Source organism: Devosia sp. 1635 (assembly GCF_013185955.1).
In the GTDB taxonomy this organism is placed as follows: domain Bacteria; phylum Pseudomonadota; class Alphaproteobacteria; order Rhizobiales; family Devosiaceae; genus Devosia.
Map to the genome: position 1 here is coordinate 1,082,880 of NZ_JABAOM010000002.1, position 56,030 is coordinate 1,138,909.

56 protein-coding genes and 2 pseudogenes (2 of these 58 cut by a window edge) are annotated in these 56,030 nt (G+C 61.2%); 31 read left to right on the forward strand and 27 right to left on the reverse strand.

Translation table 11 applies throughout. The annotated features are described in order from the left end of the window. The 4 genes from ugpC to HRU92_RS12005 form a co-directional block, all read left to right on the forward strand. A protein-coding gene (gene ugpC, locus HRU92_RS11990) for a sn-glycerol-3-phosphate ABC transporter ATP-binding protein UgpC (RefSeq protein ID WP_172124607.1) crosses the window boundary here: on the forward strand, window positions 1–310 show its 3' portion. The gene continues 767 nt to the left of window position 1, outside the view; only the last 310 of its 1,077 coding nucleotides appear in the window; its start codon lies off the left edge, out of view; its stop codon occupies window positions 308–310. A gap of 25 nt (window positions 311–335) precedes the next feature. Next, entirely contained in the window at window positions 336–1,202 is an 867-nt protein-coding gene (locus HRU92_RS11995; RefSeq protein WP_172124609.1) for a MurR/RpiR family transcriptional regulator, read from the forward strand. 124 nt (window positions 1,203–1,326) lie between these two features. Next, window positions 1,327–3,339: a beta-N-acetylhexosaminidase gene (locus HRU92_RS12000; protein ID WP_172124611.1), complete on the forward strand. Its 2,013-nt coding sequence runs from the start codon at window positions 1,327–1,329 to the stop codon at window positions 3,337–3,339. A gap of 132 nt (window positions 3,340–3,471) precedes the next feature. Next, on the forward strand, window positions 3,472–4,365 hold the full coding sequence (locus HRU92_RS12005; protein ID WP_173088199.1) for a LysR family transcriptional regulator: 894 nt from the start codon (window positions 3,472–3,474) through the stop codon (window positions 4,363–4,365). A 12-nt stretch (window positions 4,366–4,377) separates the two neighbouring features. On the opposite strand, the gene HRU92_RS12010 is transcribed toward HRU92_RS12005, so the two are convergent. Further along, entirely contained in the window at window positions 4,378–4,920 is a 543-nt protein-coding gene (locus HRU92_RS12010; RefSeq protein WP_210258570.1) for a cupin domain-containing protein, read from the reverse strand. 155 nt (window positions 4,921–5,075) lie between these two features. Then, window positions 5,076–5,365, reverse strand: a pseudogene (locus HRU92_RS20555) (3-carboxy-cis,cis-muconate cycloisomerase); the annotation flags it as partial. Window positions 5,366–5,379: 14 nt separating this feature from the next. On the opposite strand from HRU92_RS20555, the pseudogene HRU92_RS20560 reads away from it, so the two are divergent. After that, window positions 5,380–5,561, forward strand: a pseudogene (locus HRU92_RS20560) (hypothetical protein); the annotation flags it as partial. 165 nt (window positions 5,562–5,726) lie between these two features. Here the strand turns inward: HRU92_RS20560 and HRU92_RS12020 are convergent. From HRU92_RS12020 to HRU92_RS12050, 7 genes are all read right to left on the reverse strand, one after another. Continuing rightward, a complete protein-coding gene (locus HRU92_RS12020) occupies window positions 5,727–6,704 on the reverse strand; it encodes a tripartite tricarboxylate transporter substrate binding protein (RefSeq protein WP_173088201.1) in 978 nt (325 codons plus the stop codon). A 101-nt stretch (window positions 6,705–6,805) separates the two neighbouring features. After that, window positions 6,806–7,438, reverse strand: a complete 633-nt coding sequence (locus tag HRU92_RS12025; protein ID WP_172124617.1) for a nuclear transport factor 2 family protein — start codon at window positions 7,436–7,438, stop codon at window positions 6,806–6,808. A gap of 37 nt (window positions 7,439–7,475) precedes the next feature. Beyond that, complete coding sequence (locus tag HRU92_RS12030) at window positions 7,476–8,981, reverse strand: tripartite tricarboxylate transporter permease (RefSeq protein ID WP_172124619.1); 1,506 nt, start codon at window positions 8,979–8,981, stop codon at window positions 7,476–7,478. A gap of 9 nt (window positions 8,982–8,990) precedes the next feature. Further along, a complete protein-coding gene (locus HRU92_RS12035; RefSeq protein ID WP_172124621.1) occupies window positions 8,991–9,461 on the reverse strand; it encodes a tripartite tricarboxylate transporter TctB family protein in 471 nt (156 codons plus the stop codon). A gap of 36 nt (window positions 9,462–9,497) precedes the next feature. Then, a complete protein-coding gene (locus HRU92_RS12040) occupies window positions 9,498–10,922 on the reverse strand; it encodes an aldehyde dehydrogenase family protein (RefSeq protein WP_172124623.1) in 1,425 nt (474 codons plus the stop codon). Window positions 10,923–11,027: 105 nt separating this feature from the next. Next, window positions 11,028–11,789, reverse strand: a complete 762-nt coding sequence (locus tag HRU92_RS12045) for an SDR family oxidoreductase (RefSeq protein WP_172124625.1) — start codon at window positions 11,787–11,789, stop codon at window positions 11,028–11,030. Window positions 11,790–11,805: 16 nt separating this feature from the next. Then, window positions 11,806–12,579 (reverse strand): aldolase/citrate lyase family protein, encoded by a 774-nt coding sequence (locus tag HRU92_RS12050; protein WP_172124627.1) that lies wholly within the window; start codon window positions 12,577–12,579, stop codon window positions 11,806–11,808. 202 nt (window positions 12,580–12,781) lie between these two features. On the opposite strand from HRU92_RS12050, the gene HRU92_RS12055 reads away from it, so the two are divergent. Then, window positions 12,782–13,675, forward strand: a complete 894-nt coding sequence (locus HRU92_RS12055) for a 3-keto-5-aminohexanoate cleavage protein (protein WP_172124629.1) — start codon at window positions 12,782–12,784, stop codon at window positions 13,673–13,675. 29 nt (window positions 13,676–13,704) lie between these two features. Beyond that, window positions 13,705–14,619 (forward strand): hypothetical protein, encoded by a 915-nt coding sequence (locus HRU92_RS12060; protein WP_172124631.1) that lies wholly within the window; start codon window positions 13,705–13,707, stop codon window positions 14,617–14,619. A 75-nt stretch (window positions 14,620–14,694) separates the two neighbouring features. On the opposite strand, the gene HRU92_RS12065 is transcribed toward HRU92_RS12060, so the two are convergent. Beyond that, the gene (locus tag HRU92_RS12065) at window positions 14,695–15,591 is read right to left on the reverse strand and encodes a DUF6282 family protein (RefSeq protein WP_164854960.1); all 897 of its coding nucleotides are present in this window, start codon (window positions 15,589–15,591) and stop codon (window positions 14,695–14,697) included. Window positions 15,592–15,751: 160 nt separating this feature from the next. Between HRU92_RS12065 and HRU92_RS12070 the strand changes: the two genes are divergently transcribed. Then, complete coding sequence (locus tag HRU92_RS12070) at window positions 15,752–16,558, forward strand: helix-turn-helix domain-containing protein (RefSeq protein WP_127754275.1); 807 nt, start codon at window positions 15,752–15,754, stop codon at window positions 16,556–16,558. Between the two features lie 256 nt (window positions 16,559–16,814). Here the strand turns inward: HRU92_RS12070 and HRU92_RS12075 are convergent, their stop codons facing one another. Beyond that, window positions 16,815–17,624, reverse strand: a complete 810-nt coding sequence (locus tag HRU92_RS12075; protein WP_173088203.1) for an SDR family NAD(P)-dependent oxidoreductase — start codon at window positions 17,622–17,624, stop codon at window positions 16,815–16,817. 47 nt (window positions 17,625–17,671) lie between these two features. Between HRU92_RS12075 and HRU92_RS12080 the strand changes: the two genes are divergently transcribed. Both HRU92_RS12080 and HRU92_RS12090 read left to right on the forward strand, forming a co-directional pair. After that, window positions 17,672–18,049 (forward strand): helix-turn-helix domain-containing protein, encoded by a 378-nt coding sequence (locus HRU92_RS12080; protein ID WP_172124637.1) that lies wholly within the window; start codon window positions 17,672–17,674, stop codon window positions 18,047–18,049. A 558-nt stretch (window positions 18,050–18,607) separates the two neighbouring features. Continuing rightward, a complete protein-coding gene (locus tag HRU92_RS12090) occupies window positions 18,608–19,855 on the forward strand; it encodes an MFS transporter (protein WP_210259509.1) in 1,248 nt (415 codons plus the stop codon). Window positions 19,856–19,994: 139 nt separating this feature from the next. On the opposite strand, the gene HRU92_RS12095 is transcribed toward HRU92_RS12090, so the two are convergent. Continuing rightward, window positions 19,995–20,885 carry a LysR family transcriptional regulator gene (locus HRU92_RS12095; RefSeq protein WP_172124641.1) on the reverse strand — a complete coding sequence of 297 codons (891 nt, stop codon included), beginning with the start codon at window positions 20,883–20,885 and terminating at the stop codon, window positions 19,995–19,997. Window positions 20,886–20,983: 98 nt separating this feature from the next. On the opposite strand from HRU92_RS12095, the gene HRU92_RS12100 reads away from it, so the two are divergent. Next, the gene (locus HRU92_RS12100) at window positions 20,984–21,352 is read left to right on the forward strand and encodes a hypothetical protein (RefSeq protein WP_172124643.1); all 369 of its coding nucleotides are present in this window, start codon (window positions 20,984–20,986) and stop codon (window positions 21,350–21,352) included. Between the two features lie 90 nt (window positions 21,353–21,442). Here the strand turns inward: HRU92_RS12100 and HRU92_RS12105 are convergent, their stop codons facing one another. Next, window positions 21,443–22,033 (reverse strand): TetR/AcrR family transcriptional regulator, encoded by a 591-nt coding sequence (locus HRU92_RS12105; RefSeq protein WP_172124645.1) that lies wholly within the window; start codon window positions 22,031–22,033, stop codon window positions 21,443–21,445. Between the two features lie 156 nt (window positions 22,034–22,189). Here HRU92_RS12105 and HRU92_RS12110 point away from each other — a divergent pair, with 156 nt between their 5' ends. The 4 genes from HRU92_RS12110 to HRU92_RS12125 all read left to right on the forward strand — a co-directional run bounded on the left by HRU92_RS12110 (window position 22,190) and on the right by HRU92_RS12125 (window position 25,929). After that, window positions 22,190–22,951 (forward strand): SDR family oxidoreductase, encoded by a 762-nt coding sequence (locus tag HRU92_RS12110; RefSeq protein WP_172124647.1) that lies wholly within the window; start codon window positions 22,190–22,192, stop codon window positions 22,949–22,951. A 32-nt stretch (window positions 22,952–22,983) separates the two neighbouring features. After that, window positions 22,984–23,634, forward strand: a complete 651-nt coding sequence (locus HRU92_RS12115; RefSeq protein WP_173088205.1) for an NAD(P)-binding domain-containing protein — start codon at window positions 22,984–22,986, stop codon at window positions 23,632–23,634. 26 nt (window positions 23,635–23,660) lie between these two features. Then, window positions 23,661–24,833, forward strand: coding sequence for an MFS transporter (locus HRU92_RS12120; protein ID WP_172124651.1), 1,173 nt, complete (start codon window positions 23,661–23,663; stop codon window positions 24,831–24,833). Window positions 24,834–25,065: 232 nt separating this feature from the next. Beyond that, window positions 25,066–25,929, forward strand: a complete 864-nt coding sequence (locus HRU92_RS12125) for an SDR family NAD(P)-dependent oxidoreductase (RefSeq protein WP_349236872.1) — start codon at window positions 25,066–25,068, stop codon at window positions 25,927–25,929. A gap of 250 nt (window positions 25,930–26,179) precedes the next feature. On the opposite strand, the gene HRU92_RS12130 is transcribed toward HRU92_RS12125, so the two are convergent. From HRU92_RS12130 to HRU92_RS12140, 3 genes are all read right to left on the reverse strand, one after another. Beyond that, a complete protein-coding gene (locus HRU92_RS12130) occupies window positions 26,180–26,980 on the reverse strand; it encodes a class I SAM-dependent methyltransferase (protein WP_173088207.1) in 801 nt (266 codons plus the stop codon). A gap of 67 nt (window positions 26,981–27,047) precedes the next feature. Next, the gene (locus HRU92_RS12135; RefSeq protein ID WP_248307075.1) at window positions 27,048–27,353 is read right to left on the reverse strand and encodes a putative quinol monooxygenase; all 306 of its coding nucleotides are present in this window, start codon (window positions 27,351–27,353) and stop codon (window positions 27,048–27,050) included. 67 nt (window positions 27,354–27,420) lie between these two features. Further along, entirely contained in the window at window positions 27,421–28,434 is a 1,014-nt protein-coding gene (locus HRU92_RS12140; RefSeq protein ID WP_172124655.1) for an NADP-dependent oxidoreductase, read from the reverse strand. An 89-nt stretch (window positions 28,435–28,523) separates the two neighbouring features. Between HRU92_RS12140 and HRU92_RS12145 the strand changes: the two genes are divergently transcribed. Then, window positions 28,524–29,456: a LysR family transcriptional regulator gene (locus HRU92_RS12145; protein WP_127755317.1), complete on the forward strand. Its 933-nt coding sequence runs from the start codon at window positions 28,524–28,526 to the stop codon at window positions 29,454–29,456. 136 nt (window positions 29,457–29,592) lie between these two features. Here HRU92_RS12145 and HRU92_RS12150 read toward each other — a convergent pair whose 3' ends face one another. The 4 genes from HRU92_RS12150 to HRU92_RS12165 all read right to left on the reverse strand — a co-directional run bounded on the left by HRU92_RS12150 (window position 29,593) and on the right by HRU92_RS12165 (window position 31,919). Next, window positions 29,593–29,952, reverse strand: a complete 360-nt coding sequence (locus tag HRU92_RS12150) for an ester cyclase (protein WP_172125152.1) — start codon at window positions 29,950–29,952, stop codon at window positions 29,593–29,595. A gap of 104 nt (window positions 29,953–30,056) precedes the next feature. Then, window positions 30,057–30,803 carry an alpha/beta hydrolase gene (locus HRU92_RS12155; protein WP_349236744.1) on the reverse strand — a complete coding sequence of 249 codons (747 nt, stop codon included), beginning with the start codon at window positions 30,801–30,803 and terminating at the stop codon, window positions 30,057–30,059. 15 nt (window positions 30,804–30,818) lie between these two features. Beyond that, window positions 30,819–31,103 (reverse strand): hypothetical protein, encoded by a 285-nt coding sequence (locus tag HRU92_RS12160; RefSeq protein ID WP_172124659.1) that lies wholly within the window; start codon window positions 31,101–31,103, stop codon window positions 30,819–30,821. 75 nt (window positions 31,104–31,178) lie between these two features. Then, window positions 31,179–31,919 (reverse strand): SDR family oxidoreductase, encoded by a 741-nt coding sequence (locus HRU92_RS12165; RefSeq protein ID WP_173088209.1) that lies wholly within the window; start codon window positions 31,917–31,919, stop codon window positions 31,179–31,181. A 221-nt stretch (window positions 31,920–32,140) separates the two neighbouring features. Between HRU92_RS12165 and HRU92_RS12170 the strand changes: the two genes are divergently transcribed. The 9 genes from HRU92_RS12170 to HRU92_RS12210 all read left to right on the forward strand — a co-directional run bounded on the left by HRU92_RS12170 (window position 32,141) and on the right by HRU92_RS12210 (window position 41,352). Continuing rightward, window positions 32,141–32,782 (forward strand): TetR/AcrR family transcriptional regulator, encoded by a 642-nt coding sequence (locus HRU92_RS12170; RefSeq protein ID WP_248307077.1) that lies wholly within the window; start codon window positions 32,141–32,143, stop codon window positions 32,780–32,782. Between the two features lie 260 nt (window positions 32,783–33,042). Then, a complete protein-coding gene (locus HRU92_RS12175) occupies window positions 33,043–33,864 on the forward strand; it encodes an SDR family oxidoreductase (protein ID WP_173088211.1) in 822 nt (273 codons plus the stop codon). 48 nt (window positions 33,865–33,912) lie between these two features. Then, the gene (locus HRU92_RS12180; RefSeq protein ID WP_173088212.1) at window positions 33,913–34,914 is read left to right on the forward strand and encodes an AraC family transcriptional regulator; all 1,002 of its coding nucleotides are present in this window, start codon (window positions 33,913–33,915) and stop codon (window positions 34,912–34,914) included. 404 nt (window positions 34,915–35,318) lie between these two features. After that, on the forward strand, window positions 35,319–36,398 hold the full coding sequence (locus tag HRU92_RS12185; protein ID WP_172124665.1) for an ABC transporter ATP-binding protein: 1,080 nt from the start codon (window positions 35,319–35,321) through the stop codon (window positions 36,396–36,398). A 10-nt stretch (window positions 36,399–36,408) separates the two neighbouring features. Further along, window positions 36,409–37,479, forward strand: a complete 1,071-nt coding sequence (locus HRU92_RS12190) for an ABC transporter ATP-binding protein (RefSeq protein ID WP_172124667.1) — start codon at window positions 36,409–36,411, stop codon at window positions 37,477–37,479. After that, a complete protein-coding gene (locus HRU92_RS12195) occupies window positions 37,480–38,352 on the forward strand; it encodes a sugar ABC transporter permease (RefSeq protein ID WP_172124669.1) in 873 nt (290 codons plus the stop codon). Next, window positions 38,349–39,236 carry a carbohydrate ABC transporter permease gene (locus tag HRU92_RS12200; RefSeq protein ID WP_248307078.1) on the forward strand — a complete coding sequence of 296 codons (888 nt, stop codon included), beginning with the start codon at window positions 38,349–38,351 and terminating at the stop codon, window positions 39,234–39,236. Before HRU92_RS12195 ends, HRU92_RS12200 begins: the two co-directional genes overlap by 4 nt. 10 nt (window positions 39,237–39,246) lie before the next feature. Beyond that, window positions 39,247–39,528: a DUF2160 domain-containing protein gene (locus tag HRU92_RS12205; RefSeq protein WP_127751903.1), complete on the forward strand. Its 282-nt coding sequence runs from the start codon at window positions 39,247–39,249 to the stop codon at window positions 39,526–39,528. Window positions 39,529–39,606: 78 nt separating this feature from the next. Next, window positions 39,607–41,352 carry an ABC transporter substrate-binding protein gene (locus HRU92_RS12210; RefSeq protein ID WP_172124671.1) on the forward strand — a complete coding sequence of 582 codons (1,746 nt, stop codon included), beginning with the start codon at window positions 39,607–39,609 and terminating at the stop codon, window positions 41,350–41,352. A gap of 302 nt (window positions 41,353–41,654) precedes the next feature. On the opposite strand, the gene HRU92_RS12215 is transcribed toward HRU92_RS12210, so the two are convergent. Continuing rightward, the gene (locus HRU92_RS12215; protein ID WP_173088214.1) at window positions 41,655–42,431 is read right to left on the reverse strand and encodes an MFS transporter; all 777 of its coding nucleotides are present in this window, start codon (window positions 42,429–42,431) and stop codon (window positions 41,655–41,657) included. A 205-nt stretch (window positions 42,432–42,636) separates the two neighbouring features. Here HRU92_RS12215 and HRU92_RS12220 point away from each other — a divergent pair, with 205 nt between their 5' ends. The 4 genes from HRU92_RS12220 to HRU92_RS12235 all read left to right on the forward strand — a co-directional run bounded on the left by HRU92_RS12220 (window position 42,637) and on the right by HRU92_RS12235 (window position 48,480). Beyond that, window positions 42,637–43,215: an alkylhydroperoxidase gene (locus HRU92_RS12220; protein ID WP_172125158.1), complete on the forward strand. Its 579-nt coding sequence runs from the start codon at window positions 42,637–42,639 to the stop codon at window positions 43,213–43,215. A gap of 335 nt (window positions 43,216–43,550) precedes the next feature. Next, window positions 43,551–44,618, forward strand: a complete 1,068-nt coding sequence (locus tag HRU92_RS12225; protein WP_173088216.1) for an HlyD family efflux transporter periplasmic adaptor subunit — start codon at window positions 43,551–43,553, stop codon at window positions 44,616–44,618. Next, window positions 44,615–47,374, forward strand: coding sequence for a ribosome-associated ATPase/putative transporter RbbA (gene rbbA / locus HRU92_RS12230; protein WP_172124677.1), 2,760 nt, complete (start codon window positions 44,615–44,617; stop codon window positions 47,372–47,374). The genes HRU92_RS12225 and rbbA overlap by 4 nt, the downstream gene beginning before the upstream one ends. Continuing rightward, window positions 47,371–48,480: an ABC transporter permease gene (locus tag HRU92_RS12235; RefSeq protein WP_172124679.1), complete on the forward strand. Its 1,110-nt coding sequence runs from the start codon at window positions 47,371–47,373 to the stop codon at window positions 48,478–48,480. The genes rbbA and HRU92_RS12235 overlap by 4 nt, the downstream gene beginning before the upstream one ends. A 201-nt stretch (window positions 48,481–48,681) precedes the next feature. On the opposite strand, the gene HRU92_RS12240 is transcribed toward HRU92_RS12235, so the two are convergent. Then, on the reverse strand, window positions 48,682–49,545 hold the full coding sequence (locus tag HRU92_RS12240) for an NAD(P)H-binding protein (protein ID WP_173088218.1): 864 nt from the start codon (window positions 49,543–49,545) through the stop codon (window positions 48,682–48,684). A gap of 113 nt (window positions 49,546–49,658) precedes the next feature. On the opposite strand from HRU92_RS12240, the gene HRU92_RS12245 reads away from it, so the two are divergent. Further along, the gene (locus HRU92_RS12245) at window positions 49,659–50,594 is read left to right on the forward strand and encodes a LysR family transcriptional regulator (RefSeq protein ID WP_172124683.1); all 936 of its coding nucleotides are present in this window, start codon (window positions 49,659–49,661) and stop codon (window positions 50,592–50,594) included. 128 nt (window positions 50,595–50,722) lie between these two features. Here the strand turns inward: HRU92_RS12245 and HRU92_RS12250 are convergent, their stop codons facing one another. From HRU92_RS12250 to HRU92_RS12265, 4 genes are all read right to left on the reverse strand, one after another. Beyond that, window positions 50,723–52,168, reverse strand: coding sequence for an amidohydrolase family protein (locus tag HRU92_RS12250; RefSeq protein ID WP_172124685.1), 1,446 nt, complete (start codon window positions 52,166–52,168; stop codon window positions 50,723–50,725). Window positions 52,169–52,236: 68 nt separating this feature from the next. Then, window positions 52,237–53,265 carry an ABC transporter substrate-binding protein gene (locus tag HRU92_RS12255; RefSeq protein ID WP_172124687.1) on the reverse strand — a complete coding sequence of 343 codons (1,029 nt, stop codon included), beginning with the start codon at window positions 53,263–53,265 and terminating at the stop codon, window positions 52,237–52,239. A 36-nt stretch (window positions 53,266–53,301) separates the two neighbouring features. Further along, window positions 53,302–54,072, reverse strand: a complete 771-nt coding sequence (locus tag HRU92_RS12260; RefSeq protein WP_172124689.1) for an ABC transporter permease — start codon at window positions 54,070–54,072, stop codon at window positions 53,302–53,304. Beyond that, window positions 54,069–54,989, reverse strand: coding sequence for an ABC transporter ATP-binding protein (locus HRU92_RS12265; RefSeq protein ID WP_349236869.1), 921 nt, complete (start codon window positions 54,987–54,989; stop codon window positions 54,069–54,071). Before HRU92_RS12265 ends, HRU92_RS12260 begins: the two co-directional genes overlap by 4 nt. A gap of 203 nt (window positions 54,990–55,192) precedes the next feature. Between HRU92_RS12265 and HRU92_RS12270 the strand changes: the two genes are divergently transcribed. Beyond that, window positions 55,193–55,963 (forward strand): GntR family transcriptional regulator, encoded by a 771-nt coding sequence (locus HRU92_RS12270; RefSeq protein WP_172124691.1) that lies wholly within the window; start codon window positions 55,193–55,195, stop codon window positions 55,961–55,963. A gap of 18 nt (window positions 55,964–55,981) precedes the next feature. Here the strand turns inward: HRU92_RS12270 and HRU92_RS12275 are convergent, their stop codons facing one another. Then, window positions 55,982–56,030 carry the 3' portion of a nuclear transport factor 2 family protein gene (locus tag HRU92_RS12275; protein WP_173088220.1) on the reverse strand. Its footprint extends 383 nt past the window's final position, so the window shows 49 of its 432 coding nt (coding positions 384–432); its start codon lies off the right edge, out of view; the stop codon is at window positions 55,982–55,984.

Genomic DNA, 56,030 nt, shown 5'->3' on the forward strand with positions numbered 1-56,030 from the left:
TGATTTGGGCGTGCTTGGGACTCTGTCCCTGCCCCGTCGGTCGGCGCCCGCTATCGGTGAGCCCGTGACGCTGGGCGTCCGTCCCGAGCATCTCAATCTCGGGCCCGGCGCCTTCACGCTTACCATCATGCCGCGCATTGTCGAGCATCTGGGCATCCACACAGTGATTTATTCAGGGCTGCCGGGCGGCGAGAACTTCATCGGGCTCTTTGAAGGGGATCCCAGGATCACCGAAGGCGCGCCGATCGAGGTTAGCTTCGAGGCCGACCAGGTGCATTTGTTCGATAGCCGGGGGCTCGCCATCTACTAGGCGGGCGCGCGTTCGGGGAGGGCCCATGCTGGACATTGTCGGGCTGCTGCAGAGCGAAAAGACGGTTTTTACCCGCTCGGAGCGGGCCCTTACCGGAATCGTGCTGGCCGATGTGGAGGGCGTGCTCAAGATGAGCATTGTCGATCTTGCCGCCCAGGCCGAAGTATCCCCGCCCACCGTCACGCGGTTTTGCCGACGGCTGGGCTGCGACTCCTATTCCGACTTCAAGGTGAGGCTGGCGCAATCGCGCTTTGTGGGCCAGCGCTATATCGCCCCAAGCTCGGGGCCAACGAGCGTGCATGACATCGCCCAAGGGGTGGTGAACGGCATCCAGTCCACGCTTTACGACAGCTTCGAGGCGCTGAATTTCGACGCCATCGAGCGCGCGGCCGAGGCGCTGGCGACTTCGAGCTTTGTGCTGTGCTTTGGCTCAGGGGGGTCCTCCTCCATGGTCGCGAGCGAAGCGGAGGCCCGTTTGTTTCGCCTGGGGCTCAAAGTGACCTCATCCACCGACCACCAGGTGCAACTGATGCGCGCCGCTTCCGCGCCAGTGGGGAGTGTGGTGCTCGCGTTTTCGCTTTCGGGCAACAACCTGCCGCTGGCGCGGGCGCTGGCGGCGGCGGGGGAATATGGCACGACGCGACTGGTGGTCTCGCGCACGGGTTCGGCCATGGCTGAGCAGGCCGATGTGCTGGTGCCCGTCTTTTGGCGCGAAAACCAGGACATTGTTCGCCCCACTCCGGGGCGCTACGCCTTTCTGGCCACGCTCGACATCCTCGCCCAGACCGTGGCCGTGCGCCTGGGCTCCCGCGCCGTTGGCAGCATGCGCCGCATCAAGCACCAACTGGTCATCAACCGCGACGGTGACGATGCCCAGCCGCTGGGGGATTAGGGCTTTGCGTGGTGCTTTCTTCGGTTGTCCCCACCGACGCCTTGTTTCCCCGTCCATGTCACTCGTCCAAGGGCGGGTGCTGCCACGCCGTCCCTTTTTCCAGCCTGTAAAGTGAATTTTGCCCATGACCATCGCCTTTGCCCTCCGAACCTCCTGGTCCCCTGCCGCTGACGGGGAGCCGCTCGGCTATGGTCTGGAGCTGACCAATACCGGCACCAGCCCGGTTGCCAACTTCCAGCTTGGCTTTTCAGGGCCGGCAAGGATCGATCCGACGGCAACCCTGGAAAATGGCACACTGCTCAAGCGCCTTTCCAACCACACGCTGATCGGGCCGCCCGAGGGGCTGGTGCTGCAGCCTGGCGAAACCTGGGTGGCGACCGCCCGCGGCCTGTCTTATGGCCTGCGGCACTGGAGCGACGGGGCCAATGCGGCTTATGTGGTGCTGGAGGACGGGACGGCGGTGGCGGTAACGACCGCGCCCACCCACGGCAAGGGGCACAATTCCCCACTCCTGAAAGGCGCAGCCCGGTTTGCGGTGCCGGCCCGATCACCCGCGCGCCATGCGATCATTCCCTGGCCGCGCCAGGTGGCGACCACGGGCAGCCGCATTGCGCCCGCGGGTTTTGACCTTAAACCGCAGGGCGAAGCGGCGAACCGCGCGGCGGCAGCCTTTACCGGGCTGGTGCATGATCTGTTCCCCGTGGAGGCCATTGTGCGCCCGGCGTCCGAAGCGGGCTTACCGGTGAGGCTGGTGGAGCAGCCGGGTATGGCGGCGGAAGCCTACCGGATCGAGTTTGCCGAGGCTGGCGCCATCGTGGCGGCGACCACGCGGCAGGGGCTGTTCTATGGGCTTGTGACCTTGGGGCAGATGCTGCGGGGAGCGCGGCTCCATCCAGGCACGTTCAGCTTCCCGACGGGGGGCACCATTACCGACGAGCCCGGATTTGCGTTTCGGGGCAGTCACCTCGATGTCGCGCGCCAGTTCTACACCGGCGCCGAGGTCAGCCAGTTTCTCAAGATCCTGGCCTGGAACAAGATGAACAAGTTCCACTGGCACCTGACCGAGGACGAAGCCTGGCGCATCGAGATCGATGCTTATCCCGCGCTCACCGAGGTTGCGGCCTGGCGTGGCCATGGTCTTGCGATGCCGCCGCTGTTGGGCTCGGGGCCGCAGCCCACAGGGGGGTATTACTCCAAGCCGGTTATCCGCCAGATCGTGGCCTTGGCCGATAGTCTAGGGATCGCGGTGATCCCCGAAGTGGATATGCCAGGGCACTTCTATGCGGCGCTGCAAGCACTGCCCGAATTGCGCGATCCCAGTGAGACCGGCCAATACCAAAGCGTGCAAGGCTTTCCCAACAACAGCCTCAACCCGGCCCACGAGCCGGTCTACCGGTTCGTCGAGGCCGTGGTGGATGAAGTGCTGGAGCTGTTTCCGGCCGGCATCTTCCACATCGGCGCCGACGAGGTGCCGCTGGCGGCCTGGTCAGGCTCGCCGCTGGCGCTGGACATGCTGGAACAGCTCGCAGGGTCCGAGATGCGTCAAAAGCACGAGGCACAGTTCAACCAGCTGGGCAACCATCATGGCGCCGACGAGATCGAAGGCTCCCCCACCGCGATCCTGCAGGCCGAGTTCATCAAGCGCGTCCACGCCTATATCACCAAAAAAGGCGCCCTGACCGGCGGCTGGGAAGAGGCGGCGCATGGCGATGCCGTGACCAAGGAGCATTCCTATGTGATCGGCTGGCGTAATGTGGAGGTCAATGCCGAGCTGGCCGAGCGCGGGTTCGACATCGTGGTTTCCCCGGGCCAGCGCTATTATCTCGACATGGCCAATGGCGTCTCCTGGGCCGAGCCGGGTGCCGGCTGGGCGGGATGGTCCGGCCCGCGCGAAACCTATGAGTTCGAGGCACGGGAGGGTTTTTCGCCAGAGGCGCTCAAGCACCTGTTGGGTATCCAGAGCTGCATCTGGTCGGAATCGATGACTGACCGCGCCATCTTTGATCGCCTGGTTTTCCCCCGCCTTTCCGCCGTCGCCGAAGCGGGCTGGACCCTGCCCCAGCATAAAAGCTGGGAGCGCTTCGCCTCCATGGTCGGGCTGATGCCCATCATGTACGGCCATTGGGCCAGCGAGTGACAGCTCAACCGGGTTCACGGCGATAGCCGTGTCATCATCGTTCAAGACACAAGGGGAGCCAAGGCTCCCTTTTTTTAACTTGGTCACCCAATAGGCGATATGTCTGGGCCCAATGTCTTAGAGGTGAAACACATGGATTTGCTCGCTCTCGCTGACTTCAACCTGGTTGCCCGCCATGGCGGGTTCGGCAAGGCGGCAAGACAAGCTGGGCGCCCCAAGGCAACATTGTCCCGCCGGGTGAGCGAACTGGAAGCGAGCCTGCAACTACGCTTGTTTGAGCGGGGTGGGCGCGCCCTGAAGCTTACGCAGGAAGGCCGCGCTTTGTTCGAGCGAACTGGCGTTCTGCTCACTGAACTCGAGGAGGCTGCGGCAGCTATTGCATCCGGTGGCGAGAATCCACGCGGCACGCTCCGGATCAGCGCGCCATTGTTGTTCTCCCAGATGGCGATGGGAAAACTCGCCGCCGAGTTTGCGAAGAAATACCCTCAGGTCCGGCTCGAGGTGACGGGTGAGGACCGCAATGTCGACATGGTTGAGGAGGCCTATGATCTGGTGATCCGGGTCAACCCAAAGCCCGATGAAAGTCTGGTCGGACGCGCCTTCCTGCATGATCGGCTCGTTGTGGTTGGGAGCCCCGCCTTGGCGCGTCCGGATAAGGGCGAGCCGGTTCCAGCGGTTGTCCGGGTTTCAGGCGAGCGCGCCGTGACCTGGAGCCTGCGCTCGCCGACCGGACCCAAGAGCATAGCCGTTGATCCAATTCTTAAACTCTCATCGCTGCCCATGATCCGCGATGCTGTCCGTGCAGGGGTTGGCGCCGGACAACTGCCGATCTCGTTGGTCAGCCATGACCTGGCCGCCGGCCGGCTGGTGCATTGGGGCGACATCGATGCTCCCGACACCACTCTTTGGGCGCTTTATCCGTCTCGGCGCCTGCTAAGTGCGCGGGTATCGGCCTTTCTCGAGCATTTGCGGCTGGCCTTTCCTGAAGGCACGCCGGACGAGTTGGCGGCCTATGTCGCGTGGTGACGAAAGGATGGTTCATCCACGAGGAGGCAGAAACTCACTATGAAAACGGGCGGCATTGGCCATCAGGATTTCGCGGCGCTCCGCCAGGATTTCGGGAGTTGGCGGGGTCGGTGGCGCGGTGCGGCTCGGGAGCACTTCACCGACGAGTTTGAAGAATTCTTCCTGCCCCGCCGGCAGGCAGATGCAGAGGAAGCGGGCCGGAGCGGCCGACAACACGCGAAAGCCATGCGGCGCATTGGCCGGGATGTTGATGGATTGGCCGGGGCCGACGTGATAGACCTCGTCACGAAAGGCAATTTCCAACTCGCCTTCGAGGATGTGGAAAATCTCCTCGAAATCATGCCGATGGGGCGGTGGACCACCGGCCGGCACCAGCATGTCGATCATTGTATAGCGACCGCCGGTCTGCTCGCCGGAGATCAGAATGGTGTAGTTGCCAGCTCCGATGCCCAAATGGGTAAGTCCTGCATCCTCTGGGTGGACGATGGTCGCGGTGCGGCTGGGATCATCGGGTGGAAGCTGGGTGGATTGTTCGCCCATTTGGCTGTTGCTCATGTCGTTTCTCCTAAGAACATGAACAAGATATGCCGTTGCACTGGCGAGCGGCAGATCGCGTATTTGGACGAACAGTCTCGCCCATGGAACACTGCTCCGCGATCCTTCCGCTGCCACGCACTGCCTATAGCCCCAGTTGACGCTCGATCGCCGCATTAGAGCAGTTCCAGTTGGTCCGGCAGCGCCACGCCTAGCCGCAGGCTCGCGCCGGTGTTGATCAGCATGGGCGGCAAGGTCAGCCACTCCAGCGTCCATGCCGCGCCTGAGCGTTCATATTCATGCACCATGGCCTGCTGCAGCGGTACCGGCAAGGCCCGCATTAGCGCGCGTGAGTGCGACGAGCACCTCGGCATTCACCGGGTTAGATTTGCGCCATTGCCGACGAGCTGCCGCCGCCTTGCAGCCGCACTGCCGCCTGCTCGTTTTGGGCCAGCAAGGCGACGTCAGCAGCGCGCTGCCAATAATCTTTATGACCGCATGCCGACGGGGAGTTCTTCCAGCTATATTCGCGCAATATCGGGGAAGGCTTCTTTTTAGAGATTGTGCAACGCCAGGCCAGCTATGCCGGCTACGGCGCTCTCAACGCCCCCTTCCGTATCGCCGCGCAGAAGCGAGCGCTGACAATGGTGGCTGGTGCTTGAGGAAGGCCGACCTTGGGAGCTGAAGGTACAGAACAACGAAATTGCTGAAGTGCAGGAATCGCCCCTGCATTCGAGAGCCCGCCAAGGTCAGCGGGTCGATACTCGTGGCGGGCATTACCGCCCCTGGGCGAGGGGCGGTAATAAACATGCGTTGAGAACGTGTCCTTAGGTCGGCTGCACGAGCCCGGCGTCGACGAGCGGCCGGATCGCCTCGATCTCACGGGCAACGGTTTCGCGCATTTCGTCCGGTGTGTTCAGGACAGGCGCCACGCCGAGCGAAACCAGCAGCGCCTGCGATTCCGCCAATTTGCTCCAGGTCTTGAGCGTATCGTTGATCTTGCTGATGATCTCGGCCGGCATGCCCTTGGGGCCAACAATACCAAACCATAGGGTTTGCTGATAACCGTCAAACCCCTGCTCGGCAACGGTTGGCACATCCGGCAGCTCGCCCATGCGCTGGGCCGAGGTGACCGCAAGGGCCTGCAGCTTGCCGGCCTTGATATGCGCAAGGTAGTTGGCCGGGGCGTCGGCGGAAAAATCTATGTGCCCGCCAAGCAGGTCGGCGGCCAAAGGCGGCGAGCCCTTGTAGGGGACGTGGTTGATTTCCACTCCCGCCTGTTGGCCAATGATGGCAGCACAAATGTGACCCTTGGTGCCGGCGCCGGGATTGCCGATATTGACCTGCCCCGGATTGGCTTTGGCATAGGCGATCAACTCCGGCAGCGTCTTGGCTGGGGCGTTCATGCTGGCAGTCAGCAGCGCCGGGCTTTCGGCAAAAACCGTAATGGGCTCAAAATCAGCTTCCGGGTCATAGGCAAGGTTGGTTTGCACCACCTTGTTCGCCGCCAGGGGTGCGCTGCCGCTTACCAGGATAGTGTAACCATCCGGCGCGGACCGCGCGAGCTTGCCACCGGCCAGCGCGCCAGCGGCACCAGCAATATTCTCAAGCACGAATTGCTGGCCGTATTCTTTGGTCAGGATATCGGCAACGAGGCGCGCAAGGAGGTCGCTGGTGCCGCCCGGCGGATAAGCTGAAAGAACTGTAACCGGCTTGCTGGGCCAGCTATCTTGCGCGAACGAAATTCCTGTTGAGGCCAATAGTCCTGCGGTACCGCCAAGGACGATAAATTCGCGTCTTTTCATGTTTCCCTCCTGCACGCCCTTTTCGATTGCTTGGGCTTGGCTGGAGCGATACTTAGCGCATAGCTACAGCAGCAGGTATTCAACAAGCCGCCCATTCCACCTCACGAAACAGGTCCCTCGCCTGCCAACCACTGCTCTTCGTTGGCATGAAAGTCCGCGAGTTCCTCCGGTCGGTCATCACCAAGCAGGTCCTGGTTGACCATCACGCCACGGCTGCGCTGGATATAGGTGAGAAACTTGTAGGAGGGCCGCATGGTGTCGAGCAAGGCGCGGTCGATCGGCAGCGGGTCAGACGCGAGCGTGGGCGCCATCACGTCACGCTCGAAAAAGACGTGGAAGCTAGCCAGCTTCCAGTCGCCGCTCTCGCATATAGCGCGGGAGAAGAACCGGCAGAATACCTGGAAGTCGACTTCCACCCCTTCGAGCTTGGCCCGGTTGAAGATCATGGCCGGGCTTTCGATTGTGGCGCGGTTCCCAATGATCTGAGCAAAAGCGGGAAACACCCAATGCTTGCTGTTGCCGGTGTTGCTCATCCACTTGCGCGTTGCCGCGACATAGGCGTCGCCCCCTCTGCCGTCATACCAGCTGGTGCGGACATAGGCGTCACGATGAAAGCACGCAGCCATCACATCGAACCGGCGCTGGTCGCGCGCAAAGCGTTCGCGGCGTACCAGGTCGAACAGCACCGCGCGGTTGAGATAGTCGCCCTCACCTTGGCCGACGTTGATTTGCATGACTGGTCCTCGTGTTTAGTGAACGGGCGGGTTGAGGTCAGTCTACTTCCTGGAGCCCATCCTGCCGCACCTTCCGGAAGGCGGGCAGGAGGATCGAGACCAGGAGGACCGCTGCGATCAGCAGGGTTGCGACACTGACAGGGCTCGTGACGAAAACCGTCGCGTCTCCGTGCGAGATCAGCAGCGCACGGCGCAGATATTCTTCCGCCATGGGACCCAGGATCAATGCCAAGATCAGAGGGGCTGGCTCGGCGCCAGCCTTCCGGAAGACGTATCCAAGCACGCCGAACAGGGCCATGAGGTAGACATCGAAAGCGCTGTTGCGGATGCTGTAGACGCCAATGGCGGTGAATACGCAGATCAGCGGGAACAGATATTTGTAGGGTACGGAGATCAGCTTGGCCCACATGCCGACAAGCGGCAGGTTGAGGATGAGCAGCAGCAGATTGCCAATCCACATCGACACGACCAGTCCCCAGAAAAGGGTGGGTTGCTCGGTCAGGATATTGGGGCCGGGCTGTACGCCCTGGACCACCAGCGCTCCTATCATCAGGGCCATGGTCGCGGTGCCTGGCAGGCCCAGCGTTAGCATGGGGATAAAGGCGGTCTGGGCGGCAGCATTGTTGGCAGCTTCGGGCGCAGCCACGCCCTCAATGGCGCCGTTGCCGAACTCTTGCGGATGCTTGGAGATTTTCTTTTCCAGCGCATAAGCTGAGAATGAAGATAGCAGCAGGCCAGCGCCCGGAAGGACCCCCAGCAGCACGCCGATGCCGGTACCGCGCATGATGGGCATTGTCATGCGCTTCCAGTCGTCCCGGGTGGGAAACAGCGAGCTCACCTTTGCGATGGTTGCAGCCCGTGTATCCTCATTTTCCAGATTAGCCAGGACGTCGCCCAGACCGAAGATGCCAGTGGCAATAATGACGAAGTTCAGCCCGTCCATCAGGTCCGGTGAGCCGAAGGTATAGCGCGCGGCCCCTGAATTAACGTCGGTGCCGATGAGGCCCAGCAGCATGCCCAGCAGCACCATGCCAAACCCTGTGAGCAAAGAGCCAGATGTCAGTACCATCGAGGTAACGAGACCGAGTACGATCAGCGAGAAATATTCGGTGGGACCAAAGCTGAGAGCCATGCCGGCAAGAATGGGTGCGGCGATGACGATGAAAAGGGTGCCGACCGTCCCGGCAAAAAAACTTCCGATGGCGGCTGCGGCGAGCGCCCGACCCGCCTTGCCCTGCTTGGCCATCTGGTGGCCATCGAGCGTGGTCACCACCGAGGAGGCCTCGCCGGGCAGGTTCATCAGGATCGCGGTGGTGGAGCCACCATATTGTGAGCCGTAAAAGATGCCCGCCAGCATGATCAGGGCGGTGTCGACCGGTAGCCCGAAGGTGAAGGGCAGGAGCATGGAAATGGTGGCAATAGGACCGAGGCCCGGCAACACGCCGACGGCGGTGCCCAGCAGCACGCCCGCAAAGCAATATGCGAAATTTGTAAACGTGCTGGCAGTTTGTAGGCCGAGCAGCAGCCCGCTGAAGATGTCCATGTCGACCTCTTAGATACTGGGAGCGCCCAGAGCCTGCAGCCAAGTCCCGACCAGCGGGATGGGCAGACCCAACAGCGAAACGAACAGGACGCCGCAGACAACCGAAAAGGCTGCGGCTCCACCAACGGCCTTCCAGTTCAGTTCGAACCGAATGCTGGCCATGCCAGCTCCAAGGCACAGCAGGAGCACCGCAAGAGGCAATCCCAACTTGTCGAGCAGGAAGCCGAACACGCAGATCGCACCCGAGACAATGGCAATAGGCAACCAGCGCGTCAGTCCGATTGCCCCGGAGGTACCAAGGCGGGCTCGCGCCAAGATGGCAAATCCGGTCAGAGTCAGCAGAGCTGAGATGACGACCGGGAAAAAACCTGGGCCCATTCGGCCCGGCGTGCCCAGCGGATAACCGAGCGCCATTAGCAGGGCGATGATGCCGATGGCGGTGAAAAGTCCGCCCTGAACAACATCTTGCGTAATCTTCACGTGCACACTCCTGAAGCTGATGCTGGTGTTCGGGCGCTAGCCTGGATAGCCCAGCACAGCCTTGACTTCGAGATACTCACGGAAGCCGTAGACCCCGAACTCGCGGCCATTTCCGGACTGTTTGTAGCCGCCGAACGGCAGACTGCGATCGAATGGTGCGCCATTTAGATAAACGCGCCCTGCCCTGATGCGCTTGGCCAGTTTGAGCGCGCGCTCAGGGTCGCTGGACTGGATGAAGCCTGCCAGACCAAAGGGCGTGTCATTGGCGATCTCGATCGCCTCCTCTTCGGTTTCGTAATTGAGGATTGAAAGAACCGGGCCGAAGATCTCTTCGCGGGCTATGGTCATCTGCCTGGTGACATCGCCGAACACCGTCGGGCAAACGTAGTAGCCCCGGTTCATCTCGGCTGGACGGCCAGTCCCGCCGGCGACCAGGGTGGCGCCCTCGTCGATGCCGCTCTGGATAAGCTTTTGCACCTTGTCGAACTGGCTCTGGCTGACCAGCGGTCCCAGAGTGGTCTCCGGCAGGAGCGGGTCGCCGAGGCGGATCGAGGCTACGGCGGTTCTTGCCGCATCGAAGGCGGCGTCGCGCTGCGAGACGTGGACAAGCATGCGGGTTGGAGACTGGCAGTTCTGGCCAGCATTAGTGTAGCAAGCGTGGACGCCCGCGATCACCGAGGCGCGAATATCAGCATCGCGCAGGATGATGTTGGCGGACTTGCCACCCAATTCCTGTGCCACCCGCTTAACAGTTGGGGCCGCCAGCATGGCCACGCGAATGCCGGCATTGGTCGAGCCGGTGAAAGAAACGAGGTCGATCTCGGGGTGTGAGGCAAGCGCCTCCCCCACCGTGGGCCCGTCGCCATTGACCAGATTGAACACGCCGGGCGGCAGACCTGAATCATGGATGATCTCGGCAAGGATCATCGCGCTGAGCGGAGCGATTTCGCTCGGCTTCAGCACCACGGTGCAGCCGGTCGCAATGGCCGGCGCAACCTTGGAGGCCACCTGGTTGAGCGGCCAGTTCCATGGCGTTATCAGCCCACACACGCCGATGGGCTCGTGGCGCACGATGCCGGGGCCCATGCGTTCCTCGAAAGCAAAGTCGGCGAGCACACGGGCGGCTTCCTCGAAGTGGAACAGCGCGACGGTGGCCTGGCGTTCGGTGGAAAAGGTGATCGGCGAACCCATTTCCAACGTCATGGTCCGCGCCAGTTCGGGCAGCCGCGCGCGGAAGCCCGAGATAATGCCGCCAAGCCAGATCAAGCGCTGCTCGACGCTGGTCTCAGAGTAGGATGCGAAAGCGCGACGGGCCGCGCTCGCGGCGCGATCCACATCGGCAGACGAGCCCAGGCTGATCCGGCCGATGGTTTCCTCCGTCGCCGGATTGACTACGCCCAAAGTCGTGGCGCCGACGGGCTCGACCCACTGGCCATCGATATAGAAGTTCAGCTTATCCATGCCTGCCACCTAAGCCCGTAAGGCCGATCGCTTTCATCACTAGTGCATCATCCTCTGGTCGCAAGGCACCGGCAGCAGGCGTTCCGCCTGGCGAGGCGAACTGTCTCAGAGGTGCCGGCCCTCATCCACCGGCACGACGATGCCGGTGGAGCTGGTCAAATTGACGATACAGGCCACCACGGCGCGAGCCACATCGTCAGGTGTGGTGACATGGCCAAGCGGCAGCCGTTCGGCGGTCTTTTCCAGCTGCTCGCGCGTGCGTCCCGGCACAAAGCCCGTATCGACGCCAGCGGGCGAGACCGAAAACACCCGGACCTTGGGTGCCAGCACCTTGGCCAAAGCGATGGTGAGCGCATCGACACCCGCCTTGGCCGCTACATAGGCCAGGCTGCTGCCGATTCCCGTTTTTGCGGCAATTGACGAGACATTGACGATCGCTGCGCCGGTGCCGCGCTCCAGCAGGGGGCGAAAGGTTCGCATGACTGCAAATGGCCCCCGCAGATTGATCAGAACCGTTTGATCAAAGATGTCGTCGCTCAGAGCGGCGAGGTCGGCCACTGGCACAGGTGTCGTGGATCCACCTGAGTTGACCAGCGCGTCGAGGCTGCCGAAGCGTTGCTCGATGGCAGCGGCCGCCTCGGCGATGGTCCCGCCATCCTCCATGGAGATCCGCATGGCAAGGTGGCCGCTGCCCTTTAAACCAGCAACAACTTCATTGGCAGTTTCAGCGTGGCTGTTGTAGCCAACGACAACGGTTGACCCTAAGGCGGCAAGTCGCGCGGCGGTCGCCCGGCCGATGCCACTGCTGCCGCCAGTCACCAAAACGGTGCGTGGGACGGCGAGCGGCGGAACATCAAATAAATCCATGCCAGATCTCCGATTCTTACGCAGAGAAATCCTTGAGCGCCGCCGTGGCGGCGTTGCGGATGAAGCCGTGATCGCTTGAGAGCACGATGGCTGTGGCGCCCAGGGCGGTGACGAACTCCATATCCGGCTTGGTCGTCGGCAGCATCATGAGGGGGGTATTGGCGTCCTTGGCGGCATCAGCCACACGGCGGGCAATGTCCGCGACATTGAGCGCGGCCTCGGGGTTGTCACGGAACGAGGCCGTCAGGTCGCCCCGCCCGACAAAGAGGGCGTCGATGCCCTCAAGTTTAGCGATGTCGCCGGCCTGATCAATGGCGTCCTGATCCTCGATCATGGGGATCACGGCGATCTGACTATCCTGCAATTCCATATGCTGGACTGAACCCACGCTGCCCCAGTTGCTCGCCCGCGACAGCCCGACAAAACCTCGGCTGCCAGGAGTGTAGTGGGCAGCGCGAGCGATTGCCCGAGCTTTTTCGACGGAAGCAACATGGGGGACCATGATGCCCATCGCCCCAGAGTCGAGACAAGACAGAACATTGGCTTCGGTAAATTCAGGAATTCGAACGATCGGCGCGAGGTTTGCGGCGCGGGCAGCGAAAATCATCAGGTCGGTGATCGAGCGATCCAGCGGCGCATGCTCCTGATCGATGATGATGAAGTCGTAGCCAATCTGCCCCAGCATTTCGATGACTTGGGTAGTTGGCAGCTTAACGAAGGTGCCAAAGAGACGCTCGCGCGCCAAAAGACGGGCACGAAAGGTGGAGAAGTGGGGGCGCTGCTCAGACATGGATCGTTCCCTTTTGCGCACCTTCTATACGTAGACGGCAGCAGCCCGAGACGTTGAACCGGCGCCATTTCCCTGTGCGAAATGGCCTCGACACGGCGTTTCCTTGAGCGAAACGGTGCCGGAATCCGGTTGCTGGTGGCAGACAGCAAGTGGGACTTAGCCCTCACCAAGCCGCCTATGCGGCCGTTCGAAGGACCTGACCGTGGCCGATCCCACCATCCTCACCTGCGCGGTGACGGGCAATATCACGACCTTGGCGCAAACGCCTTATCTGCCCGTAACGCCCGAGCAGATCGCCAATGCTGGGCTTGAGGCTCTCCGAGCAGGCGCTGCAATCATCCATGTGCATGTGCGCCATGACGATGGGCGTCCTAGCATGGAACTCAAACATTACCGCGAAGTGGTCGAGCGCCTTCGCGCGGCCGACGAAGATGTGGTCATCAACCTGACTACCGGGCCGGGGCAGCGGTTCATTCCAAGCGAGGAAAATCCCAGCATTGCCGCACCCGGCACAACGCTGATGCGGCCTGAACCACGCGTGTCGCATGTGGAAGTGCTTCGCCCCGAACTCTGCAGCCTCGATTTCAATACGATGTATTCGGGCACGTCGGTGGTTATCAATACGCCGACAAACCTTTCCATCATGGCTGAGCGCATTCAGGCGGCAGGCGTACGTCCCGAAGTCGAGGTGTTCGACGGCGGCGACATTCAACTGCTCAACGACATGGTGCGTCAGGGCAAGCTGGAGACGCCGGTATTCTGTCAGATCGTGCTGGGGGTACGCTACGGCGCCGTCGCCACGCCAGAAACGATGGCTTATCTCAAGAGCCTGCTGCCGGCGGGCTCGAACTGGGGTGGGTGCGGCATTGGCCGCTATGAATTTCCGATGCTGGCCCAAGCCTGGCTGCTGGGCGGCCACATCCGGGTCGGGCTCGAGGACAACATTTTCCTTGAAAAGGGCGTGCTAGCCCAAAGCAACACGCAACTGGTTGAGAAAGCGGTTCGGCTCGTGCGGGAGTTGGGCGGCCAAGTGGCTACGCCTGGCGAGGCACGGGAAATCCTCGGGCTCAAGAAGCAGGCGCCGCTTTCCGAATAGCCTGCACAATAATCTTAGGGACAACTGACATGTATAATTCCAGCGATCCGCGATCCACCCTGTCCGGCGATAAGCCGAAACCCGAAGCGAGCTGGGTGCACAACTCGTTCTTCGGCTCGCAACTCGCGCTGTTCTATGGCACCCCGCCCCAGATCAAGGACGCTAGTGGCGAGACCTGGATCAGCCGGGGGCAGAACTTCGTCGTCGCCTACAGCAAGGCCTTGGAAGGCGGCGCGTTCGAGCGTACCGCGCAGGCCGACGAATACGCTGTTGTCATCCCCGATGCAGAAACGCGGGTCGAGATCACAACCGAAGCTGGCACCGAGCTGGTACCAGGATATTCGGTAGTATTCGTGCCCCCCGGCAAGAGCACTATTCGCATGCTAACGCCGGGTACAATCGTGCGGCTGCTGACGCCGAAATCGGCGGATATGGCCAATGCCGCTTCAAATGCCGACGCCTTCGCTGACCCGCACCCCAATGTGCCGCCGTTCCAGGCCTGGCCCGAGCCTGCTGATGGGTTGAAACTGCGGTGGTACACGCTGGACGTGCCTGAGGATCCGTCGCGCTTTGGCCGCATCTTCCGCTGCACCACCTTCATGGTGAACTTCCTCACCCCCCGCGTTGGTCCGCGGGCGCGCGACAACGTCTCGCCGCACCACCACGACGATTTCGAGCAGTGCTCGCTGGCGCTCAGTGGCGCCTTTACACACCATCTGCGCTGGCCCTGGACCACGAACATGAATGTATGGCGTGAGGACGAGCACCTTTATTGCGAGTCCCCCTCGATCTGCGTGATCCCGCCGCCTTCGATCCATACCACGACAGCCGAAGGGCCGGAGGTGAACCAACTTGTGGACATTTTCGCGCCGCCGCGGCTGGATTTCTCGCTCAAGCCCGGCTGGGTGCTAAATGCAGACGACTACCCGCTGCCCAACGGATAGCGAGGGCCGAGCCGTAGACACGAAAAGCCGGGGCATGAGCACCCCGGCTTCTTCTATTAGGTATTGGCTCCCGCCTCAGGTCGCCAGGCCCACGAGGCGCGCAGGATTGTGGGTAACCATGGTGCGAACATCGGCCTCGCTGTAGCCCAGCGCCAGGCAGAGCTTGATTGCCTGTCGCATGCCTTCGACCGGGGTGGGATTGTCCACCTGGCCAAGGTCAGATCCGATCGACGAATTGGCGACACCCGCCGCATCAATGTGATCCTTGAGTTCCTGGGGGGAATAAACATTGAAGCGCGAGTCGACATACATGGCGGCGGACTGCTCTACGATCACGCCAAGATTGGCGAAGTCGCGCACGTCTTCAGGGGTGAAGTGTAATCCGTACATCGGATGGTTGATCAACAGGCGCTTGACGCCACGGCTGCGTGCCTCGTCAAACAGCTTCCAAATTTCCCAAACATGCAGGTGGCCTGACGACAGGATAACGTCGAACTCGGCGATCTGATCAAGGATTTGCTTAACAACGTCGAGGACATTGCCCAGCTCATCGACGACCGTCAAAGCCGGCGAATTCATCAGTTGCACATTGGAGACGAGCCGCGACTTGCGGTGCGAACTGCGGATGTGGTTGGCGGACTGCGCTGTGGGCATCCAGATCAGCTTGGCGCCCATCTTGAGTTGGGCGTCGACCACATAGGGGTTCAGACCGCCCGTGGAGTTGTTGAGCACGAGCCCGCTGAACATGGAGAATTCGTCGTTATCGATCAGCCGCTCCATCAGCGGGATGAACGGGGCGGAAGAATAGTGATGATCCTTGAACAGCACGGCCCGCATACCAGCGGCTATGGCCTCTTCGGCGGCCTGCATATGGTCAAGCTGGCGCGGCATGGTCGAGGGGCCGGAATGCACATGCAGGTCCAATGCACCCCGCAGCAGACCCGCCGCGACGTCTTCATCGACGCCGGCCATAAGCTCCCGCGCCTGTTCCCGATTTTGTGCACTCGTGCCCATAAAACTCTCCCGCCTGATACCCAGTCGGCATAGAGGTTGACGCCGGCGCGGCTCAACCTATAGTCCCCCCTGTTTCGTGCTGCGGAACAACAATGCGCCATGGAATAAGGGGCAAACGGTGGGCATACGCTCGATCGAACGGTGTCTAAATGTGCTGCTGGAACTCAACCGGCAACCTATAAACACGATCGCGCAATTGCATGCCCGCACAGGACTGCCCAAGCCCACGCTCGTTCGTATCCTCAAGACCCTGGAAGAGGCGGGCTATGTGGAGAACGATACGCGACAAGGCGGCTATCAGGTGAGCGGGCTGGTGACCTCGCTTAGTTCGGGCTACCATAAGAGCCCGCTCGTAGTTGAAGCCGGCCGTGCCTGGGCGCTGGCCATTACCCGCAAGCACAAGTGGCCCATAGCCATCGCCCTGCCAGACTATACCAGCATGGTTGTGCGCTTCAGCACGGTGCCCGACAGCCCGGTGTCGCCATTCCATAGCACGGTCAACCGACGCCTGCAGATGCTGACACGAGGCTTGGGCTTGGCCTATGTCGCGTTTATCGAGAGCGAAGAGTTTGCGCTTATCCTTGACGCGCTGACCAAGTCGGAAGATCCCGAGGATGGCCTCAGCCATCATCCACAGGAGGTCCACCGTTTGCTGGCACAGGTGCGCAAGGCGGGCTACGCGACGCGCGCCTCATTTGTCGAGCCGCGCAATTCGAACACCATTGCCGTGCCGATCATTAGCCTTGAGGGACGCGTGCTGGCGAGCCTGGGGCTGACCTATTTCAAATCCGCCTTCACATCTGAACTGGAGGCCTGCGAGCGCTTTGTTCCAATCCTCCAGTCAGCAGCCGTCGCCATCGCGGATGACCTTGGCCGCCTTTCCAACAAAATGGCGGTGGACGTGTCCGAATTCGGCGCGATCTGAAGGCGCTCGCCAGACCTCGCTTCGAAAGCGGCGCGATAATTTGCGCCATGGCGCGGCCGTACTGGAGCCCGTTGTCGAAACTACCCGGGGGTAAGCACTCTGCGGGGGACAACGTCCACCCGCTCGCTTGGCCCAAGGACGCCAGGCGACCGCCATTCGCCGGCTGCCCGCCTGCAACTAGGATGCGCCTAACCGGTCAAGTCACCGACATGAATGCTGACGTGGTCGAAAATGCTCATTGATCGTTCCGCATCACTTAAGTGGTCGGCAACATGCCGCCATCCAATCGCAGGTTCGACCCAGTGATATAGCCGGCTCTAGGGCTGACCAGGAAGGCGATGGCGTCCGCAATTTCCTCCAATGTTCCAACGCGGCCGAGTGGGACTTGCGCAAACATGGGCAACACGGTCTGTTCAACCTGCTCCCAAGCCGCGCCCGCGGGAATACCGTTGGCAATGCCAACAGTTCGGAAACCGGTCTCGAGGCTGGTGCTGCGAATAGTGCCAGGCGACACGGTGTTCACGGTAATGCCGTCGAGCGCCACCGCCTTTGCCAATGACGCCGTCATCGCGACCATGGCGGCTTTCGCCGCCGAATAGTCCGGCCGCGTCGCGGGCGGCATCATGCCAGCCAAGCTCGCGATGTTGATGACCCGCCCCCACTTGGCCGCCCGCATATGCGGCAGCAACAAAGCCGTTACCCTGACCGCGGCCACCACGTTGCGATCAAAAGCGGAAGCCCAGGTGGCCGCCCGCGTATTAGTCCAGTCCTCGGTGCCGCCGGAGCCACCGGCATTATTGACCACGATGTTGATCGGGCCAGCAAGGTCCCGTGCTTCGGTAACGAGGCGCTGCACGTCTCCATCAAGTGTCAGGTCCCCGACCACCGCATGGGCGCGCCCGCCATCGGCCACGATCTCTTTTGCAACCTGCTCGGTTTTGCCACGATCGCGACCATGGACAATGACGGTCGCCTTCTCGCGAGCGAGCCCACGCGCAATCGCCTCGCCGATCCCTTTGCTGCTCCCGGTAACGAGTGCGACTTTGCCGTCCAGTTTCAAATCCATGCCGTAGCGCCTATCGTAAAGTTCGTTTTGCATAGATAGACCCGCCCATGACCCAGACAATTACGCACTTAAAAGTGCCTGCACCCAATCCGGATCGGTCTGCTTGCCTCGGGCCAGAGGGATCGGCGGCCCATGTCACGAGAGTGTTGGTCATGGTCAGCGGTCGCTGGAAACTTCCGATCCTGTTCCGTCTTGTCGAGCGACCGACACTGCGAAACTCAGAACTCAGACGGGACATGCCGGAGGTTTCCCAGAAGATGCTGACGCAGCATCTGCGGGAGTTGGAGAATGACGGGTTGGTGATCCGACAAGATTTTGGCGAGCAACCACCGCGCGTCGAGTACAGCCTCAGCGATGCCGGCCGCGGTTTGATCCCGGTGCTGGCAGCCGCAAAGCGGTTCTCGGAAAGCCACCCAGGCGGTTAGGTCCGGAGCCCGAAGCCGACGTGCCAAGACATCAATGGTCCTGTCGGTCAGCCGCTGTCTGTTGGCGCGGTCGGAGCGTCAAGGTCCCGGGGCGATGAGAGTGCGGATCAGCCCGGGCGCAATGGCGTTCACATTGGTGCGCAAGTCGGCGACTTCTAATGCCACGCTGCGGGTGAAGGTGAGCAGGCCCCCTTTGCAGCGCCATGGAATGAAGCCCCGGGGTCCGGATCGCCTCATGCACGCAGGTGATGTTGATGATCTTGCCGGCTCCCTCCGCGTCGCGGCGGCGCCTAGTGAACTCTCGGCTAAAATGGAACGCACCTTTCCAACTGAAGTACTTTGCCGTTGCAGATAGATAGCGAAGTGAATACGTAAGCCGTGTCGGAAAAGGCATGACTTGGTGTGGTTGGCCCAAGTCCTTTCGGAAACGGAAGCTCTGCCCTTGCCTAGCGCATGAGGTCCCACGACGAACATCTGCCGCCGTTACAGGCGCCGACTGTTCGTCCGTGTGGTTCGCAACCGACGAGCTGCTCCGGTCGAACGACACAGGAGCAATTCATGCACGATCCACAGCCGACTCCTTCGCTGTTTACCCGTTTGACTGGTCGCACCGGCGTTATTGCGATCTCGGTCTTCCTCAACTTTGCCGGTTTTACGCTCATCATCCCGGTGCTGCCGTTCTCAGTCGCGCGCTACGTCTCCGCCGCGGAAGTAGCGTTTTGGGTGTCGCTGATCATAGCCGTCTACGCGCTTTGCTCCTTCGTCGCGGCGCCAGTGCTCGGGGCGATGAGCGACCGCTTCGGCCGACGCCCGATCCTGCTACTATCCCTGTGCGGGTCGGCGCTGAGCTTTGCCGTGTTCGGCATCGGGGGGGCCCTCTGGGTCCTTGTGCTGGGCCGCATCATCGAGGGCGTTACGGCGGGCAGCATTTCGGCAATGTACGCGTATGTCGCCGATACCCATGCTCCCGAAGAGCGCGGACCGGCCTTCGGTTTGCTTGGTGCAGCCGGTGGCTTAGGTTTCATGCTTGGGCCGGTCCTCGGGGGCCTGCTCGGGCAAATATCGCTTTCCGCTCCGCTCTATGGGGCCGCGGGGCTGGCAGTGCTCAATGCAGTTCTGGTCCAGCTTTATATGCCAGAAAGCCATCCTTCCGAGAGTCGCAGCGCGGGCCTTCATTGGGGTCAGTTCAACGTTTTCGGGCAACTGGCGGGAGCACTTCGTAACCGGCGTCTGCGGCTGCTCTTTGGTGTGGTGTTCTGCTTTGCTTTCGGCAGCACGGTCCTCCAGTCGAATTTGGCGGTGCTGCTCAAGGAACTGCTGGCTTTCGGCCCTGCAACTGTTGGGTTGGTGCTGGCGGGTATTGGTGTGATGGACATCGTCAGTCAAGGGCTTGTCGCACCCCGATTACTGCCACGCTTCGGCGAACGGCGCGTGGCCATCGCTGGGCTTATCATTAACGGGGCCGGACTCGTTATGCTGTCACTTCTTGCCATTTTTCCCACGTTGCTGCTGCTGATCTGCGGGATGGCGATGTTCACGTTCGGTGACGGGTTATTTCAGCCATCTGTCAGCGCGCTAATCTCCGACGCTGCCCCAGCTGGACGGCAGGGGGAGGTGCAGGGAGCAAACCAGTCCCAGCAATCAATTGCTCGTATGTTCGGCCCGCTTGCCAGTGCATGGCTCTACGGGCTCTTCGCCGGTGCTCCGTATGCCGCGGCAGCAGCTTTTGTGCTCTTGGCTGCCAGCACACTTTACGCGCGCTCGACTAGCACCCCGCTTAACTCGGCATCCGTTCGCAACGCTTGAGCCAATGAAGCCAGCAGCTGTTCCGGCACTATGCGCCGATCGGCGGCAGCTTTCGGGCTACGGCATTTGGTTTGGAAAGACCGAAAGGGGTCGTGATCGGCCGGTCGGTCGACTGCGGAGGCATCGCCCGCCCGCGTGCCTATGGTGCCTTCATGGCATCGATAAAGGCGCGGAGGGCTGGAGGTTGGTTGAGCCGGCCAGCATAGTACAAATGATTGGGCGGCACGTGGTAGTGCCAGTCCTCCAGCACCCGAACCAGCTCTCCCGAGGCTAGATAAGGCGCAACATGTCGCTGCAGCACGATGGTAACGCCCACGCCTTCGCGGGCGCAGGCGAGCAGCAAATCATTGTCGCTCGTCACGAACGTGCCGGGAGCGTCTAAAGCCAGCGTCTGGCCATCGCGCTCAAAGGTCCAGCGGTGGATGAAGCGGGCCGAAGGGTAGCGAAAGTTGAGGCAGTTGTGCCCTGTTAAATCCTGAGGGTGCTGCGGCGTCCCGAATCGGGCGATATAGGACGGCGCGGCGACCACATAGAGCGTATCACCTTCATCAAGCCGAATGGACACCATGTCCTTTTCCAGCGAGGGCGCTCGCCTGATACCAGCATCGAACCCTGCGGCCACGATGTCCACCAAGCCATCATCGATCACCAGCTCCACGACGATTTCGGGGTAATCGGTCGAGAAGCGGCGCAGCTTGGGCAGCACCAGCTCAAACGCTGCTGAGCGATGCGTTGTAACCCTGACCCGCCCGGAGGGGCGGCCGCGATCAGCGTCAAGATCGGCGATGGCCAGATCGATTTCAGCGATGGCGGGCCGCAAGCGGGCGAGAAGACGTTCGCCGGCCTCGGTCGGCGCAACGCTGCGAGTGGTGCGATTGAGCAGGCGCACGCCCAGTCGGTTCTCCAATGCCTTGACCCGGTGGCTCAATGCGGATGCGGAAACACCTAGCAGAGGGGCAGCCCGGCTAAAGCCGCCCGCCTCCACTATTGCGGCCAGAACAGCCATGTCGCCCCAGGTGTCACGATCCATTGCTGAGCTCCATTCACAAGCCTTGCAAGTTCTTCCCAGCTAGTCCTCAGGGATCACAGGATACATCTTTGGTCCTGTCAACACGAAAGGACACTTCCATGTTTCTGAAAACCAGCTTTGTCGCCCTTGCCCTGTTCGCCGCTTCTCCCGTTGCTATGGCAGCAGAAAGCTTGGTGTCGGATCGCGAGATCAACGGTCATTCGATCAGCGAGATCGAGGCAAATCTTAAAGCCAAAGGCATCGACGTCACGGGCATCGAGAAATGGGGTGACGCCTTGCGTGCTCACGCCCAGAGCGCAAGTGGCGAGGTCTACTGGCTATTCGTCGATCAGCATACATTTCGGACGCTCGAGGCCGCCCCTGCAGTAGCCACCAGCCTTGACGTAGGCACGACCTCGGGCGCCGTCCGCACCGCGCCTTCCTCATCTCAGGCGCCACTCTCACTTTCTCAGAACAGTGACGAGTAACCGACCTGACTCGAGGCTGTCACCAGCCTCGAGTCCCATTGGCTTGTGCCGGGAAGATCCCCCGGGCAAAGGTCCAATCGAGCTTCCAACCTATGCAAACTTGGCGGGCCAGGCGGAAAGTGCCTGCTCGGCCACCGCTTCCAGCATCGCGCGATTAAAGCCGGCTTTGGCCTGCAAGGCCATGCCGTGCAGGACTGCCATCAGGAAAGCCGCGAGGGCCGCGGGCTTGGCAGTCGGGGGCAAGTCACCCTCGGCTACTGCCCGCTCGAAGCGCTCGCGGAACTGGATTTCGCCTGCAGCACGCACATCGATCAGCGCCTGTCGGATCGGCTCGGCATCATCCGATGCAGCCACAGCCCCATTGATGTTCAAACAGCCCGTGTGCCCGGGATAGCGGGTGTTCAGGTCGGCTGAGCTGAACAGCATATGGGCAGCGACATCCCGTGCTGTCGGCAGAGCGAGAGCTTCGGGAATGAATGTCAGGTAGTGCTCGTTGTAGCGCGCCAGGGCCAGGCGAAACAGCGCTTCCTTATTGCCAAAGGCGGAGTAAAGCGCGGGCCTTTCCACGCCAGCGGCCTTGGTGAGGTCGGCATAGGAAGCCCCCTCATAGCCCTTGTCCCAAAACACCCCCAGCGCCGCATCAAGTACTTTATCGGGGTCAAACTCGCGATGACGTCCCATCAGCTCAACTCAACACATTCCATAACGGCTATTATTAAACCGCTTGACACGCTACGTCAAGATTTCGTAATCGTCATTACCGTAACGGACATTATGCAATAGATTTCGCCGCATTATACGCCCGGCCGGAAGCTGGTCGTCCATGAAAGACTTCTCATGTCAAATATCTTAGCAGGCAAGATTGCCCTGGTGACTGGTGGCTCGCGCGGTTTGGGTGCCGCCACAGCTGAGGCGCTGGCTGACCAAGGCGCAGATGTCGCCATCAGCTATGTTGCCTCCGCCGGGAAAGCCGAAGCACTGGTCAACAAACTCAAGGCGAAGGGTGTGCGCGCCCTGGCGATCCAAAGTGATCAGGCTGACACCGCCGCGGCAAAACCCTTGATTGAAAAGGTCCTGGCCCATTTTGGCAAGCTCGACATCCTCGTCAACAACGCGGCGATCGTCGCCAAGGGGCAGATGGTCGACGATCTCGCCCTGGATACGGGCGCTCTCGACCAGCAGTGGCAAGTCAACGTCCTCGGCGTGGTGGCAACCACGCGGGCGGCAGCATCGGTGCTCTCCGATGGCGGCCGCATCATCTTCATCGGCTCGCTGAACGGCACCCATGCTCTGGTTACCGGTGTTGCCGACTATGCGGGAACCAAAGCCGCCATCAACGGCTACGCCAAGGGTGTCGCCCGGGACCTGGGTGGCCGCAGCATCACGGTCAACGTCGTCCAGCCCGGCGCGATGCCCACCGACATGATGGCCAACGTCTTCGGCGGCACTGTTGCTCCCGACGCTTTTCTGGATCTGCACCCTATCCGCCGGATCGCCACACTCAAGGAAGTGTCAGAGGTGATCTGTTTTCTGGCAGGCCCGCATGCCGGCTACATGACGGGCGGCATTATCGATGTGGCTGGTGGCCTCGGCATCTGAAAGCTCGTGGCCCAGTCCGTCTAGGAGCTGTCATGACCACGATCGGCATCATCGGTGCAGGCGAAGTCGGCACACAGTTCGCGCGCGCAGCCATCGCGAATGGCTACCACGTCGTGCTGGCCAATTCGCGAGGCCCTGAAACGCTGCGCGACCTCGTTCAAGAACTGGGGCCATCAGCTCAAGCCGCAACTGCGGCACAAGCTGGAGCCGCAGCCGATTTCGTGGTCGTGGCAGTGCCGCTCAAGTTGATCAACGACATGCCCGTCGACGAACTCGCGGGCAAAATCGTGCTCGACACCAACAACTACATGATCTGGCGTGACGGCCATTTCCCCCTCGTCGATTCCGGCGAAAAGACCGTGCACGAACTGCGCCAGGAGCAGCTTCCCACATCGAAAGTGGTCAAGGCCTTCACCCATATCCAGGCGCCCCGGATCAATAGCTGGGGTCGACCGGCCGGAGCCCCCGACCGGCTAGCGCTGTCAACTTCAAGCAATTTCTCCGAAGCCGTAGAGCTCGTCACCCGGCTTTACGATCAGTTCGGTTTCGACACCGTGGACCATAGTCCGCTCAGCCAATCCTGGCGCAGCGCTCCCGGGCAACCGGCGTGGAAGCAGGAGCGCCAAACCCGGCCAGAGCTGATGGCCAATTTGGCCCGGGCACGCCCCATCGTTCTGGCCTAGTAGCCCATATTCAAGGAATATCCGCCATGACATCGACCGCCTATGCGCCCTCCTTGCCGTTATGGGGAGCCGTGCTTGCTATGAGCCTTGGCATATTCGGCATCGTTGGAGCCGAGCTTCTGCCGGCAAGCCTGCTCACTTCCATGGCCCACGACCTTGAGGTCACCGAAGGCATGGCCGGCCAGGCTGTGACCGTGACTGCCGGCGTGGCCGTCCTTACCAGCCTGCTCGTTGCCGCCGCGAGCGGTCGCGTGGATCGCCGCAATGTGCTGATTTTTCTCACCTCCCTGCTGGTCGTGTCCAATCTCCTTGTGGCCGTGGCGCCTTCGCTGAACCTGTTGCTGCTCGCCCGCATGATGCTCGGGATTTCGCTTGGCGGCTTCTGGGCATTGTCCGCGGCGACAATGATGCGGCTGGTCCCGGAGAAAGACATCGCCAAGGCATTGGCAATCCTGTTCGGGGGCGTTTCTGCGGCTACCGTGTTTGCCGCGCCGCTTGGCAGCTTGTTGGGCGATCTCTGGGGATGGCGGGCCGTTTTTGTGGCAGCGGCAGGTTTGGGCGCCCTTGCTCTCCTCGCGCAATTGGTGCTGCTGCCGTCCATGCATTCCGAGCAGGCGGCACGTTTGAGTACCGTGTTTCGCCTCTTGCGCCGGCCAGGCCTAGGCTTGGGAATGTTGGCTTTCCTGCTGGTGTTCACTGGCCATTTTGGCTTCTTCACGTATCTTCGCCCGTTTCTTGAAACGGTGACGCGGGCGGGCCCGATGGGTGTCACCTCCATACTGCTCATCTTCGGCATCGGCACCTTTGTGGGCAATTCAGTGAGCAGCCGGCTGATCGAGCGCTCGATGTTCGGGACGCTGGCAACAATGCCCCTTCTGCTTGCGGTTCTAGCCATCCTGCTGGCGACCCTTGGTGGCAACGCGTTTGCCGACGCGGCACTCACCGCCATCTGGGGTTTCGCCTTCGGCATTATTCCGGTTTCCTGGTCGACATGGGTCACCCGCGTCGCACCCGATGAAGCGGAGTCCGGCGGCGGCTTGTTGGTGGCAACGGCCAACCTCGCAATCACCATTGGAGCGGCAGCAGGCGGCTGGATCTTCGACCACAATGGTTCGCGGATGGTATTCTTTGCCTGCGCGGCGGTTCTGGCCTTGAGCTTCGTGTCGACCCTCATGCTGAAGGCCCGCCCAAGCAGATGACCCTTTCCATGGTGCAGGTACCAGTCACCTCACCTGCCCCAGAGTGTGGTTCGTATCACGAGCGGCTCACGAGACCGTGGCGGGCAGGGCTGCGCCTTGTTCGTGAGACTGGATGGTCACTGTCTCGCCCTAGCCATGTCACCCCAAGTGTCACGATGCATTGCTGAGCCCCATTCACAAGGCTTGCAAGTTCATCCCAGCTAGTCGGCAGGGATCACAGGAGACATCTTTGGTGCTGTCGAAACGAACACCAGTTCCCATGTTTCTGAAAACACGAAAGGGCATCACAATGGCTGAAAAAGTATGGTTTCTCACTGGCGGATCACGCGGTTTCGGTCGGATCTGGACGGAGGCGGCACTCAAGCGCGGGGACAAGGTTGCGGTCGCCGCGCGCGACCCAGCCTCGCTTGTCGAACTGACCGAAAGGTTCGGCGATCAGGTGCTTCCGCTGACGCTCGACGTCACCGACTCCGATGCCGCGATCAAGGCCGTTCACATGGCCCACGATCATTTCGGCCGGCTCGACATCGTCGTGTGCAACGCGGGCTTCGGGATGGTCGGCGCGGTAGAGGAGGTCAGCATTGAACAAGCGCGCCTCGTCATGGACACCGACTTCTTTGGCATGCTGGCAGTCGTGAAAGCTGCGTTGCCGATCATGCGCGCCCAAGGGTCTGGTCACATCCTGACTGTGGCCAGCACCGCGGGCATCATGGCAACACCATGCGGTGGGCTCTATAATGCGGCCAAGTTCGCGGTCGTAGGCTTGGGTGAAGCCCTTGCCGGCGAAGTCGCGCGGCTGGGCATCAACGTCACGATCATCGAGCCAGGCCCGCACGCTACGGACTTCACAAGCGCGTCCTCGATGGTCGTTGCCCAGCCGATCGACGCCTACGGGCCCCTTCGGGACGAACTTGCGGCGGCGTATCCGGCCGGGGGCGCCAATGATCCCCGTACAACAGCTGCCGCAATATTGGCAGTTGTGGATGCCCCCCACCCGCCCTTGCACCTGCTGCTTGGCAGCGGCCGGGCACAGATCGATCAAGTCTATGCCGGCCGGACCGCCGACTGGGATGCCTGGTCTGACGGTCCGCACTGAGCCTCGCGGGAGCAAGAGGGGACCGCGCGGTGCGGTCCCGGCTCAGCCGCGGGCGCAATGGGCGAGGACCGTCGATAAAACAGCGGGTCGGCTGGCTGGAAGCCCGGTTGGTGGTTTCCTCCGTCCTGATCGGCGCAAGCGGCCGAGCAAGTGCTGGACGATGTTAGTTCACTTTCATTGGCCTGCAGTCCAGAACAAGTCGCCCGGCTGGGCTAGGCCCCACCGCCGCAAGGCGCCGAGGCCGAGATGATCAGCCACTCGTTGCCACAATCATGAAGGCGCGAGTGGGCAGCCGGATAATACCTTGTGCATCGGCATAGCCATTGAAGGCCTGCTGCAACGCCTCACGTAAGTTTTCACCCTCATCGGGGCTCAAGGCAGCATACCCCGGAAAACCGCGGAACATCGGGTCGCACTCGCTGACCACGTCGGGTGAGGAGTAAGGACTCCAGTCTGCCTGAGCGACGTGAATATTGGCAGTGGAGCAACTAGTCTCCAACAGGCTCTCCCTCAGCTCGTCTTGCGAGAAGGTAGGGAACATCCCTGCCGGCCATAGTTCGCGATCCGGATGAAGCTGCGCGAACACACGCCGCATCAGATGTGCCGGTGAGCAATCGTCTTCCTGGGTCCACATTGTCAGCCCAACACGACCCTGGCGGCGGGTGACCCGCAGCAACTCGTCCAGCCCCACCCGCCATGTCGGATAAGCAAGAATGCCAAAATGCGAGATGGCGACATCGTAGCTTGCACCGGCTGGGCCGAGCGATGTGAAATCCATGACCTCAGTGCGGGCATTCTTGAAGGATCGGAGCCGCTCCGCGCTGCGCGCCACCATGTCCGGACTGATATCGGTCGCCGTTACCCATGCGCCGCGCTCTGCCGCAGCGACCGCGAGTCCACCAGTACCGGCTGCGACGTCAATCAACGCCAAGCCATCGAGCGGCATCAACTGGTCGAGCAGCTGGATCGCGAATGGCTGCGTCGCGCGCTCGCCCATACGCTCGTAAAGTCCAATTGGGCCGGCGCCTGCATCGATGGGGCTGTTTGTCAAAGCTAGGCCTCCTAAAATCTTCTCGTAACGTGCAAAGTGTGGGGGCGGCGCTGATTGGCGTACTTTGTTACTCGTCCATCAAGCCACGTTCACGCCGGGCGTCGTATTTGAGAATTTCACCTCTCATGGCGTCACCCCATCGGCCAACGAACGCGACCGTGTCGCTAGAGTGGAGATGAGCAGTGAGTGCGGCCTGGTCTCTCCACCGCTCGGCAATCAGGAGGCGGCCAGCATGCGGATCGTCCATAGCCGCGTTATAGGACAGATTTCCGTCCCGCTGCCGCGCAGTGATGGCGAGTTTCTGGAGATCCTCGACAAACTCGGTAATCGAGGAGGGCTCGACATACATATAGCCGGTAACAATCAGCATCATGGCTTACCTTGGTGGATCCCGCTCGACCGTCTGCACTTCCGACGATCGGGCGGCTGACAGCAACAAATCAGACGGACAGCACGATCTTGCCTTGAATACTGCCGTGGGCGGCGCGCTCATGTGCGCGCGATGCCTCGGCCAGCGGGAATGTGCTGTCGATGACGACACGCACAATGCCGTCGTCGAGCAGGCGGGCGGCTTTTGCCAGTTGCGCGCCATTGGATCGAACCTGCGTGGATGAGACCGTAATCCCGAGCTTCTTGGCCTCCGCGTGACCAGAAAAGCCCAGCGGGTTGACCAGGAACAGCGCGCCACCCGGCTTCAGAACATGTAAGAAGCGCTCCATGTCCGCGCCGCCTACTGCGTCGAGGACAAGGTCCACGTTTCGGACGACTTCCTCCGTCGCGATCGTCTTGTAGTCGATGAACTGATCCACGCCGAGATTTCGCATCAGCGCCTCGTTCTTGGCCGATGCCACCGCGATGACGCGAGCGCCCTGCCATTTCGCTAGTTGGACAACCAGGTGCCCGACACCGCCCCCGGCGCCGTTGATCAGCACCGTCTGGCCGCCAAGGGGCACTGGCTCATGCCGGAAGGCTTGGAACGGATTGGGCTCGTCATGGCCAAGCTCGATCAGGAACTGCCATGCCGTTAAAAGCGACATCGGTGCACCGGCCGCATGAATATGGTCGATACCGGTTGGTTTGGACGCAAGATGCGATGCCGGCACACTGATGTACTGCGCGTAGGCGCCGCTTCCCGTCATTAGGTCGTCAGGGAAGCGAACCATCGCGTAGACCTCGTCGCCAATGCTGAACTCATCGACGTCGGGGTGAACCGCTTCCACGACGCCCGACACATCCGTGCCGAGAATCAGTGGGAAGGATGCGTTGGGTCGCCATTCTGGCGGCAGCGCTCGATAGCCGTCCCGCAGATACCAGTCGGGCGGATTAAGCCCTGCCGCGTGGACCCAAACAAGCACCTCGCCGGGCTGCACATCCGGCCTGGGCGCGTCTTCGTACATCAGCACCTCTGGACCACCAAATGCGTGCAGACGAACTGCCTTCATCTCGTCGCTCATGGTCAAATCTCCGCCTCTCATTGTCATTGGCGAATTTAGCGGCAGCACTGCTGGTTGATAATCGCTGCAGAAGGCGTTTAAGTAATGCCATGGTGGAACATATCACTCTGGACCGGCTCACTGGCATTATCGCCTTCGCGCGTGCGGGATCGCTGGGCAGCTACACGGCAGCGGCGCGCGCGCTGTCGATTTCTCCGTCGGCTGTCAGCAAGAGTGTCCAGCGGCTTGAGCGGCATCTGGGGGTGTCGCTGTTTACCCGTACGACACGCTCGCTGGCCTTCACGCCTGAAGGACGCGACCTGCATGAGCGCGCGCTGCGTCTGCTCCGCGAGGCGGAGGAGATCGAGCAGACGGCAATGACGGCCCGCTCGGAGCCATCGGGCACGTTGCGCGTGGCGGCGTCACTGCCGATCGGACTCCACCTGATCGCTCCCGCTTTACCAGCTTTCCGCCGGCTCCATCCGAACCTGGTCGTTGATCTTAGGCTGGGTGACCAGATGGTGGACATGATTGAGGAAGGGATCGACGTCGCCATACGTATCGGTGATCTGGCTGACACTCGACTTCTATCACGCAAGCTCGCGCCCCATCGGCTTTGCTGCTTCGCCTCGCCAAGCTATCTCGAGGAACGCGGCACCCCAACCCACCCCGATGACCTAGGAGGGCACGACACCGTCAATCTTCGGTATCAGAGCACGGGCCAGGCATTTCGCTGGCCATTCCGGATTGGCGATCGTGAAATCGAGATCGTGCCCAATTCCGGTGTGCTCGCCGATGCCAGCGAGGCCGTGCTCATCATGCTGGCAGCCGGTGGTGGGATAGGGGTAGGCGCCTCCTTCATGGCAGCTCCCTACGTGCAGCGCGGTGAATTGATCCCAGTGCTGTCCAGGTTCGCCGTTGAGCGAAATAACGTCACCGTGCTTTGGCCGGCAAGCCGACGCGCCAACCCCGCCGTGCGCGCCTTTCTAACCATGCTCGACGCCACTTTCACCCAGCGAACGGCGGCTTCAAGTATCGGCTGATCTTGCGCGGAAGGGCGGCCTAAGGGGTCGGTTCCTGCCGACAGACTGCGCCCCCTTTCAGGCGTTCGGCCAGCGTTTTCGTGCTGACGAGGGTCACTCGTGCATCAGCATCGGATGGCTGAGATCACGTAAAGTATTAAGGCAGCACACCGAGCTGGCGGGCAATGGCCTGGTAGTCCATTAAGAACCACATCTCGGCGAAGCGACTGTCTCGGATCCGGTAGCTGGCGAACTCGGTGAAATCGACGCGGCAGCCAGTTGACTCTAGGCCTAGCCAGGTTTGCCCGGGGGTTCCGGTATCGCGAAGCCGGGCGGCGATACGATCATCATCTACGAACAATTCTTCGACCTCCCAGGTGAAATCCGGCACAGCCTGGACTATGCTCTTGAGGGAATCCACCACGTCATCCCGCCTGTAGGATCGGCCATTTATGGTGACATCAGGGCTGATCAAATCCGCGATGGCACTGAAATCCCGCGCGTTCGCTGCTTGGATGTAATGAAGATAGTTGCTTCAACAATTCGTCTGTCATGAAGCACTTCTCCATGTTGTTGACTGAGCGATGGGAATGGCGTCGGGGTGATCGACGCCATTGAAGCTTACTGGCCTTCGCTATCGCCAATGAAGTCCAGGATCAGGTCAGTGACCGCTTCGGGTGCCTCCTCGGCTACGTAATGACCGACATCAAGCTGAACGATCTTAGGGTTGGCGATCCGATTTTCCATGAAATCAGCCAGCAAACCGTAGCCCAAGCCACCGATGCCCAGCGAGGGGACATCGATTTTCTCGGGGAAGGAAGCGTTGTCGATCAGATCCTGCGGATAGGCTTGGTACCATCCGTCGCCTGCCCGAATGGCAGCAGGCGTGTTGTAGGCGTCTGCGTAAACGGCGCGATCGAACTCGGTGATCGCGTCCTGATCGTAGAGGAGCGAGTCCCAAAACCAGTCCAGGTAGATATGTGCCCGTCCCTCGATCAGCTGCTCGGGCATGCCATGCACCTGATGGAAGGCGAACCACCAGATGAAGAAGTCCTTCCTGAATTCTCCCGACAGAACCTGGGGCGGCAGGAGCGTCATCTGGGAAGTTGATGCGGGAAGTCCGCCGACGTCGAGATAGGTCGTCGACAGGGTTGCTTCGGGGTAGAGAACAGAGAACGGATACGCGATGTGCCCGCCGATATCATGTCCGACGATATGGACTTTCTCCAATCCGCGGCTCTGGATCAGCTCGTATATGTCCTGGGCCATGTTCTTTTTATCATAGCCACCCTCGGGCTTGTCCGATGCCCCCATGCCGCGGATATCGACCGCGATGACGCGGTGGCTTTCCGCCAGCTTGGGCATGATCTCGTGGAACGCCCACTAGGTCTGGGGCCACCCCGCCATGAGGACGACCGGCGTGCCTTCCCCGCCCTCCACATAGTGCAGCCGCGTCCCATTCACGTCGGCAAACCCGCGGCGAAAGCCGTCGAGTTGAGCGACCAGGGCGTCATCCGACACGTCCAAATGGGCGTAGGGATTTCCCTTGTCGGTGACTTGTGCAAGCACTGCTGTAGGCGAGAACATCGCCAAGCCCATCAGCGCTGATGCTGCGCCCACACGAACTTTGCTGCGCCAAACGGACCAGGTATCGGATTTAGGATTCATTCGTCTGCTCATTGGATTGCCATTGTAATTTTTGCGCGTCGCGCCTGAAGAGGGACGGGCCGCCTTTGCTTGGGCCTAGGCGTTGTACCCGCCGTCCACGGTCAAGGTCGCTCCGGTCACGAAATCAGCACCGGGGCTAGCCAGGAAAACCACGACCGCCGCGATGTCGGCGGGCGTGCCGTACCGGAGCACTGACGTCAGGCGACGGTTTTCGTCGGCCAATGGACCGTTAGCCGGGTTCATGTCGGTGTCAGTCGGGCCGGGTTGAACGACGTTCACTGTGATGCCCATCGGACCCAGTTCGCGGGCGAGATGGCGGGACAGTCCCAAGTAAGCCGATTTGGTGAGAGCGTAGGCCGCCAGGCCAGAAAAGGGCGCGCGTTCAGCCGAGTTTGAACCGATGCTGATGATACGGCCGCCTCGGCCAAGGTGCGGAATTGCCGCCTTGATCGCCAGCATGGCCGAGCGCAGGTTCACATTCAGCAAGGCATCAATGTCGTCCAGCGTGAGATCAACAAAGGCCCCCATGCGCGCGGTGCCGACATTGTTGACGAGAATGTCGAGACCGCCCAATCCGCCCGCCGCCTCGCCTACCGACCGGCTCACTGCAGCGGCATCAGCGCTGTCAGCCTGGATCGCCACTCCCCGGCGACCGGCGGCTTCGATCTTGCGCACCAGTTCATTCGCCCGGTCGGCCGACCGCTCATAGGTAATTGCGACGTCAGCACCTTGCTCCGCTAAAGCCAGAGCTATGCCGGCGCCGATGCCGCGGGAAGCCCCTGTCACCAGGGCGCGTTTTCCGATCAGGTCGCTCATTGAACTACTTTCTGTATCGGTCAATCCACAAATCAGTAGACGGGCGCTCGCCGGCCCGTCAAGAATTATGTATCGATCAACACAGAATTCAGTTAGGCATAGATAGCGAGCAGCTCGGCGTGGCTGACCCCGCCCGAGCAGGAACCTTGAAGGTGAGGGCTGGGGTAGATATGTATCGCTTGATGCAGATTATCTCATCGCCCACTTCTTGGAGACGGAAGATGGCTAAAAGTCGTGGACGACCTCGCCAATTCGACCGAGACGCCGCGCTTGCCGCCGCAGCCCGACTGTTCTGGTCGAAAGGCTATGAGGCGACGTCATTATCTGACCTCAAGCAAGCCATGGGCATTGGCTCGCCCAGCCTTTATGCCGCTTTCCACTCCAAAGAGGCTCTGTATGTGGAGTCGCTGCAGTACTACCGCCGCACTTATGATTACCTGGTGTGGGGTAACTTCGCTGCCGCGGCCACCGCACGGGAGGCCGTGCGGTCCTTCCTGATGGACTCCGCCGCTGCGCTCACGGGACACTTGGCTGACATCCCAAAGGGTTGCATGCTGGTGCTGTCCTCTGTCGGCAGCGAGGGTCACGACGTCCTCGGAGAGATCGTAAGGTCTGGACGGGCGGCCACTGTGGAACGACTGGAAGCCAGGTTTAGCCAAGCAATTCTCGATGGCGATCTGTCGGACGCCGTTGATCTCCATGCCTTGGCGCGCCTCATACAAACAGTCCAGGCAGGCATGTCCATTCTGGCGCGGGACGATGTCAGCTTCGCCGAGCTGCGGGCGGTCGCCGAGTTGGCTATCGAAGGTTGGGACGCCTATTTGGCTAAGGCATCCCGTTCTCCAGAACAGCATGACGCTTAGGGATTGCTCCCTCCGCACGCCTTGCCACTTCAGTTTACCCTACTGCCGCTGCCGCACCATGTTTGTTGAGCATGGATGCGCGAAGCTGTCGCGACCTCTGCGACCTGCCACACCGTACCGACTTGCTGGCTGAGGTCGAAGCATGAAGCGTAAACTCAGATCCTACTCACTTTTGGCGCCATCTGATTGCCCCTTGTCATCCTCTGCCAATGCCGCTGTCGCCCGCACGACATAGGATCGCTCCAGCCAAGGAGCACATCATGACCGACACCATTTTGATAACGGGGACCTCGAGCGGCCTGGGCCGGGCAACGGCAAAGCTTTTCCAAGCCAGGGGCTGGAACGTCATCGCCACCATGCGGACGCCCAATCGGGAGACAGAACTCAACCAGCTCCAACGGGTCCTGGTCACGCGGCTCGACGTGCAGGACGTCGGCTCGATCCAGTCTGCGATAGATGCTGGGCTGGCGAGGTTCGGGCGCATCGACGCGGTGGTGAACAATGCCGCTTATGGCGCCTACGGTCCGCTGGAGGTGACACCGCTCGACAAGATCCGCCGCCAGTTCGACGTCAATGTCATCGGGCTCATGGCGGTCACGCAGGCCCTGCTGCCGCACTTCCGGGCCAAGCGCAAGGGCACGATCGTCAATATCTCCTCGGTAGGCGGAAGGGTCGCTTTCCCGCTTGGTACGCTCTACCATGGCACCAAGTTCGCGGTGGAGGGGCTCTCAGAAGCGCTGCACTACGAACTTGCCCCGCTCGGCATTGCCCTCAAGCTCGTCGAGCCCGGCACCATCGCCACCAATTTCGCCGGGCCGTCTTTTGACTTCAGCAATGATCCACCGATCGCGGAATACCAAGGCTTGGTGGAGGCCCTGTGGAAGGTGATGGGGCCTATGATGGTGGAGGGATCGACGCCCGAACAGATCGCCGAAACGGTCTATGCCGCAACCACCGACGGCACCGACCGGCTGCGTTACGCAGCGGGGGAAGACGCCATCCAGTTCCTGAACAATCGGCGGACAACCGATGACGCCAGCTTCTTTTCGGGCATGCGGGCGCAGTTCGGCATTGGTGCATGAAGTGCCCGGGGTTGGCCGCGTGATGGTGGTTTGATGATTGGAGACGTCATGCACGAGCATCACTATGCACTCGATACGACATGGCGCACCCTGCTCAGGGACCTGGAGATTGTCCCCGCCAATGTGCTGCGCCGGGCGGGCCTTCCCGATGATCTGTTCCAGCAACCCTCGGCCCGCCTTGCTCCGGAACACTATTACCGCCTCTGGGACAGCCTTGAGGCGGAAGCGGCAGACCCGCTCCTGCCGATCCGGCTGTGCGAAAGCCTCCGCAGCGAATCCTTCTCGCCCCTCCTCTTTGCAGCGCTGTGCAGCCCCAACCTGCTGGTGGCGGCACAGCGCATCGTCCACTACAAGACGCTGATCGGCCCCATCGGGCTGGACGTCACGCCTAGGGCCGACACCGTGACCTTCCAGCTGACCTGGCTCGACACGCCCCTGCTGCCACCAACATCTCTGGTGTTGCTGGAATTGCTGTTCGGCGTCTCGATCGCCCGCATGGGCACGCGTGAACTGATAAGGCCAACGGCCGTCACCACGACCGTGCTGCCAAGTTCAGCTACACCCTACGAGGATTATCTGGGGACCGGCATCCAACGCGGAACTGGGCATAGCATCACCTTCACACTGGCCGATGCCACTCGCCCGTTCCTGACCTCCAACGAACAGCTCTGGTCGGTGTTCGAACCCGAGCTTCGGCACCGCCTGGCCAGCCTTGAAGCCTCCGCGACCACCGCGCAGCGGGTGCGGGCCACCCTGCTCGAAAGCCTCCCCAGCGGTCTTGCCACCATTGAGGCCATTGCCGGGAAGCTGGCCATGAGCCGGCGCACGCTGCAACGCCGCATCGAGGTCGAGGGCACGAGTTTCCAGGCAATCCTGCGGAACACCCGCGAGGCACTTGCCCGCCACTACCTCGAAAAAACCAACCTCGCCCCTGCGGAGATTTCATTCCTGCTAGGGTTCGACGAGCCCAACTCCTTCTATCGAGCCTTCCGGAACTGGACAGGCACTACACCGGACGGGGTGAGGCGGGCGAATCGGAGGACCGCTTGAGCTGGGTGTGCCCGTGCTCGAATCTTAACCACCCTGGGGACAGTCGAGCGCCCGCATTCCGGCCGTTCAGCGAGTCCGATCAAGCTCCTGAAAGCGGCCATTCTGTTTCGGCGCTCCGAGACGGCTTCCTTGGGGTGGCAAGCGGTCTGTCCGTTTTAAATCGTCGACACCGGAAAACGGACAGCTCGGATCTACCACTTCGCCAAACTCCAGGTACTTCGCTGACCGTGCTGTTAAGGTGGACGGGTACATCAAATGGATCAGCGCCACTGACTCTGCCTGGGGTATGATTGTCCCTGAAGACCGGAAAACCGGCGAGGGTACTGGAGGGGTTTGTGGAGATACTCAGCATCAACGAGGCTGATGTTGTGCAGACTTGCCTTATGAAGGCCGGGTGAAGCTTCATGCTAGAACTGCGCAACATAGGCAAGCGGGCCGGCGCCGAGCAGCATTTGAGCGACATCTCGCTTAAGTTGGAGCGGGGCACACTGAACGTCCTGCTGGGGCCCACCCTTTCGGGCAAGACCAGCCTGATGCGCATAATGGCAGGTCTTGACCGGCCATCCAGCGGCACCATTCATTCCGACGGACAAGACGTGACTGGCGTGACGCCGCAGAAGCGCGATGTAGCGATGGTGTTCCAGCAGTTCATCAACTATCCGACGATGACCGTTTACGAAAACATTGCTTCGCCCATGCGGGTGGCAGGCGCCGATCGCAAAGCCATCGACGAGGCAGTGCAGCGCGCTGCGGGCCTGATGAAGCTTACGCCTTATCTCAGCCGCATGCCGCTGAACCTCTCGGGCGGCCAACAGCAGCGCACGGCCCTGGCGCGGGCGATAGTCAAGAATGCCGCCCTTGTGCTGCTGGACGAGCCATTGGCCAATCTCGACTACAAGCTGCGGGAGGAATTGCGCGCCGAGTTGCCGCGCATCTTTGCTGAAAGCGGCACGATTTTTGTTTATGCGACCACCGAACCGTCCGAGGCCCTGCTGCTGGGGGGCAATACGGCGACGCTTTCGGAAGGCCGGGTCACGCAGTTCGGCCGGACCATCGATGTGTTCCGGCGCCCCAATGACGTCGTGACGGCACGCACTTTTTCCGATCCACCGCTCAATTCCATCCTAGCGCGCAAGATGGATGGGCAGTTCATACTGGGCGAGCGATTAACACTGCCTGTGCCGGCGGAGCTTGGGCTTGAGGATGGCGAGTACACCATCGCGTTCCAGCCGCACCATCTTTCGCTTGGCCAATCCAGCCCGAACGCTGCAGCGTTGCGCGCCGAGGTTTCAGCGATCGAGATCACCGGATCGGAAAGCTTTGTGCACCTGCGCTTTGGGGATGCACGCTGGATCATGTTGACGCCCGGGGTGCAGAGCTTTGCCGTGGGGCAACCCATCGAGGCCTTCCTCGATCCCCGCCTGCTGATGGTGTTCGACGAGCAGGGCCGGCGGGCCGGCAATATTCAGGCTGAAGCGGCATAGGGGAAGAGACATGGCACGCATCGATCTCGATCATATCCGCCATTCCTATCTTCCCGATCCCCAGACCGATGATGATTTTGCGCTGAAGGAATTGCACCATGGCTTTGCCGATGGCGGGGCCTATGCCCTGCTGGGTCCATCGGGGTGTGGCAAGACAAGCCTTCTCAATATCATCTCGGGCCTGGTGGCGCCCTCGCGCGGGCGGGTGCTGTTTGGCGGCAAGGACGTGACGGATTTGCCGACCGAGCGGCGCAACATTGCCCAGGTGTTTCAGTTTCCGGTGATCTACGACACCATGACGGTGTTCGAGAACCTAGCCTTTCCCCTGCGCAATCGTGGCGTAGATGAGGCCGATATCAAGCGGCGCGTGTCGGAGACGCTCGACATCATCGGGCTGGCGGATCGGGCTCACAAGCGCGCCCGCAGGTTGACTGCAGACCAGAAGCAGAAGATCTCGCTTGGCCGCGGGCTCGTGCGCCAGGACGTCAATGCGATCCTCTTCGACGAGCCGTTGACGGTGATCGATCCCCATATGAAATGGATGCTGCGCAGCCAGCTCAAGGAACTGCACCAGCGCTTTGGCTACACTATGGTCTACGTCACCCATGACCAGACCGAAGCCCTGACCTTTGCGGAAAGTGTCGTGGTGATGTTCGAGGGCCAGATCGTGCAGATCGGAACGCCGGCGGAATTGTTCGAGCGGCCCAGCCATACTTTCGTCGGCTATTTCATCGGGTCGCCGGGAATGAATGTCCTGCCCATCAAGCTCGAGGGGCAGACAGCGCATCTTGGTTCGCAGCAGATCAGCCTGCCCCGATCAGCACACCCGCAGGGTGGCGCACGCATGGAGCTTGGGATCCGGCCCGAATATGTGCGCGTGGGGGATCAGGGCATTCCGATCCAGGTGCGAACGGTGGAAGACATTGGGCGGCACCGGATCGTGCGCGGCGTGGTGGAAGGGAGCGACATAGCGGCCATCGTGCCGGAACATGACGAGATCCCGGCCGAGCCGCGCGTCATGTTCGATCCCAAGGGGATAAACATCTATGCCGATTCCTGGCGCCAGGCGCTGGAGGGGTAAATGGAAAAAACCTGGAACAACAAGGCCTGGTTTCTGGTGCTCCCCGTTCTGGTGCTGGTGGCGTTCTCGGCCATCATTCCGCTGATGACGGTGGTGAATTACTCGGTCCAGGACACCTTCGGGAACAACGAGTTCTTTTGGTCAGGGCTGGACTGGTTCGACGAGACGCTGCACTCGGACCGTTTCTGGGAAGCCTTGCAGCGCAATCTGCTGTTCTCGGCCATTATCCTGGCCATTGAAATTCCGCTTGGCATCTTCATAGCCCTCAACATGCCCAAGCGCGGCTGGGGCGTGCCGGTGTGCCTGGTGCTGATGGCATTGCCGCTGCTGATCCCGTGGAACGTGGTGGGCACGATCTGGCAGGTGTTCGGGCGCGTGGATATTGGCCTGCTGGGGCGTGGACTTTCAGGCCTGGGCGTGGACTACAATTATGTGCAGGACCCATTCGACGCCTGGGCGACAATCATTCTCATGGATGTGTGGCACTGGACCAGCCTTGTGGTGCTGCTGTGCTATGCGGGACTGGTGTCCATTCCCGATGCCTATTACCAGGCCGCGCGGATCGATGGGGCCTCGCGCTGGAGTGTTTTTCGCTTCATCCAACTGCCCAAGATGCAGCGGGTGCTGCTGATCGCAGTCCTGCTGCGGTTCATGGACAGCTTCATGATCTACACCGAGCCGTTCGTAGTGACCGGCGGCGGACCGGGCAATGAAACCACGTTCCTGTCGATCGACCTGGTCAAGATGGCGATCGGGCAATTCGACGTGGGCCCGGCGGCGGCCATGTCGTTGATCTATTTCCTGATCGTGCTGCTGCTGAGCTGGGTGTTCTACACCGTGATGACCAATTACGGCCAAGGGAGCGATGCATGACGGACCGCCCGATTACAGCGGAATCCATGACGGTCCGTGCGCGCTCTACCGCCCCAAGTGCCGCGGTCAACCGGCTGCGGCGACCGCTGCGGCTCGGCTGGCTCGTGCCCACGTTTTATATCATCTTCCTCTTGCTGCCGATCTATTGGCTCCTGAACATGAGCTTCAAGACCAACCAGGAGATCACCGGCGCCTTTACCCTCTGGCCGCGCAACTTCACCCTGGGCAATTACAGCGTCATCTTCACGGACCCCAGCTGGTACTCGGGCTACATCAACTCGATCATCTATGTGGTGCTTAACACCATCATCTCGCTCGCGGTGGCGTTGCCGGCCGCCTATGCCTTTTCGCGCTATCGGTTCCTGGGCGACAAGCACCTGTTCTTCTGGCTCCTCACCAATCGCATGGCGCCACCAGCGGTGTTCGCCCTGCCGTTTTTCCAGCTTTATTCGGCTTTCGGGCTGATCGACACCCATATCGCCGTGGCGCTGGCCCATTGCCTGTTCAACGTGCCCCTCGCGGTGTGGATCCTGGAAGGCTTCATGAGCGGGGTGCCCAAGGAGATCGATGAAACGGCCTATATCGATGGCTACTCATTTCCGCGGTTCTTTGTGCGCATCTTCATGCCGCTCATCGCTTCGGGGATCGGGGTGGCTGCGTTTTTCTGCTTCATGTTCTCCTGGGTCGAACTGCTGCTGGCGCGCACGCTGACGACAACGGATGCCAAACCGATCTCGGCCATCATGACCCGCACGGTATCTGCCTCGGGGCTCGACTGGGGCGTGCTGGCGGCCGCCGGGGCGTTGACAATCATTCCGGGCACGCTCGTCATCTATTTCGTTCGCAATTACATCGCCAAGGGCTTTGCCCTGGGCCGGGTTTGAGGAGAGTGCGATGGACTTTTCCTGGATGGCATGGACCTGGCCGACAGCCGCTTTCTTCGGGATGATCGCGATGCTGCTGATCGGCACGGGGATCTGGGAGTGGCGTGTTCCGGGCGGCAGTCCGAGGGTCGGCCTCCTGCGCTTTGAAACGACGCGTGGCGATCGCCTGTTCATATCGCTGCTCGGCAGCGCCTTTATCAATCTTGCATGGCTGGGGCTGCTCGGGCCCGAGTTGTGGTGGAGTCTCGCCCTATCGGTGGCCTACGCAGTGTGCGTATTCCGCTTTGTCTAGGGAGAGTTCAGGCCGGAGATAACAGCCAAAAGATGCTGGTCTGCGGCGTCGCATAGCAATCCAAGGGAGGATGAACGAATGCGCAGGCATTTACTGAAATCAACGGTGGCGGTGATGGCGCTGATCGTGGCCAGCCCCGCCTGGGCGCAAAGCATGGACGAAGGGATCAAGTTCCTCGATGCCGAAATTGCCGACATGTCCACGCTGAGCCGGGAGGAGCAGGAAGCCGAGCTCAAATGGTTCATGGATGCGGCGGCGCCGTTTGCGGGCATGGACATCAAGGTGGTGTCCGAAACCATCACGACCCATGAATATGAATCCAAGGTCTTGGCGCCAGCCTTCACGGCGCTCACCGGTGTCCGGGTGACGCATGACCTTATCGGCGAGGGCGACGTCGTCGAGAAGCTGCAAACGCAAATGCAGTCGGGCGAGAACATCTACGACGCCTATGTCAACGATTCCGACCTGATCGGCACGCACTGGCGCTACAAGCAGGCACGCAGCCTGACCGACTGGATGGCAGGAGATGGCGCCTCCGTCACCAATCCAAACCTGCATCTGGACGATTTCATCGGGATCGACTTCACGACAGCCCCGGATGGCGAGCTCTACCAACTGCCCGACCAGCAGTTCGCCAATCTTTACTGGTTCCGCTACGACTGGTTCAACGATCCGGCCATCCAGGCCGAGTTCAAGGATAAATATGGCTACGATCTAGGCGTGCCGGTCAATTGGAGCGCCTATGAAGACATCGCCGAGTTCTTCACCGGCCGTGACATGGGCGAAGGCCCGATCTTCGGCCACATGGACTACGGCAAGAAGGACCCTTCGCTGGGCTGGCGCTTCACCGACGCCTGGCTGTCCATGGCCGGCAACGGCGACAAGGGCATTCCCAACGGGCTGCCGGTCGATGAATGGGGCATCAAGGTCGACGAGAACTCGCGCCCAGTCGGCTCCTGCGTGGCGCGCGGTGGCGACACCAACGGACCGGCCTCGGTTTATGCCATTACCAAATATCTGGAATGGCTCAAGGCCTATGCGCCCCCTGAAGCACAGGGCATGACCTTCTCGGAGTCCGGACCGGTGCCGAGCCAGGGCAAAATCGCCCAGCAGATGTTCATGTACACCACGTTCACCGCTGACCTGGTCAAAGACGGCCTGCCGGTGATGAACGAGGATGGGACACCAAAATGGCGCTTTGCCCCCTCCCCACATGGCGTTTACTGGAAGGACGGCATGAAGCTGGGCTACCAGGACGTGGGCTCATGGACCATCCTAGAGTCAACTCCGATGGATCGCGCCCAGGCGGCATGGCTTTATGCGCAGTTCGTGTCGTCGCAAACCGTGGACGTCAAGAAATCGCATGTCGGTCTGACCTTTGTGCGTGAATCCACCATCCGGCACGAAAGCTTCACCGAACGCGCACCTAAGCTAGGGGGCCTCGTGGAGTTCTACCGCTCGCCGGCGCGCGTGCAGTGGTCGCCCACGGGCACCAACGTGCCTGACTATCCTAAGCTCGCACAGCTGTGGTGGCAGGCGATCGGAGATGCGTCCTCGGGGGCCAAGTCACCCCAAGAAGCCATGGACAGCCTTTGCGCCGAACAGGAACGCGTGATGGAGCGCCTGGAGCGTGCGGGCGTGCAGGGCGATATCGGACCCGCACTGACCCAGGAGCATGACCTGGCCTATTGGAACGCCGATGCCGTCCAGAAGGGCAATCTCGCCCCGCAGCTGGCGATCGAAAACGAAAAGGAAGAGCCGATAACCGTCAATTACGACGAGCTGGTCAAGAGCTGGGCCGACGCTAGCGCCGCATCTAATTAGATAGAAAAAGAGGCGGGATCCAAGATGCCGTCTCTTCATCACTGGTGAAGGGCCCGCTCAACAACTGGGCCCTAACGGTGCACTCTTTCCCGGCATATGAGATTTAGCAGCGTCCAAAGTCAGAAGTGTCCGCTTTTTAGAACGTGGGAAACCCAAGCCAAAGGCACAGAAGGGGTCGGTTGTAACCAGTCTTAGATCGGTTGGCATCGCGCTCTGCCAAGGTCTCCACACTGGGATTGAGCACGACTATCAGGGAGCAAGGTCAGCGAGCGCTGTTGTGACGCGAATAAAATCGTCACGTATCAGGATATCTTGATAGACGGTGGCAAATCCTGCCTCGATGAATCGGCGCACGGCGTCCATGGCAATGTCTTGCCGGAGGTGGAGTTGCAAGATGGCTTCGCTATCGAGCTCCGGCCCCATAACAGCACCATGGTGCCCGAAATGTCCACGCGCTTGGGTTCGGCGGGCTCATCGGCGCTCGGCGCCAGGCGCCCTTCATCGATCCGGACAAGGCCAAGATGCAGCAGAGCCAGCACGGTTGTAACCAGTGCCAGGCTAATCACGCCAAGCATGCCGGTATAGGCCACGAGAAATCCCGAGATCACCGAGGTGGTCAGAAAACCGATGCCCGAGACCATGCCAACCAAGCCGTTGGCCTTGTCGCGTTCGCTTTCCGCAATGAGGATCGTCACGAGGGTGGTCAGAGCGATGGAGCGGATATTGCCAGCAATGACGCCCAGCATCACCAGCAATACGAAGCCCCAGAGATAGGGACCATAGGGATCGGCAAAAGCGCCCTCGGGTTCCAGCAGAAGGATCACGAGGCTCGCCAGATAGAAAGCCGCCGAAACGGCGCTCGAGCCCATCATGGCAGTTTTCTTGGCGTTATGATCAACGATCGACCCAAACCAGAACCCAAGGGCAGCTGTGAGGACCAGGTAGACGCCTGCAATCATCCCGGTCGCGAACACCGACTCGGTTTCGATGAAGGTCCAGAACGTTATGGCAAACCAGACTGTGAAGTTGGTGACGTTGGCCACAAGGTTGTTGGCCAGAATTTGGTGAAACGCCTTCATCGATCGGCCTCGTTGCTGCGGCTACACCTAAGCCGGCGGTCAGTGTGCATTGTAGCTGTATTCCGGACAGCTGACGCGGTGCGTCAGCAGCCGGCATCCTACGACGAACAGCTGAGGCAACTTTCGACAACCCCTGTGCCACATCTTCCCAGGAGAACTCATCCACGAGAGAATGCAGCAGCATACAATGGCCAAGGAGGAGACCATGTTTATACGCACTGTGGAGCCGGACGAGGCTGAGGGGGAAGTCGCCTCGATCTATGCGAACGAAATCGCGTCGACGGGACGCGTCATGCAGGCAACCCAATGCTGGTCGGCCAGACCCGACATCCTGGCACCGGTTGAGCATTTGCTGCACCAGATCCGGGACGGGTTCTCTCTGGGGTTGATCAATTTTCGCCTGATCACGCTCATAACCGCCAAGCACGTGCCCTCGAGCTATTGCTCTCACGTCTATTTCAAGGCCCTGTCGGCCATGATCGGGCGCGAGCAGACGCTAGCGGTGCATCGCGACTACCGAAACGCCGGGCTGACAGACCAACAAGTCGCTATGCTGGGCTATGCCGAGCAGATCACGATCGATGCTTCGCGCATAACCCAAGGGGATATCGACGCGCTGCGCGCCGTCGGTTTTAGCGACCTCAACATCGCCGACATCGCCGTGGCCGCCTCGTTCCGGAACTTCGTAAGCCGTTACTTCGACGCTGTGGGGGCCAAAATCGAGCCAGACTTTCTGGACGGCGATCTCAACGTTCGAAACGAGTTGTCGGTGGGCGGCCACTGACCGAGACGGCTTCGCGCCCCGCTCCGGACGTTCAACCTATCCCGTCAAGATCCTAAGAGCCGCCATTCCTGGCTCCGCGGATTGTTGCTCTTGCAGCCCGCTTTGACTGAAAAAGAAACGAAGTGCGTAGCTCACAGAAGATTCTGCAGCCGCAGGAGGGCCCGCTTTCTAAGCCGGCACGTCGCTCGCATGTGCGACCGAAACACCCTCAATAGCTCGATAAATCGTTAAATCGGACTGCACCCCTTTCGGATATCTCTCCCGGGGAAAAGCCGAACTTGAAGAACTTAGAGTTGCGCAAGAACTCAGTCACTCCGTGATTTTAAGGGGGCGCGATGGCCAAGATCCGATCTTGGTGGGCACTGGCCTTGGTGGTCGTCGTCCTGGGTGCAGTGGGGTTTCTGGCCTGGCAAAGACTATCCGCCGAAGACGAGTTACAAGGCATCGCCTCGGGCAACGGACGTATCGAGGCGACCGAGATCGATATCTCGGCGCTGTCGGCAGGCAGGATAGACCGCATCGAGGCGGAGGAAGGCGAGTTCGTGCACCAGGGCGATGTCCTGGTGCAGATGGACCTGATGCAGCTCGAGGCCCGCAAGCACCAGGCTGAGGCAGAGCTGCGCCGTGCAACGATTGGCGTGGAAACGGCAAACAACCTTGTCACCCAGGCCGAGGCCGAGCAACGGGCGGCGGCTGCTGCCATCGAGCAGGCCGAGGCAGCGCGGGCAGCAGCGGCAGCGCGGCTAGCACGTACGGAGGCGCTGGCCGGAAAGGACGTCGCAACGCAACAGTCGCTGGACGATGCGACTGCCCAAAACCAGCAGGCCGAGGCCGCCGTCGCCTCGGCCGAGGCGGCGCTGGCGGCCAGCGAGGCCAAGATCAACACCGCCCGCGCCCAGGTCGTGGACGCAGAAGCCGCGGTCGAGGCGGCACAGGCTGCCCTTGAAGCGGTGCAGGTCTCCATCGATGACGCCACCTTAGAGTCCCCGCGCGACGGCCGGGTTCAATATCGCATCGCGCAAGATGGAGAGGTGGTTGGAGCTGGCAGCCGCATCCTTAATCTCGTCGATCTCGAGGATGTCTACATGACCTTCTTTCTTCCAACTGCCGTGGCAGGGCAGCTGGATGTCGGGGCTGAAGCCCGGCTGGTTCTGGATGCTGCACCCGAATATGTCATTCCTGCCCGCATCTCCTATGTCGCCGATGTCGCGCAGTTCACCCCCAAGACCATCGAGACAGCCGATGAGCGCGAAAAGCTGATGTTCCGCGTGCGCGCCCAGGTTGATCCGGCGTGGCTTGAAAAATACAGCAACTTTGTCAAGACCGGCATGCCCGGCACGGCCTATGTCCGCATTGATCCCAATGTCGAGTGGCCACAGTCCTTGGACAACCTGCTCCAATGAGCGCCCCGCAACGACACGCAGAGCCGGTCGTTGCCGTCGCCGACGTGTCGCACAGTTTTGGCAAGACCATTGCCCTCGATCAGGTGACGCTGGACATACCTCGGGGCCGAATGGTCGGCCTGATCGGTCCCGACGGCGTTGGCAAGTCCACGTTGCTCTCGCTCATCGGCGGGGCGCGGACCATCCAGCAAGGAAAGGTCATCTGTTTTGGCGGCGACATGGCCGATGCCCGGCACCGTCGCCTAACCTGTCCGCAAATCGCTTACATGCCGCAGGGGCTTGGAAAGAACCTTTATCCGGCATTGTCGGTTAGCGAGAACCTGGATTTCTTCGGCCGGCTGTTCGGGCATGAACTGGCCGAGCGTGAGCGGCGCATCACTGCATTGCTGGCGGCGACAGACATGTCCCCCTTCCGCGACCGTCCGGCGGGCAAGCTTTCGGGGGGAATGAAGCAGAAGCTGGGTCTCTGCTGCGCGCTGATCCACGACCCCGATCTGCTGATCCTAGACGAGCCCACGACGGGGGTCGACCCGCTGTCGCGCCGCCAGTTCTGGGAGTTGATCAACCGCATCCGCCGGGAGCGCCCGACCATGGGCGTTATCGTGGCGACCGCCTACCTCGAGGAAGCCGAGAGCTTTGACTGGCTTATAGCCATGGACGCGGGGCGCATCCTGGCCAAGGGAACTCCTGGCGAACTGCTGGCAAGCACCGGGACCAACAACCTGGACGCTGCCTTCGTCGCGCTGCTGCCCCCAAGCAAGAGCGCGGTCCACGAGCCGGTGGCAATCGCTCCGCGCCTGCCCAGCCCGGAAATCGCCATCGAGGCGCAGCACCTGACCAAGCGCTTCGGCGACTTCACCGCCGTGGACGATGTCAGCTTCAGCATCGGCAAAGGCGAGATCTTCGGCTTTCTGGGATCCAATGGCTGCGGCAAGACCACTACCATGAAGCTGCTGACCGGACTTCTCGAACCTTCGCAAGGCAGCGCCGAGCTTTTCGGCGAGAAGCTGGACTCCGGGGACATGGCTGTCCGCCGCCGGGTCGGCTATATGAGCCAGTCCTTCTCGCTATACTCAGAACTGACGGTTCGGCAGAACCTTATTCTGCACGCCCGCCTGTTCGACCTCGCAGCGGACACAATCCCGCAAAGGGTTGAGACAGTGCTCGACCGGTTCGGCCTCAGGGAAGAGGCCGAAGATCTTCCCGGCGATCTTCCCCTCGGGATCCGGCAGCGGCTGTCGCTCGCTGTAGCGATGATGCATGGGCCCGAACTCCTGATACTCGATGAACCGACCTCTGGCGTCGACCCGATCGCCCGAGACGGCTTTTGGCGCATGCTGGGCAGGCTCTCGCGCGAGGATGGGGTCACGATCTTCGTATCTACCCACTTCATGAACGAAGCGGAGCTTTGCGACCGCATTTCGCTGATGCACGCCGGACGCGTCTTGGTCAGCGATACGGCGGACGCGATCAAGCAGAGCAAAGGGGCCAGCACGCTGGACGAGGCTTTCATAGCCTATCTGCAGGAGGCCATGGGTCCACAACTGGATGAAGGAGCCAAGGCGGAAGATGCCGCGTTGACCTTGTCACCCGGCGAGGCCTCCCTTGCCCCCGGTTCGAAGTCGCCCGGCTTCAGCCTGCGGCGGCTGTTCAGCTATTCATGGATCGAGGCGTTGCAACTGCGACGCGATCCCATTCGCCTGACCATGGCGGCGATCGGGAGTGTGATCCTGATGTTTGTGATCGGCTATGGCATCAACATGGATGTCAAGGACCTGAACTTTGCGGTCCTCGACCGCGACCAGACCAGCGTCAGCCGCGACTATATCCTCGACATCGCCGGGTCGCCCTATTTCAACCAAACCGAGCCGCTGACCAGTTATGAGGACCTCGATGCCCGGACGAAGACGGGCAACCTGAGCCTCGCCATCGAGATCCCGCCCGGCTTTGCACGCGATCTAGCCCGTGGCCGTCCGGTCGAGATCGGAGCCTGGATCGACGGGGCCAATCCAAGCCGCGCCCAAACGGTGCAGGGCTATGTGCAGGGGATCCACGCAGACTGGCTGACGCGACAGGCCCGCACTTTGTACGGCGATGCAGCCGTGCAGGGCGATTTCGCGATCGAGGCACGCTTCCGCTACAATCCTAATGTCGCCAGTATCGTCGCCATCGTTCCGGCCGTCATTCCACTACTGCTGCTGGTCATCCCGGCCATCCTGACCACCCTCAGTGTCGTGCGGGAAAAGGAACTTGGCTCCATCATCAATTTCTACGTCACTCCTGTAACTAGGGTCGAGTTCCTGATGGGGAAGCAGCTTCCCTATGTGATCCTGGCCATGCTGAACTTTCTCGCCCTGACGGCTTTGGCCATGCTGGCGATGGGCGTGCCCTTTACCGGCAGCTTTCTTGCGTTCTCGCTGGCTGCCTTGCTGTATGTCATCGCCGCGACAGGGATCGGGCTGCTGACCTCGACCTTCCTGCGCAGCCAGGTGGCGGCGCTGTTTGCGACCGCGCTGATCACGATCATCCCGGCCGCCCAGTATTCGGGCATGATCAACCCGGTATCGTCCCTGCAGGGTGCGGGCCGGATCATCGGCGAAATCTTTCCGACGACCTGGTTCATCATCGTTTCGCGCGGCGTCTTTGCCAAGGGGCTGGGGCTGGACGATCTCGGAATGTCGCTTGTCGCCCTGGCAGCCGCAGTGCCGGTGATCCTGGGATTGAGCGTCCTTTTGCTACGGAAACAGGACAGATGAGGCTGAGCAACGTTTGGAACCTGGGTGTCAAGGAGTTGCAGGGGCTGTGGCGCGATCCCGCGCTGCTGCTGCTGATCGGCTATGCCTTCTCGCTCTCCATCTATACAGCCGGCCGCGCTTCCCCGGACAATCTGTCGAATGCCACTATCGGCATTGTTGACGAGGACCGCTCGACACTTTCCGATCGCATCGCCACCGCATTCATGCCCCCCCACTTCGTGCCGGAGCAGATCACCACGTCCGAGATGGACAGCCGTATGGACCAGGGCCGCGACACCTTTACGCTCGACATCCCTCCCGATTTCGAACGCGATCTGCTGGCAGGTCATGCGCCCGCGATCCAGTTGAACATCGATGCCACCCGAATGAGCCAGGCCTTTACAGGCAGCGGCTATATCCAGCAGATCCTCAACGCGGAAGTCGCGGAATTCCTGGCGGGTTACCGCGCGCCGAGCTCCGTGCCGGTGGCACTGGAGCTGCGGTCGCGTTACAATCCCAAGCTTGATCCAGGCTGGTTCGGGGCCATTTCCAGCGTGATCACCTCGATCACCATGCTGTCCCTCATCCTGACGGGAGCCGCCCTGATCCGCGAAAAGGAGCATGGCACCGTCGAGCATCTGCTCGTCATGCCCGTGACGGCGGCCGAGATCATGCTGTCCAAGATCTGGTCGATGGGACTGGTTGTGCTTTTGGCATCGGCCTTTGCGATCATCGTCGTGGTGCAGATGCTGCTGCAGGTGCCGGTGGCGGGCTCGTTGCCCCTGTTTATCCTTGCCTCGGTGCTGATGCTCTTTGCCATGACCTCGATGGGCATCTTCCTTGCCACGCTCGCCGGCTCGATGCCGCAGTTCGGCCTGCTGATCATGCTGGTGCTGCTGCCGCTGCAAATCCTGTCGGGCGCCATGACCCCGCGTGAAAGCATGCCCCGGATCATCCAGGACATCATGCTCCTAGCACCCAACACGCATTTCGTAATACTCTCGCAAGGCATCCTGTTCCGCGGCGCTGGCCTGGACGTGGTCTGGCCCAATCTGTTGGGGCTTGCGCTCATTGGAGCCGGACTATTCGCCCTTGCATTGCGTCAGTTCCGCCGCTTCTTGACGTGACCCGCGCCCAGCCGCTTTCAGACAAACTTGACAGTGCGCTATATCTTAAATGCGCTCATTTGCCGTCGGGCTGAAAGGCGCCCCCATTCGGACGCTCCACTTGTCAGATCAAAATCCGAAAAGCTGACGTTCTAGTCAGCCTCCGGAACGCGTCCCACGCCACCTGAGGCGAGAGTGGGCGCAAGCTGACGTTTGGCGCGTTCAGCCCTCGTTCGTTGCCCATAGCCCCACAACGTCTCGCATTGTGACCGGCCACCGGTCTAGAGCGAGCGCGAGTGCCGGCTCAACGGACGCAAATTCTCCGGCGCGACTGGCGACGAAAATGCCCAGGAGAAACTCGGCCTGTTCTCTAGGCATTCCGTAGGCCACCATCATCGCTAGATACTCCTCATCGCTGACGGTGATACGGGTTATTGTCCGCCCCGAGACCTCGGAGGCGATTGCCGCAAGGTCCGCCAGATCCAGCGCCTCGCTGCCGGTCAATGCTGGCGTCACGCCGGTCATCGCCAAGTCGCCCGTCAAGGTGAGAGCCGCCGCTTCGGCCAAATCCGCATGCGTCGTCCAGGAGACCGGACCGTCGGAGGGGGCGAGTATTTTCCCGCTTTCCAAGGCGCCGCGCATAAACATCAGCGCGGCGGCTGCATAGAAGCCATTGCGCAACGAGGTAAAGGCAGTTCCAGCCTCCATCAGCATCTGCTCGGTTGCCGCATGGTCGCGCATTGATGCGAAATGGGACTGCGGGTTGGCACCCATATGACTGGTATAGACGATCCGCTCCACTCCGGCGGCCTTCGCGGCCCGGATTGCGTTGGCATGCTGGCGCAGGGCTTCGGCCCCATGCCGGGCGCTGGATACCAGCAGCAGGGTGGCGGCTCCTTCAAAGCTTCGCGCCAACCCGGCGTCGTTGTAGTCACCCTGCCGGACCTGCACGCCGCGCTTGACCCAGGGGGCGCCTTTGTCGGGGCTGCGGACGCTGACGCCGATTGCGCCTGCCGGCAGGCGGCTGAGCAGGTTCTCGACAATTCCCTTGCCGAGCAGGCCGGTGGCACCGGTTACAATAATCACGCGTGTTCTCCTAAAGGCTATCATCCGTGGCATCTCGTGCGACGCCATTTCCCCGGTTGTGACTGTTCTTCTTTCACGTGATAACCGTGGCAAATTCGAATGGGGCGTTCTCCATGAAGAACAACGTGTCGGCCGATGACCTGCGCATCTTTCTGGCGGTGGTTCAGGAACGCGGCTTCCGTGCCGCGGCCAAACGCCTTGACGTCGCGCCCTCCAGGGTCAGTACGACAATCACGCGGATCGAGGCCGATATGGGAGTGCCGCTCCTCTTGCGCTCCACGCGGAGCGTCCAGCCGACTGAGCATGGCCGTAGGCTAGCCACCCAAATAGGGCCGCTTCTCACTGGCATCGATGCTGCCATCGCCGAGGTGGCGAGCGCCACCGACAAAATCCGCGGACGGCTGAAGCTCAATGTCCCCGGCGCAGTTATTCCCGATATCCTGCCCCAGATATTGTCGAAGTTTCAGGACAGGCATCCCGAAGTCGATGTGGAACTTGTCGTCGAGAACGACCTGATCGATATCATCGCTGCCGGATGCGATGCCGGCATCCGCTACGGCTCGCATTTGGCCAAAGACATGATTTCCGTCCCGATCGGCCCGAGGGTGCAACAAGTGGCCTTGGCGGCGGCCCCATCCTATCTCGCCCGGTATGGTCATCCCGCGAGCCCGACCGACCTGACGCATCATCGAGCGATCCTTTACCGGTTGCCAAGCGGGACGCTGCTGCCATGGCGGTTGCAACAGGGCGATGAGACCGTGACCGTGGAGGCGACGGCGGGGCTGGTGATCAGCGTCAACGCGCTCGACGGTGGGCTCAGCTATGCCCGGAAGGGCATGGGTATCATCGGCGCCTTCCGCAACTGGTGCGCAGATGACTTTCGTTCAGGCACACTCGTTCCGATCCTGGAAAACTGGTGGGCCAAGCTCGACGGTCCACGCCTGTACTATCCAAGCCGATTTGCTGCTGCACCACTGCGCGCCTTCATCGAAGTCAGCCGCAGTGACTTGCACGAGCAGCAAAAAATGTCAGCTTCTGAAAAGACCTAAGACGGGACAACATGACCCGGGTGGGATCGGTGATGGCCTGGCAGCAGCGCGCCCCACGCTCGCCGTTCCGAAGATCTGCGCCGCTTCTCAAAAGCGGACATCGTGATGGTGACGGTCGCGCGCCGTGGTCAGCAGCAGCCAGACAGATCGTGAAACCAGTGCTCGATTTCAGCTCCGATGGTCGGCCAAGCCGATCGGAGGCCCTCAACTCGTTGCGTTTCGCTGCGGTAGCGGGCACGGAGTTCGTTATGCACGGCATCGAGATCAATGCCGAGAAGGCCGCCTGCCTTGACGATGGTACGGCCGGCGACAATCACCTCCATAATGTGATTTGCGTCTGCCCTCGCGAACAGCAGGTCAATGGGGTTAACATCCATGATGCGGTCGCGATCGAGTTGGTCGTAATCGATGACAACAAGGTCAGCGGCAGCGCCTAGGGCGATCCGGCCCGTCCCGGGCGCGCCCGTGGCAGCTCGACCATGCGCGATGCTTTGCGCCAGAAATGCCGGGCGATGCCATGTCTGCTTGAAGCCGCTTCCGCCATGCAGGGCATTGGCGAGCCGGGTCTCGCGGACCATGTCGTCATCTTCGTCGAACGCCAATCCATCCATGCCAACGGCTATCCGGCAGCCGCGGGCATAGGCATCTGCAATTGGGCCGATACCGGAGCGCAAGTGCATGTTGGAGCTTGAATTGGTGACAATGGTCGCTCCGGCCTCGGCAATCAGGTCAAGTTCGTCCGGTCGGGCATGAATGCAATGGGCGAGCGCCAGCCGGGGAGAGAGGAGGCCGATCTCCTTGAGGTAGGTCACGATGCCCTGCGGAAAATTGCGGTCCGCCCATTCGCGTTGATAGATGGTCTCAAGAAGATGCATATGGACGCGGCGACCCGTCTCGGCGGATCGCGCGGCAATCGCTTCGAGCAGGCCGGGCGAACACCACTGAACTGCTGCGGGGCCGAATTGCACGTCAACCATCGGCCCTTCAATGGCTTGGGCAATTGCTTCGGTGGTTTCGATCAAGGCCGTGATCGGTGCTGACGGCTGGCAATAGATTTGCCTGACCAACGCTGCGGTCTCAGGGGACAGGCGGGCGAGAATATGGGCTTCATCGCCATAAACCAGCGGATTGCGGTCGCGCAGGGCCGGGGCATAAGCGATGCGCACACCGATATCGGCAGCGGCGCGCGCGACTTCGCGAGCTTCATCGACCGGGGATAATCGTCCGCTGGGCCGCGTATAATGGACCATGACCGAAGCGCAGCCGGATCGGGCGGCGCGCGCCAGGGGCGCCAGGGCGGCGAGATAGGCGTCGGGCGGCGTGGCGAGCATGGATCGAGGCAGCCAGGTCTCAAGCGGCATGAAGGCTGCACCAAAGGACGACATGGCCAAGGGCCGGGCGTGGTCGTGTCCATTGGCGAAGGCGGGCAGGACCAGTGTACGGCCAGCACCGGCCCGAGACGCTTGGCCCGGCAATAGTCTCGAGATGATCTCACCATGCAGTTCTATCGCCACGTCGCTGTCGACGCCAATTGCCGGATCGATGAAGGCGTAGGTGGCTTGAATTGACGGCATGGCGGTCGCCCCGGATGGATCGGCGAGGATTGCCCCGGAACAACGACGGCTCCGGGGGTAAAGGCGCTTTACTGTGCCACGTAGACGAGTTCGCGATCTGGGCGCGGGGGAAGAAATTCACGCGAGAAAACCTGGCTCGTTTCCGGTGTACTGGCGAGACCATAGCCTTCAACGACGATGTCGATCGAGCGCGCCAAACGTTCGTCATCAACATCGCCGAGACCGATTTCCGCAGCTTCCTCGGAAGCCATAAGCCTTGCATAGGCAAAGTTCAGCCGCATACGCTCCACCTCTTCATTGACGAGGTTGTCGTAGTTCATGACGGCCTGCATTGCCGTGTCCTGATCCACGCCGATCTCGATGGATGCCCGGTTCACCGCGCGCACCAGACCGGCGACCGCTTCGGGGTTTTCCTTGATAAGCTGCTGGGAAACCATCATGCCGTTGGAATAAAGATCCATCCCGTAGTCACCGAACTGCCAGAAGTCGAAATCCTTCTCGGGGTCCTGGCGGTTGTTGATCAGGTTGAAGTAGCTGGTGATATTAAAGACCAGGGCGCCGTCGATCTCGCCGCGGATCAGCATGGGTTCCTGCAGGTTGGGCGCCATGTTCGAAACGGCGATGGCGTCGACATCGAGATCGTTGGTGCGGGCAAAAACCGGCAGGAGGCGGGTCGTTGGTGTGCCCTGCGCGCCGCCGAGGGTGCGGCCTTCGAAGTCCTTGATCGAGGTGATGCCGCTGCTCTTTTTGGTGACTACAGCGAATGGAGGCTGGTTCCACATCATGTAGACCATCACCGGAACCTCGTTGGGACGCTCCGCCGCGTTCTGGATGATGGCATTGATGTCACCAAAGCCGGCGTCATAAGCGCCACCCATGATGCGGGTCACCGTCGCCCCGGAGCCCTCACCCTTGTCGATTACGACATTAAGGCCTTCTTCCTCGAAGTACCCCTTGTCCTTGGCGACGAAGAAGGCGGCGTCCGAGCCCTGAGTGACCCAGCCGAGGGTAAAGCGGATATCGGTGAGCTCCTGCGCGAAGGCTGACGAGGTGGTCAGAGCGAGAAAGCCGAGGCCCGCAATCAGTAGACGTTTCATTCAAGTTCTCCTTATGCGTGGGACGAGGTGAATGGATCAGGTCGGAATTTCCCGCTTGCGGGTCGCCCAGCCGGTGACCCGACCCTCGATCAGCGAGAAGATGGCGTAGAGAGCGACCCCGAGCGCCGCGAGAATGAACAGGCCCGCAAAGACGAGCGGCACGTCGAAATTGGATGAGGCTGTCATCATGACGTTGCCGATGCCACGGTTCGAGGCGACGGTTTCGGACAGCACGGTGCCAACGAACGCGTAGGTGACGGCCACCTTCAGCGACGCGAAAAAGAACGGCATGGTGCGCGGGAGCCCGACATTCCAGAGAATATCGAGCTTGCTAGCCCCAAGGGCCTTGAGCACATCTTCCTGTTCCGGCTCGGTGGTCGCCAGACCAGTCGCGATGTTGACGACAATGGGGAAGAAGCAGATCACGATGGCGGTGAGGATTGCCGGCACGGTGCCCGAGCCAAACCAGAGCACGAAGATCGGCACCACGGCGACTTTGGGGATCGATGAAAAGCCGATGAGCAGCGGATAGGCCGTGTCATAGGCAGTGCGCGAGACCCCGACCGCCGCGCCGATCAGAACGCCGATCGCGACCCCCAGCCCGAAGCCGATCAAGGTTGTGACTAGTGTCTGCACGACATGCGGCCAGAGCACATTCATCCGCGAGAACAGGGTGGCAAATACCTGTGAGGGTCGCGGCAGGATGAGGTCTGAAATTCCAAGCGCAAGGCAGAGCACTTCCCAAAGCACGAAGAACCCGACGATGACGGCGGCCGCGGCGAGCCGGCGCCGGAGAGTATAGCTCATGTGCGGGACTCCTCGCCGGGGCGGGCACTGCCGCGCGCGTCGACGATGAGGCCGCGCAAGCGTTGGTTAAGATCGACAAAGTCAGACTCGAAGGTCATTTCGATTGTGCGGGGGCGTGCGAAAGTGACGGCGCTGTCATCAAGAATGCGGCCGGGACGAGCGCTCATGACGCAGATGCGCTCGGCAAGAAAACCGGCTTCCTTGAGATCATGGGTGACCAGAAGCACCGTGGGGCGCAGTTTGATCCAAAGATCCTGCAAGGTCCCCCAGAGTTCCTCCCGGGTGAACTGATCCAGGGCCCCGAAGGGTTCATCGAGGAGGAGCAGGCGCGGCTCGTGAACCAGCGCGCGGCACAGATTTGCCCGCTGCAGCATGCCGCCCGAGAGCTGCCAGGGAAAATGATTGGCGAAGCCCTTCAACCCCACCTCATCGAGAAGCGCATGGACGCGATCGCGATACCCGGTCTTCTTTTTGGCGTGAAACTCCTGCCGGAACGGCCGCACTATCTTGAGCGGCATCATCACGTTCTTTTCGATGGTCAGCCATGGCAGCATGGTCGGGTTTTGGAAGGCCATCCCGATACGCAGTGCCTTGGCGGCGACTTCGCGTCCGCCGACGATCACGGCGCCGGTGGTTGGATTGATCAGGCCCGCAGCAAGCTTGAGTATTGTCGACTTACCGCATCCCGACGGGCCTACGAGGGCAAGGAACTCGCCATCGGCAACTTTCAGCGAGGTTTCCGACAGGGCCGGAACCTGGTTGTTGCCCCGCCCGAAGGTCACTGTCGCCTGCGACAGCTCGACGGCGGGGGAAATCACGCGCGGTGGGGGAGCCACCTCGGCTCTCGCCTCTGAAGAAAGGGGTGACGTCACTTGCATACTCATCATAACCAAACCTGTATGCAATTGCGGTGCCACTTGGCCGTCCTGCAGCGCTGCCCCAGAGTCCCGCTGTCGCAGGGAAGTCCTGCCGACCTGAATTGATCATTTAGGGAACAATCAGAAGAATCTGCGTACTATTTAGGCATCTCGGATTCAGAATGAGCGGAGAGGGGCGCCAGCGGGTCGGTGATTGCTTGTGGATGCTGACGCCGCTATCACCGGCGCACCAAGGGAGCGGGATGACTGTGTCCAGGACCACGAAGACTAGTGCACTCGACAACGACGGCTCTAGGGGCGAAGACAAGGCGGGGACGATCCGCCGGGCGATCCGCGGTGCCATTGTCGAGCGCGCGTTACGCCCCGGTGACCGACTCCCCGAGGATACCTTGGGCGAGCGCTTCGGTGTCAGCCGCACCATTGCGCGTCATGCGCTCGGTCAATTGGCCTCGGAAGGCCTAGTCGATCTGCGCCGCAACCGGATTGCCGTAGTCGCGACGCCGTCAATGGAAGAGGCGCGCGACACGTTCGAGGTCCGCATCGAACTGGAACGGCTTGTCGTCAAGGCGCTGGCAGGCCGGCTGGACAAGAGCCAGATTGCTTTGCTGCGTGAGCACGTCAAGGCGGAACAATCAGCAAGGGGCGGAAGCGAAGCGGCCTCGATCCGCCTGGCCACCGAGTTCCACGTGTTGCTGGCGGAGATGACCGGCAAGTCCATCCTCACCCGCTATGTCAACGAAGTCTCATACCGCTGTGCATTGACGCTGTCGGCTTTCAGCCGCCCGCACTCTGCGGACTGCGCCGTCAATGAGCATAGTCAGATCATCGAGGCGCTCGCCGCCGGGAGCGCGGAGGACGCCATGAAACTGATGAGCAGTCATCTTGAGGAAGTCGCCGAACGCGCGCTTCTGGTAGCGCCCGAGGCGCGCGCACGCGACCTGATGGATATTCTTGCGCCCTATGCCGAGCAAGTGGCGTTAGCGCCCGATCGGGGGCCATCGGGCAGGCGCTGACCCAGCTCGGCCGTCACATCAACGCCGCGAAACCGAAGGGTCGAGGATCCATTCGGCACTATCGTTC

Bases quoted from the DNA above. Each gene is read 5' to 3' on its own strand.
- HRU92_RS11995 (WP_172124609.1), top strand. From the start codon at position 336: ATGCTGGACATTGTCGGGCTGCTGCAGAGCGAAAAGACGGTTTTTACC.
- HRU92_RS12000 (WP_172124611.1), top strand. From the start codon at position 1,327: ATGACCATCGCCTTTGCCCTCCGAACCTCCTGGTCCCCTGCCGCTGAC.
- HRU92_RS12005 (WP_173088199.1), top strand. From the start codon at position 3,472: ATGGATTTGCTCGCTCTCGCTGACTTCAACCTGGTTGCCCGCCATGGC.
- HRU92_RS12010 (WP_210258570.1), bottom strand. From the start codon at position 4,920: ATGAGCAACAGCCAAATGGGCGAACAATCCACCCAGCTTCCACCCGAT.
- HRU92_RS12020 (WP_173088201.1), bottom strand. From the start codon at position 6,704: ATGAAAAGACGCGAATTTATCGTCCTTGGCGGTACCGCAGGACTATTG.
- HRU92_RS12025 (WP_172124617.1), bottom strand. From the start codon at position 7,438: ATGCAAATCAACGTCGGCCAAGGTGAGGGCGACTATCTCAACCGCGCG.
- HRU92_RS12030 (WP_172124619.1), bottom strand. From the start codon at position 8,981: ATGGACATCTTCAGCGGGCTGCTGCTCGGCCTACAAACTGCCAGCACG.
- HRU92_RS12040 (WP_172124623.1), bottom strand. From the start codon at position 10,922: ATGGATAAGCTGAACTTCTATATCGATGGCCAGTGGGTCGAGCCCGTC.
- HRU92_RS12045 (WP_172124625.1), bottom strand. From the start codon at position 11,789: ATGGATTTATTTGATGTTCCGCCGCTCGCCGTCCCACGCACCGTTTTG.
- HRU92_RS12050 (WP_172124627.1), bottom strand. From the start codon at position 12,579: ATGTCTGAGCAGCGCCCCCACTTCTCCACCTTTCGTGCCCGTCTTTTG.
- HRU92_RS12060 (WP_172124631.1), top strand. From the start codon at position 13,705: ATGTATAATTCCAGCGATCCGCGATCCACCCTGTCCGGCGATAAGCCG.
- HRU92_RS12065 (WP_164854960.1), bottom strand. From the start codon at position 15,591: ATGGCCGGCGTCGATGAAGACGTCGCGGCGGGTCTGCTGCGGGGTGCA.
- HRU92_RS12075 (WP_173088203.1), bottom strand. From the start codon at position 17,624: ATGGATTTGAAACTGGACGGCAAAGTCGCACTCGTTACCGGGAGCAGC.
- HRU92_RS12080 (WP_172124637.1), top strand. From the start codon at position 17,672: ATGACCCAGACAATTACGCACTTAAAAGTGCCTGCACCCAATCCGGAT.
- HRU92_RS12090 (WP_210259509.1), top strand. From the start codon at position 18,608: ATGCACGATCCACAGCCGACTCCTTCGCTGTTTACCCGTTTGACTGGT.
- HRU92_RS12095 (WP_172124641.1), bottom strand. From the start codon at position 20,885: ATGGATCGTGACACCTGGGGCGACATGGCTGTTCTGGCCGCAATAGTG.
- HRU92_RS12100 (WP_172124643.1), top strand. From the start codon at position 20,984: ATGTTTCTGAAAACCAGCTTTGTCGCCCTTGCCCTGTTCGCCGCTTCT.
- HRU92_RS12105 (WP_172124645.1), bottom strand. From the start codon at position 22,033: ATGGGACGTCATCGCGAGTTTGACCCCGATAAAGTACTTGATGCGGCG.
- HRU92_RS12110 (WP_172124647.1), top strand. From the start codon at position 22,190: ATGTCAAATATCTTAGCAGGCAAGATTGCCCTGGTGACTGGTGGCTCG.
- HRU92_RS12115 (WP_173088205.1), top strand. From the start codon at position 22,984: ATGACCACGATCGGCATCATCGGTGCAGGCGAAGTCGGCACACAGTTC.
- HRU92_RS12120 (WP_172124651.1), top strand. From the start codon at position 23,661: ATGACATCGACCGCCTATGCGCCCTCCTTGCCGTTATGGGGAGCCGTG.
- HRU92_RS12135 (WP_248307075.1), bottom strand. From the start codon at position 27,353: ATGATGCTGATTGTTACCGGCTATATGTATGTCGAGCCCTCCTCGATT.
- HRU92_RS12140 (WP_172124655.1), bottom strand. From the start codon at position 28,434: ATGAGCGACGAGATGAAGGCAGTTCGTCTGCACGCATTTGGTGGTCCA.
- HRU92_RS12145 (WP_127755317.1), top strand. From the start codon at position 28,524: ATGGTGGAACATATCACTCTGGACCGGCTCACTGGCATTATCGCCTTC.
- HRU92_RS12160 (WP_172124659.1), bottom strand. From the start codon at position 31,103: ATGAATCCTAAATCCGATACCTGGTCCGTTTGGCGCAGCAAAGTTCGT.
- HRU92_RS12165 (WP_173088209.1), bottom strand. From the start codon at position 31,919: ATGAGCGACCTGATCGGAAAACGCGCCCTGGTGACAGGGGCTTCCCGC.
- HRU92_RS12170 (WP_248307077.1), top strand. From the start codon at position 32,141: ATGGCTAAAAGTCGTGGACGACCTCGCCAATTCGACCGAGACGCCGCG.
- HRU92_RS12175 (WP_173088211.1), top strand. From the start codon at position 33,043: ATGACCGACACCATTTTGATAACGGGGACCTCGAGCGGCCTGGGCCGG.
- HRU92_RS12180 (WP_173088212.1), top strand. From the start codon at position 33,913: ATGCACGAGCATCACTATGCACTCGATACGACATGGCGCACCCTGCTC.
- HRU92_RS12185 (WP_172124665.1), top strand. From the start codon at position 35,319: ATGCTAGAACTGCGCAACATAGGCAAGCGGGCCGGCGCCGAGCAGCAT.
- HRU92_RS12190 (WP_172124667.1), top strand. From the start codon at position 36,409: ATGGCACGCATCGATCTCGATCATATCCGCCATTCCTATCTTCCCGAT.
- HRU92_RS12195 (WP_172124669.1), top strand. From the start codon at position 37,480: ATGGAAAAAACCTGGAACAACAAGGCCTGGTTTCTGGTGCTCCCCGTT.
- HRU92_RS12200 (WP_248307078.1), top strand. From the start codon at position 38,349: ATGACGGACCGCCCGATTACAGCGGAATCCATGACGGTCCGTGCGCGC.
- HRU92_RS12205 (WP_127751903.1), top strand. From the start codon at position 39,247: ATGGACTTTTCCTGGATGGCATGGACCTGGCCGACAGCCGCTTTCTTC.
- HRU92_RS12210 (WP_172124671.1), top strand. From the start codon at position 39,607: ATGCGCAGGCATTTACTGAAATCAACGGTGGCGGTGATGGCGCTGATC.
- HRU92_RS12215 (WP_173088214.1), bottom strand. From the start codon at position 42,431: ATGAAGGCGTTTCACCAAATTCTGGCCAACAACCTTGTGGCCAACGTC.
- HRU92_RS12220 (WP_172125158.1), top strand. From the start codon at position 42,637: ATGTTTATACGCACTGTGGAGCCGGACGAGGCTGAGGGGGAAGTCGCC.
- HRU92_RS12225 (WP_173088216.1), top strand. From the start codon at position 43,551: ATGGCCAAGATCCGATCTTGGTGGGCACTGGCCTTGGTGGTCGTCGTC.
- rbbA (WP_172124677.1), top strand. From the start codon at position 44,615: ATGAGCGCCCCGCAACGACACGCAGAGCCGGTCGTTGCCGTCGCCGAC.
- HRU92_RS12235 (WP_172124679.1), top strand. From the start codon at position 47,371: ATGAGGCTGAGCAACGTTTGGAACCTGGGTGTCAAGGAGTTGCAGGGG.
- HRU92_RS12245 (WP_172124683.1), top strand. From the start codon at position 49,659: ATGAAGAACAACGTGTCGGCCGATGACCTGCGCATCTTTCTGGCGGTG.
- HRU92_RS12250 (WP_172124685.1), bottom strand. From the start codon at position 52,168: ATGCCGTCAATTCAAGCCACCTACGCCTTCATCGATCCGGCAATTGGC.
- HRU92_RS12255 (WP_172124687.1), bottom strand. From the start codon at position 53,265: ATGAAACGTCTACTGATTGCGGGCCTCGGCTTTCTCGCTCTGACCACC.
- HRU92_RS12260 (WP_172124689.1), bottom strand. From the start codon at position 54,072: ATGAGCTATACTCTCCGGCGCCGGCTCGCCGCGGCCGCCGTCATCGTC.
- HRU92_RS12270 (WP_172124691.1), top strand. From the start codon at position 55,193: ATGACTGTGTCCAGGACCACGAAGACTAGTGCACTCGACAACGACGGC.